Below are 57,671 nucleotides of genomic sequence, written 5' to 3'. Positions count from 1 at the left end.
GGCCGGAGTGGAGCCGTCGCAGATCGGACTGCTGATCAATACCTCCGTGACGCGCAGGAACCTTGAGCCGTCCGTCGCCGTGAAGATCCACCACAACCTCGGCCTGCCCTCATCTGCCCTGAACTTTGACCTCGCCAACGCCTGCCTGGGGTTCGTCAACGGCATCACCCTGGCCTCCAACATGATCGAATCCGGGCAGATCGACTACGCGCTGATTGTTGCCGGTGAAGACTCTCAGCGGGTCCAGGAGGCCACGTTCGGCCGCCTGAACCGCGAAGACTCCACCCGGCAGGATTACCTGCGTGAGTTCGCGACCCTCACGCTGGGCAGCGGCGCGGCCGCCGCCGTGATCGGCCGGGCCGGCGACCACCCCGGATCGCACCGCATCCTGGGCGGAGTGTCGCGGGCCGGAACCGAACACCATGAACTCTGCGTGGGCGGCGAAGGCGGCATGTACACGGACACCAAGGGCCTGCTGGAAGGCGGCCTGGACCTGGTGGTTACGGCCTGGCATGAGGCGCAGGAGAACGGCTGGGACTGGAAGGGCATGGACCGTTACGTCACCCACCAGGTATCCAACTCCTACACGAACGCCATCATCAAGGCCGTGGACCTGGACAAGGAACGCGTACCCATCACCTTCCCGCGCTGGGGCAACGTAGGCCCCGCTTCGCTGCCCATGACCCTCGCCCAGGAAGCCCGCACACTGCACCCGGGAGACCGGGTCCTGTGCATGGGCGTAGGCTCCGGCCTGAACACCACCATGATGGAGATCGCGTGGTAACAGAACTCTGGCCCGGAGTTCCGGCCGCGTGGTCCCGCCATGTCCAGGTGCCTTCCAGCGCCGCCGTCGATTCCCCCGGCACCGTCCACACCTGGCACATCCTCGATAACGCCCCGGACCTGGCGGCGCGCGGCGTTGAACCGGCCGGGACACTGCTGTGCGTGCACGGCAACCCCACCTGGTCTTACCTGTGGCGCACCCTTGCCGCTGCCGGCAGCACCGCGGAGCGTCCCTGGCGCGTCATCGCCGTCGACCAGCTGGATATGGGTTATTCCGACCGCACCGGGACGTTCCGCCGGCTCGCTGACCGGATCACCGACCTGGGTGACCTCACCCAGGCGCTCGGCGTCACCGGGCCCGTGGTCAGCGTGGGACACGACTGGGGCGGCATCATCTCCCTGGGCTGGGCACTGGCCCACCGCAAGCAGCTGGCAGGCGTGGTGCTCACCAACACCGCTGTGCACCCCGCAGGCTTCTCCCTGCCCCCGGCGCTCCGCCTGGCCCTGCATCCGGCTGTCCACGGCTGGGGCACCAAAACCACCGACGCGTTCCTGCGCGTCACCCATGCCCTCGCCCGCCCGGCACTGCGCCCGGAGATCCGCGGGGCGTATGCCGAACCGTACCGGTCAGCGGCGCGGCGCGAGGGCGTCGGCAACTTCGTCGCAGACATTCCCGCCGATGAGACACACCCCAGCCACCGGACGCTAAACCGCGTGGCCGAGGGCATCCGGTCCCTGGACGTGCCGGTGCTGGTCCTGTGGGGCCCCAAGGACCCGGTGTTCTCCGACCGGTACCTGCGGGACCTCATCAGCCGCCTGCCGCAGGCCGACGTGCACCGCTTCGAAGGTGCCGGACACCTGGTCGCCGAGGACCGGGACATTGCCTCGCCGGTCTTCGCGTGGCTGGAGGACGTTACGGCGCCCGCGCCTGCCGGGATTGCCGTACAGGATCGGCCTTCCGGATTCCGCCCCATGCTGGCCGAACTGGACGAGCGGCGCACCGATGATTCCCCCGCCGTCGTCGATATGGCCCCAGCCGGCTCCGGAGAACCACCGGCAGTGCTGTCCTGGGCGGAGCTCGGTTCCCGGGTCAACGCACTGGCCGCCGGGCTGGCCGGCATCGGAGTGCGGCCGGGCAGCCGGGTGAATCTCCTGGTGCCCCCGGGGAGCGAGCTCACCACGCTGATCTATGCCTGCCTGAGGCTGGGCGCGGTGGTAGTGGTCGCTGACGCCGGACTGGGCTCGAGGGGACTTAGCCGTGCCATTAAAGGCGCAGGACCGGACTTCATCGTGGGCATTGAACGCGGCCTCGCCGGGGCCAGGCTCTTCGGCTGGCCGGGTACTCCGGTCCTGGCCGGCGAAGCATCCCCGGCTCGGCGGCGACTGCTCGGCGCCGCCCACACGGTAGCCGAGCTCACCTCGGCCGGAGCCGGCCACCGTGTCCCTGACTGGCAGGTGGATCCCGACGCCGACGCCGCCGTGCTCTTCACCTCCGGCTCGACCGGCCCCGCCAAGGGCGCCGTGTACACGCACCGCCGACTCGCCGCCATGCGTGACACACTGCGCCGGACCTACAACCTCAGGGCCGGGTCCTCACTGGTGGCCGGCTTCGCTCCCTTCGCGCTGCTCGGACCTGCCCTGGGTGCGACGTCGGTGACGCCGGACATGGATGTCACGGCCCCGCGCACGCTCAGCGCCGCTGCCCTGGCGGACGCCGCCGCCGCTGTCCAGGCGACCACGGTCTTCGCGTCCCCCGCCGCCCTCACCAATGTGTTGGCCACCGCCGGGGACCTGGACCCGGCACAGCGCGCTGCCCTCGGCAACGTAGAACTGCTGCTCTCCGCCGGCGCCCCCATTCCGGAAGCGCTGCTCAACCGGGTGCAGGACCTGGTTCCGGCCGCCGCGCTGCACACCCCCTACGGCATGACCGAAGCCCTGCCGGTGACGGACATCAGCCTGGAGCAGATCCGCAAGGCCGGTCACGGCAACGGCGTGTGCGTGGGCACCGCGGTCGACGGAGCGCGGGTGGCGCTGGCACCGCTGTCCACCGACGGAACCGCCGGCAGCGAGATCTCCGAAGCCTCCGGGATCACGGGCGAGATTCTGGTGAGCGCACCGCACGTGAAGGACCGGTATGACAGGCTGTGGATCATCGAGGCGCAGAGCAGTTCACTGCCGGGCTGGCACCGCACCGGAGACGTGGGCCACTTCGACGCCGACGGACGGCTGTGGGTAGAAGGCCGCCTGGGGCATGTAATCACCACGCCTGAAGGGCCGGTGACGCCGGTCGCCGCCGAGCAGGCGGCGGAATCGGTCCAGTCCGTCCGCCTGGCCGCCCTGGTAGGCGTGGGACCGGCCGGAACACAGGTGCCGGTTGCCGTGGTGCAGTCCGTCGACCCGGTCCGCAGGCCCGGGCCGGCAGGAGACTCGCTCTCCGCCGACGTCCGCACCGCCGTAGCCGAACGCTGCGGCCTGGATCTTGCCGCGGTGCTGGTGCTGCCCCAGATGCCCACGGACATCCGCCATAACTCGAAGATCGACCGCTCCGCACTCGGCGCCTGGGCCGCGCAGGTCCTGGCCGGCGGGCGCATCACCGCACCGGGAGCACGCCGGTGAGCCGCCGCGTCCTTGTCACCGGGGCCAGCGGCCTGCTCGGCAGCGCCGTGGCCGGCGTCCTGGCCGGGCAGGGCCACTCCGTGCGGACTCTGCAGCGGAGGCCGGCAGCCGTGCCGGGCACCGAGTCCGTCTCCGGCTCCGTTACGGACCGCGCGGCAGTCGAAGCAGCGCTGGCTGGAATGGACGCCGTCGTGCACCTCGCCGCGAAAGTGTCCTTTACCGGCGAATGGTCGGAGTTCCAGGCTACGAACATCGACGGTACCCGCATCCTCCTGGATGCGGCCCGCGCTGCCGGGGTACGCGACGTCGTCTTCGTCTCCTCGCCGTCGGTGGCCCATTTTGGTGAACCGATCGCAGGCGCCGGAGCGGGTACCGCGGACCCGGAGCGGGCCCGGGGGCACTACGCACGGTCGAAGGCCGCGGCGGAGCTCCTGGCTCTTGCCGCCGATTCGCCCGATTTCCGGGTGGCCGCGATCCGCCCGCACATTGTCTGGGGTCCCGGGGACACCCAGCTGGTGGAACGGGTCATGGACCGGGCCCGCTCCGGCCGGCTGCCGCTGCTCGACGGCGGTGCTGCCCTGATCGATACCACCTACCTGGACAACGCGGCGACCGCCATCGCCCGCGCGCTGCCCCGGATGGAACAGGCCCACGGGCAGGCCCTGGTGGTAACCAACGGCCAGCCGCGGATGGTCCGGGAGATGATCAGCGGGATCTGTGCCGCGGCCGGGATTCCGGCCCCGTCCCTCAGCGTTCCGGGCTGGCTGGCACGTAGCGCCGGAAGCGTCATCGAGAAGGCCTGGCTGGCGGCCGGTTCCCGCGGACTCGTCGAGGACGAGCCGCCCATGACCCGCTTCCTGGCCGAGCAGCTCTCCACCTCCCACTGGTTCGACCAGCGGCACACCCGGGAAGTCCTGGACTGGGAGCCTGAGGTGTCCGTCGAGGAGGGCATGGCCCGGCTGGCCAAGCACTACGCCGCATAGGATGGCAGGGATGAAAACTCTCGAACAGACCCAGTCCTGGCCCGCGGATAACGTTTCGGCCGCCGTCGTCGCTGCCGACGGGACGGTCCGTGGAACCGCCGGGGACCAGCAAAAGCGTTATCCGCTGGCCTCGGTCACCAAGCTGCTGACCGCCTACGCGTTCCAGGTGGCGCTCGAAGAGGAAGCTGTTGCGCTGGATGATCCGGCGGGCCCGGACGGCTCCACTGTCCGGCACCTGCTGGCGCATACCGGTGGCTACGACTTCGGGGACCGTACGGTCCGCTATGAGCCGGGAACCCGCCGCCTGTATTCGAATGCCGGCTTCGACGTGCTGGGCGAACACCTGGAGGAAGCCACCGGGATCGCGTTCGCGGACTACCTCTCCGAGGCGGTCCTGGCTCCACTCGGGATGACGGATACGTTCTTGGACGGCTCCCCCGCAGCCGGCGCCGTTTCCACGGCCGCTGACCTGTCCCGGTTCGCCGCCGAGCTGCAGGCACCCCGGCTGATTTCGGCCGAGTCCCTGTCAGCCGCAACATCTGTCGTCTTCCCCGGCCTGGCCGGCGTGCTGCCCGGCTTTGGGCGGCAGAAGGAAAATGACTGGGGCCTGGGATTCGAAATCCGCAACGGGAAAACCCCGCACTGGACCGGTTCGTCCAACTCAGCAGCCACCTTCGGCCACTTCGGACAGTCCGGAACGTTCCTCTGGGTGGACCCTGAGCTGAAGACCGCCGCCGTTGCCCTGACGGACCGGGACTTTGGCCCCTGGGCAGCCGAAACCTGGCCGGAGTTCAACGACTTACTGGTTGCCGAGCTGCGGAGCTGACTACCAGCGGCCGTTGCGCGGACGCTTCTGGCAGACCGGGCAGGAGTAGGACGAACGGTTCATGAATGAATCGCGCCGAATGAGCGTGGGAAGACCCGCTGCCTCGCACCGCGGGCACGGCTGGCCTTCGCGTCCGTAGGCATTCAGGGAGCGGGCGAAGTAGCCCGAGGCCCCGTTGACGTTGACGTACAGCGAATCGAAGCTGGTGCCTCCGGCTTCGAGCGCCCGGAGCATCACGTCCCGGGCGGCCTCCACCAGCCGCAGGGCGTCTGCCCTGCGCAGAGTGTCGGTGGGCCGGGCGAAGTGCAGCCTGGCCGCCCACAGTGCCTCGTCCGCGTAGATGTTGCCGACCCCTGAAATCAGCCCCTGGTCCAGGAGGGCGCGTTTGATTCCCGTACGGCGGGCGCGCATCCGGCGGTAGAAATCGTCGAAGGAGAACGCCGGGTCCAGCGGATCTCGGGCAATGTGGGCTGCTTCAGCGGGGACCAGCGGCAGGCCGGTCTCGGACAGGCCGCCCGGCTGCCCGTCGGGAGTGGGCAGCAGGCCGGCCAGGAAGACGCCGCCGAAAATTCGCTGGTCCACGAACCGGAGTTCATCCGGCATGGGAGCGCCGTCGCTGTCCGCGGCGGGACTGAGCGTGAACCGTACCTTGAGGTGTTTCTCGTCCGGCAGGTCAGGGGTTTCCATCAGCAGCTGCCCGCTCATGCCCAGGTGCGCCATCAGCGCAAACGGGGGCGCGGCGTCGGGCGCTGAAGGTTCCACCATGGGCATCCAAAGGAATTTGCCGCGCCGGGCGACGTCCAGCACACGCGCACCTTCAAGGTTGCCGCGCAGGTCCTCAGGACCCGGCGCGTGCCGGCGGATGGAGCGGGCATCAAGGATTTCGACGCCGGTGATGGTGCGGCCGCGTACCCAGCGTGCCAGGCCGCGCCGTACTACCTCTACCTCGGGAAGTTCGGGCATGGCCGGGGCTAGGCGCCTGCAGGGGCTGCCGGAGCCTGGCTGCTTGCACGCAGCAGCCTGCAGGTGTCGGCGGCAGCTTCCTGTTCGGCGTCCTTCTTGGACCGGCCAGTGCCGGTGCCGAAGGCCTGTCCGCCGATGTGCAGCACGGCGACGAAGCTGCGGGAGTGGTCGGGCCCCGAGCCGGTGACCCGGTATTCGATGTCCCCCATTTTCCGGGCGGCAGCGATTTCCTGGATGCTGGTTTTCCAGTCGGTGCCGGCGCCGAGGGTGTCGGCATCATGGAGCAGCGGCCCAATGAGACGCATGACCATGGACCGGGCGGTCTCAATGCCGTGGCACAGATACACCGCGCCGATGAGCGCTTCGGTGGTGTCCGCCAGGATGGAGGACTTGTCCTTGCCGTTGGTGAGCTTCTCGCCCTGGCCCAAGAGGATGTACTCGCCCAGTCCCAGCCGGCGGGCGACGGAGGCCAGCGCCTTGGTGCTGACTACCGCGGAGCGGCGCTTGGCCAGCTCCCCCTCGGAAAGTCCGGGGTTGTCACGGTAGAGCGTGTCGGTGACGGAAAAGCCCAGGATCGAATCACCCAGGAATTCGAGGCGCTCGTTGGTGGGGATGCCGCCGTGCTCATAGGCGTAGGAGCGGTGTGTGAGCGCAAGACGAAGCGTCTCGGCATCGATGTCGACGCCGAGACGCTTCAGAAGCTCTTCAGTATTTTTCACGTGCTGATTGTGCCCCGAAAAGCAGTGAGCCCCCTTTAGCGGCTGCCCGGAAGGCAAACGGCAAAGGGGACATGCACTGGTCTTAGACGTCCGCTACCTTGCGGCCCTTGTATTCAAGGAACAGCGCGGTACCTGCGGAGTCGGTTACGACCTTGGCCTGGTGGGGCAGGCTGTAGGTAACGCGGCCGTTCTCAACGGTCTTCACCAGGTTGGGCGCAGTTGCCTTCCACTGGGACCGGCGTGCACGCGTATTCGAGCGGGACATTTTCCGCTTGGGAACAGCCACGACTAACTCTCTTCTCTCTCGTCTGACTCTGTACTTGTTGCCGCATCTTCAGCGGCGGTGCCAGCCAACCCGGCAAGGGCTGCCCAGCGAGGATCCACGACTTCATGGTGGTGACCCGGATCCTCCTCAAGGCGCGCCCCGCATTCGGAGCAAAGGCCTTCGCAGTCCTCCCGGCACACCGGCTGGAACGGCAGGGAAGTTACCACTGCGTCCCGCAAAACCGGTTCAAGATCGATTACATCTCGCTCGATCCGGCGTTGCTCTTCTTCCTCTTCCCCTTCGAAGGACTCAGCGTCCTCGTAGTAGAAGAGTTCCTGCACATCGACGTCCTCGGTGTACTCGATGGGAACCAGGCACCGCCCGCACTCTCCCTTGACGGGAACAAGTGCGGAACCCGAGACCAGGATCCCCTCGTGTACAGCTTCGAATCTCAGATCGAGCTCAATGTCCGATCCGAAAGGCACGCCAATAAGCGCAACACCGAAGTCTTTCGGTGCCGGCACATGCTCATGCATTGTCCGCATGGTTCCCGGGCTGCGCCCGAGATCCTTGACATTAATTGCCAAGGGGGAACTCGGTTGTGACCGCGACGAAACGCTAATGAGAACTCCTGTAGAACATAGACCGACATATCATCTTAGCCTGAGGAGCCGGAATCTCTCAAACCGGGGTCAGGCAGCCGGCAGAACGCCGGGTTTCCGTCTCCCTCCCAAGTCTACTGCCCCTGGCGTCCCGGTGCTTCCGCCATGCACCGGCTCACTGCGTCGCTTAGTCTTGCGGGTGTGCTGCTTTCCCCTCCCCGCGCCAAGGCGCTCCGCATCCTCTTCGCGGCCCTAGCGGCCGCCGTCTCCGTGCTGGCAGTGTGGCTGCTGGTTGCAGTGAACCTTTTTTACTACCCGCAGACGGCCGCGGAGCCGGGCCGGGCCGACGCCGTCGTGGTCCTTGCCGGCGCAGCTCCCGAACGCCTCCCGGTGGGCCGGGAATTGGTTCGGGACGGATATGCTCCGATCCTGGCTCTCTCAACGACGAACACTCCGGGCAACGCCGTCACCGACACGGTGTGCACGTATTTCGCGGGCCCCGCAGTCCGGTGTTTCTCCCCTTCGCCGCTGAGCACGCGCGGGGAGGCGCGCGCCATAGCCCGGCTGGCGGCGGACAACGGCTGGGAGGAGATCATTGTGGTCACGTCCACCTACCACCTGGTGCGGGCCGAGGCGAACATTTCGCAGTGCAGCAACGTGAGGGTGCGCATGGTCGCCTCGGAACCCGAGCTCTCCCCCGGCCAGTGGCTGGGGCGGTTCGTGGAGGAGACCGGAGGGGTGCTGGCCGCCTTCATACGCCCGGCGTGTGCCACGCCTATCGGCTAGCTGAGCCGCTTCAGCACGGCACTCGGCACAAAGCCGGTGACATCTCCGCCCAGCGCGGCGACTTCCTTGATCAGGCTGGATGAGAGATGCGTATACGCATTGTCCGCGGCCAAGAAGACCGTTTCGACGCCGGTGAGCTGGCGGTTCATGACGGCCATAGGCAGCTCGTACTGGTAGTCCTGCACCGAGCGCAGCCCCTTGACGATGGTGCTGGCGCCGTGGTCCCGGCAGAAGTCAGCCAGCAGGCCGTTGCCCATGGGCAGCACAGACACGCCGGCCAGGGAGCCCAGAGTCTCCGATGCGATTTCCAGCCGTTCCTCTTCGGAGAACCGGTACTTCTTCGCGTAGTTCGTGGAGACCGCGACGATGACTTCGTCAAAGAGGTTCGTGGCGCGGGCAATCACCTCAAGGTGGCCGTTGTGGATGGGGTCATAGGATCCGGGGCATACAGCGCGTCGCATACGTCGAATCTACCCGGTGGCAGGCCCGCAGCCCGGTCAGGCACGGCGGTGCGGGCTTCCGGGGACACTACCGGCGGCCCGTTTCCTGCGCTCCGCAGGTAATACTGGAAGGCATGACTTCAACTCCCAGCACGCGCGCCCTCCGAGATTCCCGGGACGGAGCGCCCGCCCCCTGGCAGCGCACGGCGGCCGGAGCGAACCTTCTCGGCGCGGACGGCAACCTGGGCATCACCATCTTTGAGGAAATCACGGCCCTGGCCGGCACCCACTCAGCCTTCAACCTTGGCCAGGGATTCCCGGACGAGGACGGACCGGCGGAAATCCGCAACGCTGCCCGCCGGGCGATACTCGCCGGCGCGAACCAGTACGCCCCGGGCATGGGGCTGCCCGTGCTCCGCGAAGCTATTGCCGACCATCAGGAAAGGTTTTACGGTCTCCGTCCGGATCCCGGGACGGAAGTCATGGTGACCACCGGTGCGACCGAGGCGATTGCCTCCACTCTCCTGGCCCTGACCGGCCCGGGAGACGATGTCCTGACCTTCGAACCCTTCTATGACTCCTACGGCGCCATGATTGGGCTTAGCGGCGCCACCCACACCACGGCTCCCCTGCTCGCCCCGGATTTCCAGCCGGACATGGCTGCGCTGGAAGCAGCGTTCACCGACCGCACCCGGATAGTCCTGGTCAACAACCCGCACAACCCGACCGGCGCCGTCTTCCCGGCGGCTGTCCTGCAGCGCATCGTTGACCTGGCGGTCAAGCACGACGCCGTGATTGTCACCGACGAGGTCTACGAGCACCTCACGTTCGGGCCCCGGCATATCCCGGTCGCCACGCTGCCCGGGGCGGCGGACCGCACCCTGACCATTTCCTCGGCCGGCAAGACGTTTTCCCTCACCGGCTGGAAGATTGGCTGGATCAGCGGGCAGGCGGAGCTGATTGCCGCGGTGCGCTCGGTCAAGAGTTTCCTGACCTACAGCTCCGGCTCGCCCTTCCAGGCGGCAATTGCCGAGGGGCTGCGGATGGAGGACTCCTTCTTTACTGACATCGCCGGTACGCTCCGGGCCAAGCGCAATGTGCTTTCCGCCGGACTCCGGGAAGCGGGACTTGAGGTGTTCCAGCCGCAGGGAACGTACTTCGTGAATGCCGACGTCGCTCCCCTGGGCATCGAGGACGCCACGGATCTGGCACGCCGGCTTCCGGAACTGGTGGGCGTCGCAGCCATCCCCGTGGCGATGTTCTGCCATCCCGAGGGCGCCGAACGCACTAGGACCATGCTCCGCTTTGCCTTCTGCAAGCGCTTCGACGTGCTCCAGGAAGCCGCTGAACGGATTTCGCGGCTCAACGAGGTGCTCTGAGCGTGGCCAATCGACCGCCCTCACGGATGCTGCGCGGCATCGGCGCCCACGCGGAACTGGATGAGGATGCCTTCAACGACGGCGCCTGGATCCTCTCCATCGGCGGAGCCCAGCAGTCCCACGTGAACCTGGTCCACCCGGAGGAGATCTTCTACGAGTACCTGCGCCGGATCGGCAACGTCCTGGACCTCGCCGGGCCGCCCGGTGCCCCGCTGCGGGTTGTGCACCTCGGCGCCGGCGCCCTGACCCTGGCCCGCTACGTGCAGGCCACACGCCCCGGTTCGCCGCAGACCGCCGTCGAACTCGAACGCGAACTCCTCGATTATCTCCTGGCCTACCTGCCGCTGCCGGAGGGAACAGTGCTGGACACGGTGACCGGAGACGCCCGCGCGGAACTCGAACGTTTCGGACCGGGCTCGTTCGACGCCGTCGTGCTGGACGTCTTTGCGGGTGCGGATGCTCCGGAACACCTGGCGGACAGTGGCTATTACCAGGAGCTGCTCGAGCTGCTCTCCGAACGCGGGGTACTCCTGGTGAACGTGGGCGACGATCCGCCGCTGGCTTTCGCACGCCGGCAGGCCAAGGCGCTGGCTGCTGTGTTCGGCGCGGCGGGCGGTGAGGTGGCAGCCCTGGGCGATGCGTCAATGTTCACTGGCAGGCACCCCGGCAACATTGTGCTGGCTGCCGTGCCGTATTCCTGGCCTGCCGACTGGACGCAGTCGCTGCTGCAGGCCGGTCCCCATCCGGCAGCGGTGCTGACCGGAGCCGACCTCGACGCGTTCGCGGCCGGACGCTGAGCAAACCTATTCCTGCGCGTCGTCTTCCTTGGCGGCCGGCTCGGCAAACCACAGGGTTGTTTCGCCGTAGGCTTTTTCGCTGAAGCGCTCCAGGCCTGCCGGCCACGCAGGTTCGGGCGAGCGGGTGGAGCGTTCCACCACAACGACGGCGCCGTCCGCCAGCCGCGGTGCCAGCGCTTCCAGCACTGCGGCCAGGCCTTCCTCCTCCAGGGGGTACGGCGGATCGAGGAAGACGAGGTCCCAGGCCAGGCCCGGCGGTACGCGAAGCAGGTAGGTCTCAGCCTTGGTCCGGTGTACCCGTACCCGCTCGGAGCCAAGGACCTTGTTCACCAGCGCAGCGTTGCTGCGGCATACCTGCGCGGCTTTTTCGGCCAGCTCAACCAGGTCCACCCGCGCGGCCCCGCGGCTGGCGCTTTCGACGCCGAGGGATCCGGAGCCGGCGAAAAGGTCAAGCACGTAGGCCCCGTCGAGGATCCCGTAGGACTCCAGCCGCGAGAAAAGCGCTTCCTTCACCCGGTCAGTGGTGGGCCGGGTACTGGACCCGGGAACGCTGGACAGGGTGGTTCCGCCGGCGGCTCCGGCAATGATGCGGCTCATGGTTCCACTCTAGCCAGCGGGTCTGCGCTGTCCGGCATTCGGCGTCCTGGCCCTAGCCGCGGTCCAGGAATGCTTCCTTCTCCGGGTTCAGGTAGGCCTCGATCGCCTCGTTAAGGGCCGGGTTGTCCAGCAGGTCCGGATCTGCCTGGATGAGCGAGTAGGCGTCGGCACGCGCCCGTTCAATGACCTTTTCGTCCTGGATGGCGCGAAGCAGCTTGAGGGTGGAGCGTCCCCCGGACTGTGAAGCACCGAGAATGTCACCTTCCCGGCGCAGTTCCAGGTCCCGGCGCGACAGTTCGAAGCCGTCCGTCGTGGCTGCCACGGCATCGAGGCGTTCCCGGCTGGGATGGCCGTCCTCAAGGTTGGTCACCAGCAGGCACGTGCCCGGCAGGCCTCCACGCCCTACGCGGCCGCGCAGCTGGTGCAGCTGTGAGATGCCGAAACGTTCGGCGTCGAGGATCACCATCATGGTGGCATTGTGGACGTCCACTCCCACCTCAATCACCGTGGTGGAGACCAGCAGGTCAATCTCGCCGCGGTTGAAGGCATCCATGGTCGCGGATTTGTCTGCCGGGTCCATCCGGCCGTGAAGCATGCCCAGCCGTGTACCCGCGAGCGCCGGCAGTTCCCTAAGACGTTCCATTGTTTCCAGGACTGAAGCCAGCGGGCGCTGGTTCCGTGGGGAGGCCTGCGCAGGAAGGTCTTCGAGGAGTGCCAGTTCGGTGCCCGGTTCCTCTTCCCTCTCCCCGATCTTGGGACAGACCACGTAGACCTGGCGTCCGGCGTCGATCTCCTCTCGGGCGCGAGCCCAGATCCGCGGACCCCAGGCGGGCTTGTCCGCCAGGGGCGCCAGGTACGTGGAGATTGGTGCACGTCCGGCAGGCAGCTCCGTAAGGGTTGAAACGTCCAGATCGCCAAACACGGTCATGGCCACGGTGCGCGGGATGGGCGTGGCGGTCATGACCAGCAGGTGCGGAGTGGACTCCCGGCCCTTGGTGCGCAGGATGTCCCGCTGCTCGACGCCGAATCGGTGCTGTTCATCAACCACCACCAGCCCCAGGTCAGCGAACTGCACGTGTTCGCTGAGCAGCGCGTGCGTGCCGATCACGATCCCGGCGGAACCGGAGGCTGCTTCGAGGAGCGCTGCCTTGCGCTGGGCCGTGGACATTGAGCCGGTCAGCAGCGTGACCCGGGTGGCGTTCTCGCTGCCGCCAAGCATCCCGGCTTGGCCCAGCGGACCAAGGGTGCGGGTGATCGAGGCGAAGTGCTGCGCGGCCAGCACCTCGGTGGGGGCGAGCAGCGCTGCCTGTCCCCCGGCGTCGACCACCTGCAGCATGGCCCGCAGCGCCACCAGGGTCTTTCCGGAACCAACCTCGCCCTGCAGCAGCCGGTTCATGGGGTGCGGTTTGGCCAGGTCCGCGGCAAGTTCAGCGCCGATGGAGGCCTGGCCTTCCGTCAGCGTGAAAGGCAGCGCGGCGTCGAAGGACTCCAGCAGTCCCCCGGGCCGGGGCGGGCGGGCGGTGGCATCCTGTTCAGCCGTAAAGGCATGCCTGCGAGCCAGGGCCGTCTGCAGCACCAGGGCTTCCTCGTAGCGGAAGCGGTGGCGCGCCCGGTAGGCGTCTTCGATGACCGCGGGACGATGGATGGCGTTGAAGGCGTCAGCAACGCCCATCAGGTGCTCCCGGGACCGGATAGCCTGCGGAATCGGGTCCCGCAGGCGCTCGGTCTGGAGCGAGTCCAGCAGCAGGTCGATGGTGGTCTTGATTTCCCAGCTGGTGAGCTTGGCCGTTGCGGGGTAGACCGGGATGGGCCGCTTGGCTTCTTCTTCGTCGTCCGCTTCGTCGCTGAGCAGCACATAGTTCGGGTTGGTCAGCGTCAGCTGTCCTTTGTACACGCCCACCTTGCCGGAGAACATTGAGCGGATGCCGGGCTGGAGGTCCTTGAGCGCACCGTAGCCGTTGAAGAAGGTGAGGTGCAGCAGCCCCAGTGAACCTGCGGCGTCGCCGTCATCCGTCACGGTGACTTCCACGATCATTCCCTTGCGCGTCTGCATCCGGCGGGAGTTGATGCTCTGGACACGCGCGATGAGGGTAACTTCCTCATCGAAGGGGATCTCGGAAATCCGGGTGAGTTCCCCGCGTTCCATGTACCGCCGCGGAACGTGCAGCAGCAGCTGGCCCACGGTGGTGATGCCCAGCTGCTTCTCGATCTTGTCCGCGGATTTCTTCCCGATCCTGCGGTTGAGCGGAAAGTCGAGCTCGCCGGGAATCCTGTCCTGCATTGTCCTTTAGGCTTCGCGGGCGAAATCGCCGGAGTTGGGCCGTCCGGGCAGCGGAACCTGCGGTATTTCCGTGGTCTGGTGCCCGTTGGCGGAAAGCTCGGTGATCGTAACGTTCGTCGGCTCACCCACGGCGTGAAGCGCGTCCATAGCGGCGCCGGCGTCGGGTGTGTGGACGTGGACACGCCAGCGGTACCCCTCGCCTACCGGGCTGACGGCACTCATGATCACCGATTCGCCGAGTTCGTCGAGCTGGAGCCGGAGCGTTGCTGCGTCCAGGGGACTGAGCGTGATCGTGCACATGACCTCCACGCCCTCAAGCTGCGGCTGGGTGCCGTGAATGTGCGGGTCCTGCACGTCGTAGCCGTGGAGACCGTCCAGCAGTTCGCGCTGGAGCTCTTCCCCCAGGGCAGCGGCACGCATGGCGTCCAGCACGAGCAGGAATCCGACGCCTCCGGCGTCCACGACGCCGGCGTCCGTCAGGGTCTCCAGCTGCTCTTCGGTGCGTACGACGGCGGCGAGGGCCGCAGTCATCATGGCGCGCAGCGTTTCGGCCAGGCCTGCGTTCGAATCGTCTCCGGTCTGGGCAGCCTCCACCCGGGAGGCGCCGCGGGCCGCCTCTTCCAGGACGGAGAGCATGGTGCCGGGGACAGGATCGCTGAGGACGGACCAGGAACGCAGCTGAGCGCGTTCCAGTGAGCGGGCCAGCAGGGGTGCCGAAAGCCGGGTGTGGCCAATGAGGGGCTCCGCCATGGAGCTGAGGAATACCGACAGGAGCGTTCCGGAGTTGCCTTTGGCCTGTTCCATCGCGGCCTGGCCAGCCGCGGCGAGCAGCTCGCCGATGTCCTGGGTTTCATGTTCTGCGGCAGCGGCGGACGCTGCACGCATGGTGAGGTAGAGGTTGGTTCCAGTGTCGCCGTCGGCCACCGGGAAAATGTTGATGGCGTTCAGCCGGTCGCTGTGGTTCCCCAGGGACACCTCGGCGTTGCTCAACCATCGCTTCAGCGCCTGGGCGTTTGCGGTGATCTTAGTCTGCAAGGTAGTCCCGTTCCGTGCTGCTGCTCATGCTTCTCCTCCGGATTATCTTCCAGGACATCGTTGTCTTGGAACCGGCTTGGTCACTAGGAAGCCTACCGCAGGGGCCTGACAACGCACGGGAAGTCGGGTGAGAAAACGGCTGTACATATGCCAAGGTAGTAGGCATGCCAGAGCCGAGATATGCGGATGTGCCCGCAGCGCGACACATGCGGGTCCCCGAACCCCGCTCCGCACGGGAAGGCACTACGGCTGGAACGGAAGGCCTTCTTGAGCCAGGGCCGGTACGCCCCCCGGACGCCCTGCGGCCGGACCATAATGAGGCTTACCGCAGGAAACGCCTCGTCGCCGGCGTCCTTACCGGTCTGGTATTCCTCAGTGTTCCAGGGCTGATTGTGCTTCTGGTCCTCTTCGGGTAATCACGGCCACAAACAAAAAAACAAGGGCAACTAACTACTTTGGCGCTAGGATGGGCCCACTACGCACCTTCTGAAGTTTGTTGGGGACAAATATCGTGCCGCTCATCATGCCCGTTTACGGGACTCGTCCGGAGGCCATCAAGATGGCCCCGATCGTCGCGGAGCTCAGGCGCTCCGAGGACATGGATTGTTTTGTGGCGGTCACGGGCCAGCACCGTTCAATGCTTGATCAGGTAAACCGTCTCTTTGACATCATTCCGGACCACGACCTGAACATTTTCGAGCCGGGTCAGTCACTGAACGGCATTCTCTCCCGGACCATCGACGGCCTGGACAAGCTGTTCAGTGTGAACCGGCCGGATGCCGTTCTGGTGCAGGGTGACACCACTACCTCTACCGCAGCGGCAATGGCTGCCTTTTACCACCGGATCCCGGTGGTGCATGTCGAGGCAGGTCTGCGCAGCGGTGATCCTTTCTCTCCGTTCCCCGAGGAGGGCAACCGCAAGATCACTTCCCAGCTGGCCAGCCTTCATCTGGCTCCCACCTCCGCCAGCCGGGATAACCTGATCCGGGAAAATGTCCCGCCCGAGGACATAGTCATTACCGGCAATACCGTCATAGACGCCTTGCTCATGACAGTGGAAAAGCAGGTTCCTTTTACCGATTCCCGGCTGGAACAGCTGGCAGCGGAGGGCTCCCGCATCCTGCTTGTCACCACGCACCGCCGTGAAAACCTGGGTGAGGCCATGCGCGGCATGGGCCGGGCACTTGCCCGGATCGCCGAGGCTGAACCAAACCTGCAGATAGTTCTGCCGCTGCATATGAATCCTGCTGTACGCGCCGCCGTTGTCCCTGCCATCCAGGACAAACCGAACGTCACGCTCCTGGAGCCTCTTGACTACGGCGAATTCTGCCGGCTTCTGGCCATGTCCCACATTGTGCTGACTGATTCGGGCGGCATCCAGGAGGAGGCACCCAGCCTTGGCGTTCCCGTCCTGGTGATGCGCGAGAACACCGAGCGGCCCGAAGCCGTTGAAGCCGGCGTTGCGAAACTGATCGGTACGGATGAGGAGCGTCTGGTGGCTGAAGTGACTACGTTGCTTCATGACGAGAAGCTCTACGCGTCCATGTCCGAGGCGACGAATCCTTACGGTGATGGGACGGCTGCATCGCTGAGCGTCGCAGCCGTTAGCGTTTCGCTACGCAATGGAGGCCGCCGCTCTGCCCACGCATCACAGCGGAGTCCGTTGACGTGACGGTTCAAGTCGTAATTCTCGCCGCAGGACTGGGCACGAGGCTGGCGCTACCCCATCCTAAGCCCCTAACCCGTCTCGTCGACGGACGATCAATAATGCAGCAGCAGGTCGACAATCTGGAGATGGCTTTCGGAACCGATATGCGACTCTCGATTGTCGTCGGATACAAATGCAACCTCGTAATGGAACACACTCCCCGGGCGTCATTTGTCCACAACCGAGATTTTCGTCAAACAAATACCTCCAAGAGCCTCTTGAAAGCACTGAAAACCACCGCTAAGGGCGGTGTGATCTGGCTTAATGGCGACGTTGTTTTTGATCCCACTATTCTCGAATTGATGAAATCCTACATCGACGCAGGTAGCTCGGTACTATCTGTGAACAAGGCACGCGTTTCCAACGAAGAGATGAAGTATACGCTCACGAGTTCGGGCCACATCGGGCGCTTATCCAAAGAGATTCCGCCGCGTGACGCGCTCGGCGAGGCAGTTGGCATTAACTTCGTTGCAGGAAACGACAAGGAGTCCCTCATCAGACGACTAACGGAGGTCGCGATGCAGGATTACTTTGAGCAAGCCATTGAGCAGTCGATAATACGGGATAGAGTCAACTACAGTGCGCTGGACATCGGCGCCCACTTGGCGATTGAGATCGACTCACCAGAGGATCTGAACCGGGCCAACAGCGCCATAGCCATGAAGCGGCGAGTTGTCTGAATAAGAAACACCCTGTCATACCTAGCGTTCCCTATAGGTGACCACCGCTTCTATAGAGGTCATCAACTAATTTTTCCCATTCGGCCATGATGACATCGCTGTTAAAGCGTCGAAGGACGGTTCTCCTCCCTTCCTTGCCCATCCGTCTAGCGAATTCGGGGTCCATCCCCAACTGGACTACACTTTTGGCTAAAGCGGAGAAGTCTGATGGTGGAACCAATACACCGTCCACTCCGTGTGTAATGATCTCACGCGGCCCATAATCGGAATCAAACGAAATCACTGGTGTCTCGTTTAACATAGCCTCTCCGATTACCAATCCAAAAGCCTCAAAGGAGGAAGGCAGAATGATTGCAGCGTAATCTCGCATACGAACCGTGGCTTCGTCTGTGTGACCCATCAACCTGACGTTCCCCCGAAGCTGCAGGTCACTGATGACTTTTCGCAACTCGACTTCTAAAGGACCCTCACCGTATATATCAAGAGAAGCACCAGGAAGACATTTCAAGACCTCGGTGAAAGACCGGACGAGTGGGATTACGTTCTTAACGGACGTCAATCGTCCAAAGAAGGCAAATTTATCTGCTTCCCTAGAAGATCCACTCAAATCTTGGACAGCATCGGGAATGGGCTGAGAAATACTCGTCACTCTTAGTTCTTGAGGAACAATTTTCCTAAGAGCCTTCGCTTGCCCAGGAGTTGAACATATCACCACATCCCAAGAACTCATCGCATCATTCATCGCACGATGAGCTTCCGTCGTGTGATCATTATGATAAATAGCGATCTTACGAACACCGGTGCTTGTCAAATTCTTGACAACAGAAGCCATAGTGCAATCATCGAGCATCACAGTAACCGGAGCTCCGATCTCTGCCACCTCAGAATGAAACCAGTTTTCTTGTGCATCGCTTAAACTGGAGTATCTGATGTACGCGTTGCTGTCTCTAGAATCTGCCACAAAGACATCAACAGGCTTCCCTGAGTCATCCACCCACTGAATAAAATACGCTGCTCCACAACCCGTCAAGTACGAATACCATGCGACCTTTGGCGAATCATCCAGGAAAACTGTCTCGCGGTGCAATGTTCCTTTCAACGAATATTCGATACGCCTTTTTTCAATTCTGAAGTCGGTATAGTACCGCCGCCATAGGCTACGCAAATCGCCTCGTAGTTCGGAGAATACCAGCTCGCCTGACTGACTGAAAAACCGAGAGAATCTGTCATTTTCCACCTGCTCAATCAGATCGGTCTTGCTCGGACTGACGTATGTGCTGGAATTATCGATACATCGAGAGTGGTGCTGCAGAGAGTCATAGAAGTTGTGAAAATTCACGTCCCGGTGCAGCAGCCCCTGAGCTCGAAGATCCGTTACGTGGTCAGCAAAGTCGGGACGATAATCGAAGGTGAAAAGGTGAGTACTGTACCCGCGTGTGGCTATCTGACTCGCACGGTTAAGGGCAGAGCGAGTTAGTCCTCCCCTCGGAACCTTCGTTCCTCCAAGGACTACAACAATGGCACCCCTCTGATGATTCACAGGGCGAGTCTACCGATAAAACCTCGTGTCTTCTAGAGTCTTCGAACGCAAACTGATCACCATTACCTTGGTCGAGTTTGCAGCGGACACTCTTTACCGCTACGGCTGAAACCTCGCGCATTGAACGCTAGGTGCTTCACCCACAGCGTGATAGGAATAATCCTCTGGATTATTCCTACCAGCACAGACCTAAAGGGTGCAAGATACGTGGAATGCGGTCGTGCTGAACTCAGCCGAAGGCAATTTCACCGTCTGTAACGACCAACGTAGATGCGAGTCTCTTCGAGTACATGGTCCGACCAAAGCGCGCGCTTACGTTGACTTGGTACTTCCCGGGAGCCAGAGCGGAGATATCCACCCCTTCGTATTGCGGCGTAGCGTAGTAACTCTTGGAGTAATCGCCCCAGGCGTCTGCAAACCGATTGCTAACCCCGTCGCGGTGCGCCGAGCCGAGCCGGAAAACGTGTGTGCGGTAGTCCTCCTCGATGGCTTTCAGTACGAGGTAGTAGCTCACATCCGCATACCGCGGGGTCTCGAAGCCCGGCACAGCGAAATATCCCTCCACGTGATATCGCATCCCCCTGATCCACTGGTCGATTTCTTGGAAGTACGCTCCATGTGCCTCAGCGCCGATTACCGGTCTCTTGATCAGCGTCGTACCTTCATGCGTCCCGAGAACCCCAACCACACTAGAACCGGATTCTCCCCAAATTTCCACAGGTCTTGTAGAGGGCAAGTCTTCAAGCGCGACAACTCCCCCGTGTGTCAGTTCGAGTTTCATCTTATAGAGCCCGTCTGGGAGATCGTCTAGATTGATCCCCTTGTGGCCCAGGGTGGCGAATCCTGCGATCGAGTAATCGCAATACTCGGTGTCATAGTATTGATTACTCAGTTCGGGACTCGGCGTACCACCGACCCGGACGGCATGACGGACAGCAGACCCTTCAAACAGGACGGTCCATTTGATGTCGCCATATCGTCTCGCCTCATACCCCTTGACGAAACCATAACCTTCCGCATAAAGACGCCCATCTTTGATTGGGGCCGCCGTCAGCTTCACGACAGTCTCTTGGCGACGTCTGACTTTCTCAAGAGACTGGCGAGGCAACGATGAAGCGTGGTGCCCTGAACCATTCTTTACAGCCCCGAGGCGTGGCGCCACGCCGTCTATGAGCATCGCCAAAACCGATAGAATAAGCGGAACATTATATCGGGTAACCATTATATGTTCACGAACCAGCGGAGAGTCGGTTAGCACAAAGTTGAAGTTCTCATATTTGGCGAAGAGCTGCAGGTACGGTTCCACCTCGGTAGTAAACTGAATATCGGCAGGTGACGAGAATAGATAAATATTTCTATCTGTCTTATCATCTTCAATGATCAAACTGGGAAGAATATTGTCCAGTAGTTTTCGTTCTTCGTCAGACCCGCTGATCGTCATCGCTTCAAAAGCTTTTGGCCAATTCTTGTGTGCATAGGAGCCTATATTCATTTGAGGGACGGTAGACACAATGGCGCCATAGTCGTATTTAATCCCGAAGTATAAGGCTGCCGAGCCACCTTTAGAGAAACCTGCGACCGTGCAATGCTGCTTATCTAGCCCAAGTTCTATACGCGTGGCTTCGATCAAAGCGTGGACCGCGTCGCGTATTCTGAAATTCAAGTCGTGGCAGAGGTAATACGAGTAGTTCCCAAAGAACTGGTCCTGAATCCACAGGATGTTGCCCCTCAGACCAGACGAAACGCTGTCGAAATCGTAGGTACCGAAGGCCCTGAACCCACTGAAGATGACTACCAGGTTCTGCCTGTCCCCCTGAGCGGGCCTAAATTTGTAGGTGACCGATACGCCTTCATAGTTGAAATCACCAGCAGTTGCCATGGCTTCCCTTCTGTATCGCTGTTACTGAAGCCCTGCAGTGAAGCCCCGGAAGCACCGCCACTACAAACTGAGCTTGCTGGCGCTGAGAGGATAGGCGGCAGTCACTTGCACTCCTACACCTGCTAGGACACGCACTCAAATCCGCGAATATGGTCTGCAACACTGTACAATACAGTATATGCATGCATGGGGAAGTCAAATATTACATTCTAAAAGTCCAGGGGTTGAACCCAAGTTACGTTTGCAACTTGAGATGGAAATTATGAATGTCTTACGTAAAGCCTCCTTTGGCTCTCGAATAGATATTGACCCCATATTGGACCATACGGATCTTTTGATTGCATGTGGGGACACGGAGAGTGCCCTAGGTTTCCTCGAAGCGGTGGCAGATTACCCTGAATCCTTGGATGCTGCCGGCCAAGGAGCCTTGGACTTGGCCCTTGTAAAGACACGCCTGAGAATCCAAGAGACTTCCTCCGCCGCGATTCTAGAATTGAATCGAATTGTTGGGCAAGACCGTTTGCCTCTTCAGCTCAGACACGAAGCCTTGATGCTGCTCGGAGACGTGATGGCTTCCGATGGCGATTATTTGCGCGCGGCCAGAGCACTCGATCCTCGTCCTGATGCCGAATTTGCGGATATCTACGCGATCCCTGCAACGAAAGTAAAGCGGGCACTCTTCTACAATCTTGCCGGCGAAGCGGAACACGCTTCGACCGACACGAGATCCTTCATCCGGCCTGATTCCGGGGTCAATGCAAATGACCACTGGAACGGTGCGATCCAGCATGCGTGGGCGCTTACTCACGCGGGGGACTTTCGCGGTTCGTCCGCTAACTTGCGTGCTCTGAGCGGTAGCAACGCCACTGAATCCGATGTGCTCCTCTACATACAAGCTTGGAATGAAGTCGGCTGGCGCGGCGTGCGATTCGGGGATGCCATGACGGAGGCCTTCGCCAGCGATGCCCCATCGGACCCGGGTAATGACTGGCTGGATGGACTGTTCAGTGCATGGCGGTCCTATGCCTCTGGTCATGTTAGAGACGCGGCTGAGTCATTCTCCGAGTTGGTGAACAACCGCAGTGAAATCGAACCAGCACTCAATGCAAGTCGGCGCGAGCTCGCACTAGAAGGCAAAGCTCACGCTGCATATGCGCTGGGAGATTATGAGTCCGCATACGAGTCATTTGGACAGCTCTGCACCCCACTTCTACGCAGGCCTGCTCGTACGAGATTTCCGGTCCTTATGGGCGCCTTCTACTTTGGATCACTCGCAGCTAGGCTCAACGCTCTGGCAGCACGTGGAACGATCTCCGCGGCCCGTCGATGTGCTCAGGTGTCCCTGGGCACCAACTCCACACTAGTTCCCAAATTTATGGACGTTGAGGCTGAACTGCTTCTGGCCGATGGCCATTCAGCAGCTGCTCGAGCAGTTCGTACACTCGCTCTGGATCTAGTTTCCGGTGCCAGCGTTGCCGGTGAAGACACGCTTAGCCATCGGCTGGGGATATGCCTTCTGGATGCGTACGACGACAAGACGGCTTCTGCGTTAGCGGGTCTGGAGGTATTGCTTCCCGTGCTTCATAAGGTGCTCGGGCGGAACCACGAAAAAACTGTCGTCGCTCGCTACTCACACGCGTCTATGAAACGGGCGAATGCGTCCTCGGGTACAGACATCGCTGAGTTCGAAGAGCTCCATCTTGATCTCGCTCGCACTCTAGGCAAAAAGAGCCTGCTGACTCTTAAAGCCCGTTATGGAGTTGGGCGTGATAAGCAGACGTCGGGTGACGTTACAGGCGCCCTTGAAATATACAAAGAGGTGATCCGCCTTCTTCCCGATGTACCTCAAAACCAAAGCTTCAGGGTAAGCGTGAATAGGAGAATCGGCGAATCATACAGGACTCTTCAAAATTATGGTGCGGCCATTGACGCATTTAGCGCCGCAATACGAGCGAATGAGTCCTTGATCTCCTCGTTGCCTGAACGCCGGCTCCAAATCGAACTCGATCTGAATGAGTGTCTCGTCCTCCAAGGTCAATACCGAAAGGCGATGAACTTCTTCGCCGGCAAGGCAGCAATGCTCCGGGCAGATAAGCGTGAAACGTCCTTCGAGTATTTTCGTGCAGTCAGGGGGTATGCTCGGTGCCTCGAGAGCCTCGGAAACCACAAGGGAGCTGCACACAACTACGGGCATCTCGTGCGGCTCCTGGATGAGGGTATGTTCGACGATGCGCTGGACCTCCAATTGGAAATATACTTCGCTGCCGCGTGGAACAACGAACAATCGCGGCAGTTCAATGCAGCCCTCGCGAACTACCTAAGAACGAAGACAGTACTGGCAGAAGAACCACCTACAGCGCGACACCGCCGGATAAGCATTGAGCTAGACAACCGGATCTCATGTTGTCAGGCGGGGATTTCTACTCATACCATCGCAGTCAGCTGAGCATAAGAAATAAGCGCATTTTCAAGGGGATATCCAGTGGTCAAAGGTAAATTCTCAGTTGTAGTAGCACTCTATGAGGTGCAGGATTACGTAGAAACGTTCCTTCGATCCTTACTGAGGCAAACATACCCATTCAGGCAACTGGAAGTCGTAATCGTCGATGATGGATCTACAGACAGGTCCTACGAGATAGTAAAAAGATGGGCGCAAAATTACCCGGATGTTATCCGACACACGACGAAGGTTAATGGCGGACCGGCCTCGGCACGCAATGTCGGAATATCTATGGCCAGCAACGAATGGATAACCTTCTGCGATCCTGATGACGCTCTACAGTCGGACTATTTTGAACGGGTCGCAGATTTTCTGTCCAGGGACGTAAATAAGGTTGCCTCGATGCTGACAGCCCGGGTGATGATCTGGCAAGAAGAAACTTCAAAGATCTCTGACACACATCCACTGGGCGCCAAATATCGTACGGGTGACAAACTAATAGATCTAAATGCTGACCCCAACTACGTACAGTTGGGTGGCGCTTCGACTTTCCTCCGCAGATCCGTGCTTGCCAAACATAACTTGGAATTCGACGACCGCATAAGGCCCACTTTCGAGGACGCCGAATTGATTGGAAGATACCTCGGCACATTCAGCCGCCCGATCGTCGGCTTAGTATCCTCTGCTCGCTACCTATATAGGAAGCGGGGCGACGGCTCCTCTCTGGTTCAGTCCAGTTGGGGTCGCCTGGAGCGGTATGACGAGGTTTTGCGCTTCGGGTATTTGGGGATGCTGCAAGGGTTGCAGAATACCTTGGGACACGTCCCAGTATGGGCTCAGAACATGGTTCTATACGATGTCCAATGGTATTTGACCGAGGACAAAAAGATGCACAGTGCAAGTGCATGGCTTCCCAAGGAAAGCCTTGCAGTTTTCCACGATTTACTCCAGCGAATTTTTTCGCTGATTGATGTCGAGGCTATCGAACAATATAACCTGACATCTATGTCGTGGTTGACGAGACAGGCCATGCTTGTCCATTTCAAGGGCCGTGGGTCCCGTCTCCGCTCTGTTGTTATCTGGACAAAGCCAACCGCACGCCAGATGAAGATAGGTTATGCATTCTCCGGGCCTCTGCCACTGGAAGAAATCTTCGTCGATGGCCATAAACAGGTTCCAGTGAAGAGCAAGACCGTCTCGCACTCTTACTACGGCCAAATTTTCTTCTACGAACGTATGCTCTGGACGTCTGGTAATGGCACTCCGATGGTTAGGCTTGACAACACTCCCGCGCCAATAAAGCCGCCACGTCCTCAGGCGTGGAATCCGAAACGTGACCACTCAACGGCGCTAGTGCTTCTTCCAGGAAAGCGGCCAAGAACCCTCGGGCAGAAGGTCACTAAAAAGGTGCCTGCCGTTGCGAAGATCCCTGTCATTCCGCGGTCTTTATCAAAGCTTGAAAGACTGGGTCAAAAGGTCGAAAACCGAATACGCATAGAGCAACTGGTGTCCGCGTCGTCTGCTCCGCAGGCCGCCCTCGCCATTGGGCGCAGGGTGCTTGATCGGAAGAGTCAAGCCAAGCAGGCTGAACGAGCTAAGGCGATAGACGCTCAGAGAGTGGCCTTCGCTAAGTCTGAGTTGAGTCGGGTTAAATATCGTGACGCGTGGCTGGTCATGGACAGACCAGGCTCTGCTGATGATAACGGCGAGCATTTATACAGATACCTCATGAGAGAACGGCCCGACATAAACGCTTGGTTCTTGCTGGATCGGACCTCACCGGATTGGAAGAGACTGGAGGCGGAAGGTTTCCGCCTCGTCCAGACAGATTCAGACGATGCCGTGGCTTTAGCTTTGAACGCGATGTATAAGATCTCCTCAGATGCAACCTTCGACGTACAGTTTCCGGTCTCTCCTGCGAGATTCGGTGCGGGTAGAGGGAAGATTATCTTTCTGCAACATGGTGTCACCAAAGATGATTTGTCGCGTTGGCTTAATCCAAAGCCCATATCCATGATCGCCACGGCAACGGTCAAAGAATATGAATCAATCGCCGCTGATGACAGTCCCTACAGATACACCTCATCTGAAACCAGACTTACCGGCTTCCCGAGATATGACGAACTAATCCGAAAGTCCAACTTATCGCCGCTTTCCCAGCGCCGGTATCTGCTCGTGATGCCTACTTGGCGCCAGGATCTGAGAACAGAACTCGAATCATGCCGTACCCATCAAGAACGTCTCCAGGTATTCGAGTCATCCCAGTATGGTCGTAACTGGCTTGAAGTACTGCGGAGTGAGGCATTGGAAAAGACGGCATCGAACGCCGGTTTAGAAGTTCTATACGTGCTACACCCGTCACTGGCGTCACTAATTGCAGATATCAAGCTGCCCCCACACGTTCGGACTGTAAATAGCACCGATGTGAGCTTTCAGGATATCTTTGTGAATACGCGAGTGCTCGTTACGGATTACTCTTCGGTCGCCTTTGATGTCGCTCTGATCGGTGGAGGCGTGATTTACTATCAGTTCGATGCCGAAGATATATTTAATGGTCGGCACAACTATCGTAAGGGCTATTATGATTACGAAACGGACGGATTCGGTCCCGTAGCGTACGATCTGGTCAGCATGCTGGGTCAATTATTTGATAGTATGAACAGCAACTTCAAGTCACTTGATATTTACGAGGCGCGGGTGAAGGAGTCATTTGCATTTATCGATACCGATAACTGCAAACGTGTTGTGGATGCGATTTTGAGCTTATAACGGACTGGCGGATTCAATCTTTGGCAGGTCCTTGTCCCGTCCTCCGACGCGCAAGGACCTGCCAAAGCCTAGGATCAAGGGGCCCTCCGCAAAAGAGCCAACATGATAGGTGTTACGGTCTAATGACCTCGGTGAGGCAGCACTATACTTGCACGGGCAATGTCATACAGCGCACCTTAAAGTTCCACAGAACGGAAGCATTATTCGTGAAGCAGGATAGATCAGTTTGTGCCGCTCAACTATGTGAAGACTAGACCCTCAACCGCCGCTGTAATCCGAGCACAGCTGTTTGAGTCCCAGTGGTGGAACGTCCCACGGATACGCTCCGAAAAAGGTGCGTGGAGCGTCTCCTGGTCATTCCTGGTCAGGTATCCAATCGCGGCTTCGACGGACTCGGCCACAGGCCCCAGGCCGTCGCGCTCGTAGTCGAAGTATCCCTTGCGGTAAACGTGTCCTCCGCCGAAAATTTCGTCACTGTCCGGCTGGAAATACACGATCCTTGAGCCGGCGTAGGCGCCGTCGAACGCGATGGAGGAGTGATCCGTGACCATTGTGTGGGCCTGCACCAGCTTTTCCTGGACCGAAATATCCTTGTAGGCCGCTGGCTTCACGTGGTCCGGCAGATCCAGCAACGGGACCATCACTTCCAGTTCCGGATGCGGAAGGAAGACGATCTGCTCCCCCATTGCCAGGCATCGCTCACGCAGCCCCGGCGAGCGCAGGAGATTCAGCCACGCACTGCCATACTCGCTCTGTTCGAAGATACGCACCCGCTCCGCGTCGCTCTCTGCGGCGGCGAGTTCTTTGCCCAGGTACTGCCGCCAGGTCGGTGCAACCAGGATGCTCCGCCGCTCTTCGAGCGGCGATGCCTTGGCTGCCCGGAGCAGGGCGTCATGCCGGGCGAAGCCGGTCGGCTTCACTTCATACGAAGTGAGTTTGTAGTTGTTGCCGTCCCCGGCGATAGATACGTGCTCCGCCACGGAAGCGGTAACCATCAGCCGGATGTCCTTGCCGTTGAGCCACAGGGACATGTCATCCTTGATCACGCCGTGCTGCAGGAAGACGAACCGTGCCGGGCCTGTTCCAAAGCGGCGAGGACTTACGGGGAACTCAACGTTGCCGTTCGCGTGGGAGGAGATCTTGAAGGACGCATTCAGGTAGAGCAGCACTGACTCATCCGAGCCGTATTCGACGAGCTTGAACCCATCTGCGCTCAACCGGTCCCAGTCTGAGCTCGTCCGCTCCAGCAGGAACCAGGCATTGATATCCGGCCGTTCATGCTGCAGATAGCGGTAGAGGTGCTCCGCGTTGTCATCTGCGCGCCCAATCCGGTCCATGAGGATCCACGCATCTTTGTACTTCCTGGCGGCTGGTTCCTGTTGTGCCCGGGTGATGAGCCTTCGGTCAGCGGCGCCGTTCCGCAGCGCGCGCACCCGTCCCGTGGCCCGGCGGCCTCGGCGGCGCACCGACGCAACCAGTTCCACGAGGATGCCCGTGCCCTGAAGGGATCGGTGCACAACGAGATTGCCCCGAAGGCGGGAGGCTATCGCCACGGGTTTGGCGCGCATTCCGCTATCAGCCGGAGCCCGAAGCTCGAATCCGGAAAGGACCGTGGGGCGGCGTCCGGGCTGCAGGGGTACTCCGCGGTTCCGGGTGATTTCAGCAGCTTCACCATCCAGCATGATCTGCACGTCCGCAGACTGCGGGAGAATCAGGATGCGCTCCTTGATTAGGGTCTTCCCGAGGATGCTGTGGTGCCGGGTCTTTACCGCAAGCGGGGCCAGCTCGGCGCCTGCGGCGAAGACCTTCTCGGCCGGAAGCTCACCATGGAAAAGGTAGGAGTACCGCACAGATCCCCGAATTTCGTCCTGCTCCCACTCCTGGACAACGGGGGTCTTCTCCTCCTGCTTCTTGTAATAGCTGCGCAGGATGTTGTGGAAGATCCAGCCCTGGCTTACGACGCTGAAAGTGTCGATGACCTCCAGGTCGATGAGGTCGAAGATCTCCTCCAGCAGTGCGTGCATGGTGTCCTGCTGCTCCGGGCTGGCACCGGCAGTCTGGCTGTGCATGCGTTTGTCGTCAATATAGAACCAGACCAGGTCATACAGGACCATGTACTGCGCCCACTGGGGCAGGGTCCCGAGACGGTGCTTGATGTCCTGCAGCATGCCGAGGTACCCGTAGCGTGGCAGTTCGTTGTAGGCGCGCGGGTCAGTCCAGGCGCTGGCCACGAGCGACGCGCCACGTTGGCGGTCCCTGCGGTAGAGATAGCGGGCGCTGGCAACAATCCCCAGAACCGGTTCCTCCACGGCAGCCAGGTACCGCCCAATGAGGTTGGAGTCCTCGTACTTGGGCCGGATGCGGGCATCGAACTCAAGCCCGCTGGCGGCCAGGACTTCCCGGCGCAGGAACGCGGTGGGCCCGTGGAGCTGGATGTACTCCGGGTTCTCATCGAGGCTCACCAGTGTATTGCCGAAGCGGAACTTCTTGCCTAGCGGATGCGTGTGTCGGAGTGTGGCAGTGCCGTCCTTGAATTGAACCAGACGGGTGGCCAGGAGCTGTGCCGAGCCGTTTACGTCTCCGTCCAGGAACCTGGCTACTTCCTCGAAGTAGCGGGGGTGGAAAGCATCATCCGGGTCGCAGAAAGTGACCCAGGTGTTGGATGCGAGCCGCAGCCCGGTATTCCGGGCAGCTCCGGGGCCTGCGTTCTCCTGCTGCACGAGGCGCAGTCCCGGGTGGTGCTCCGCTGCCCAGCGCCGGACGAGGGCCGCAGAATCGTCGGTGGAACCGTCATCTACGACCACGATGTCCAGGTCCCGGACGTGGTAGGTCTGGGTCTGCAGCGATTCGAGAAACGCGGGCACATACTCGCCCACGTTGTAGAGGGCTACTACCAGGGAAAACTGTCCGCTAGCCACGGTTCGGGCCTTTCAATCGGTATTGATCCTGCTTTGCGTCTGCCGGCGCTTCGAGGAGGGCCTGTGCTGCGGCGGCAGCAGCGCCTCCGGTGTCCTGCGGGGCGAAACGGCGGGCAAAGTCCCGGAGCTCGCTGATGCGGAAGCCGGAATCGGTGCGGACAGCTTGGACTAGTTCCGCCGTTCCGGAGACTGCCACGCCGGGCAGGTCAGCCTCGAAGTCCAAGTAGAAGCCGCGGGAGGCCTTGTACTCTGCCAGGTCGGGAACAAGGAAATAGATTGGCCTGCCGAGCACCGAATAGTCGAAGATCGCCGAGGAGTAGTCCGTGACCAGTACGTCCGAGGCCAGGTACAGATCATTGACTTCCGGATAGTCGGTGACGTCGTGAACACGGGCGGAAACGTTGAGCCGCCGCTGTGCTGCTACGTTGTGGTGTCCGCGGACCAGGATCGTCCACTCCGGCCCGAGGAGGCCCAGCGCCTGGTCAAGGTCGAGGTAACCCACCCAGTCCGACCGCCCGGCGTCGTCGCGCACGGCGTCGCGCCAGGTGGGAGCGTAAAGCAGGACTCTCTGTTCGGCACCGATGCCCAGCAGCTTCCGTGTCCTGTGCCGGGCGTCACCGTATGGTGCTGCGAGCGCGTCATTCCGGGGGTAGCCCGCGGTGAGGACCGTGCCGGAGTAGCCGAGTGCCTTGGGCAGGACTTCGGCCGCGAAGCTGTTCTGGGCCAGCAGGAGATCCCACCATTGAGCTTCCCGCTGCATGAGGTCCCGATAGGACAACGCCAGGGTCCGCTGGGGAATGTCCAGTCCGATTTTCTTCAGCGGCGTTCCGTGCCAGGTCTGCAGATAGAGCTGGCCCGGTGCCTTGGTGAAGAACCAGGGGAAGTTGTTGTTGTTGACCAGCCGGCCGGTGGTGGCAAGCCGTTCGTACCATTCGGTGCTGCCCTGCAGCAGCGGCACGGCATAGTCCGGGACGGGCACCGAACGGTCGGCCACCGACCAGTACAGCGGTTCGTCGAAACCGGACGCCGCAAGGTAGTCGGAAATCGCACGCGGACTGTCCGTGCAGCCCTTGCCTGCGAAACTCTCGAAAAAGATGCCGGGCTGCAGCTCCCTGGATCGCTCCGCAGCGAAAGCCGACCGGCGCAGCCGGTACGAGTTAAAGGCCCCGGCTTCGTCGTCGCCCAGGGGCGCACCGATACCCACAGCCATGGATCCGGTGGGAGTGCGGAATGCACGGATGCGGCAGCCGGCCAGCAGCACGGACGGCAGCTTTCCAGCAGCGGCTTCCGGCACTCCTACAGCCGGGTCACCAGGACCGGGCAGGGTACCGTCCTGCCTCCAGCGCAGGGTGTATGCGCCCGACGGCGGCGCCGGGAGATTTCTGCCCCAGCGTTCAGTGGGCAGTTCGAACCGCAGCCTCGTCATCCCCGCGGGCAGGCGGGTGGATACGGCCGGAATGCGGAAACGCGCCGTCACCAGTGCGAATGACGCACCTGCGGGTGCCTGAACCAGATCAAGGTAAAGGTTCTCCCCTGCCGCTTCGGCACCCTCCACCTGGGGTACGCCCGCGCCGGTTGAAGTGGCCGGCGGGCCCGGAAGCCGCGCTTTGCCTTCCAGCACGTGACCGGCTGTCTCCAGTCGGATCCGCAGTTCGGCGGTCTCGGTACCGGTGAGGTCCACGGTGAAGGCCGAGTCCGCGTAACTGCAGTTCCGGTCTCCGGAAATCAGGTCCAGGTTCGGGTCGTGGACGCGTTCAACCGGCAGCGGGACGATTCCGCTCCCGTTCCCGGCCCCGACCGTCAGCTGGAGTTGGGTGGTGCGGCAGTCCGCATTGCGGACGTAGGCGTGGCCGTAGGCACGCACGCCCCGGCCGGCGCCGTCGTACTCCACACGGTCAACCGCGCACTCTAGTTCCAGCACCCCGGGATTCACCAAGAGCAGCTCCTTCGGAACCGGGCTGCGAAGAAGTCGGAGGAAGGGCGGGCGTGCAGTGATGCTATTGCCGTCGAAGGTCAGCGGGCTGGCTGTACCGTTGTTGATCCTGTCAACGACTGCAGCCGCGAGTTCCTCCCTTCGGCCGTGTGCAGCCAGGTAGAGCATGACGCGGGTCTGGGGGTCCGTCCGTTCAAGGCCGGCGAGGCCGGCAGGCATCAGCCGGCGCACACCGGTGCGGAGCAATTCCCAGTACTCGTCCGCTGCGTCCGGTACCTGTTCCAGGTACGGCAGCAGGTCAGTCCCCAGAAGCCGTTCGTGCCAGTGGTCCAGCGCTGTCTCCGGGGCTTCCGCCCGAAACAGCTGCGTGACCTCTTCCGCAACCGTCAGGCGGTCTCTCAGGTCTTCCACCAAATGCTTGGACTGTGTGAGTGAGGATCCGTCTTCCCGAATGCGCCACCAATAGAGCACCGGGGTGAGCACGTCGAAGGCACGCGCACGCAGATACGCTCGGGCCGTGGTTTCCTGGTCTTCGTACCGGATCCCTTCCGGGATGGGGCCAACTGAAGCGTTCCAGAATTCCCTGCTGAACATTTTGTTCCAGAGAAAGACGTCATCAATGATTTCCGGGGCGTCCGAGATCCGGATGCCGGTCCTCTCCCGTTGATGCAGCTTCGTGGACAGGGCCACCGGGGTGCGTTTGGTGCCGCGGATCCGTCCGTAGGCTCCGACACAAAAGTCCGAACCTGTTCGGGCCAACGCTTCGGTCATCGCCTCATAGGCTTCGGCCGGGACTACATCATCAGCGTCCGCGAATGCAATGAACCTGCCGCGCGCAGCTTTGATGCCTTCGTTTCGGGCGTGTCCGTTGCCGCCGTGGGGAAGCCTTACCAGACGTATCCTGCGGTCTCGCCGGGCATAACCGGCAGCGATCGACGCCGTTGAATCCGTGGAGCCGTCATCAACGAGGATGATTTCCAGCTGGCGGTAGGACTGGGAGACCAGCGAGGCCAGGCATCGCTCCAGATATGGGGCAACGTTATACATGGGCACAACAACGCTGACCAACCCCCGGTTCGGCACACGGGCCGGGCCGGCAGCCAACCGCTTGATCCGTGCCCTCAGGGCGGGATGGGCGGCGGCCGCCAGCCTGCGGGCTGCCGTTTTTCCCGTACTCAATTCCGCCAGAACCCTCGTGTGTCCACGACTCGGCGGCCGGCCAGTTGTTCCGGTGTGATGTCCCGGAAAGCGTCATGATCTACCAACAGGGCAACGACGTCCGCCTGCTCCAGCGCTTCGTCCGTCCCCTGCAGCGAAACGTTGGGCGCGTTTTTGAGTTCAAGGGGCAAAGCTATGCCGGGAAAGGGGCTTCCAACGGTGATTCGGGCCGCGGGGTTGCGCGCTGCCAGTTCCCGGATGATCTGCACAGCCGGTGACTCACGGGTGTCATCCACGTTGGCTTTGAACGCCATACCCAGTGCGGCAATGACCGGGGCTTCCAGGCCTTCTGCAGCTTCCTCGATGGCGGCGACCACATATCCGGGTTTGGAGTCGTTAACCTCCCGTGCGGTCTTGATCAGCTTTGCGTTGTGCGGGTCTGCGGCAACGATGAACCAGGGGTCAACTGCGATGCAGTGACCACCCACACCGGGGCCGGGCTGGAGGATGTTGACGCGTGGATGGTGGTTAGCCAGCTCAATGAGGTTCCAGACGTCGATACCGAGGTTGCCGCTGATGACTGAGAGCTCGTTGGCGAAGGCTATGTTCACGTCCCGGTACGCGTTCTCCACGAGCTTCGCCATCTCGGCGGTGGTGGCGTCGGTCAGGTGGATGCCGCCCTGGCAGAAGGTGCTGTAGAGAGCCGCGGCGGATTGCGCTGCCGCGGGAGTCAACCCGCCGATGATCCGGTCATTTGTCACCAGTTCGATCATGATCCTGCCCGGGAGGACCCGTTCCGGGCAGTGGGCGAAAAGGACGGCAGGTTCGGCGCCGTCGGGCCCGGCAGCAAGGTCCGGACGGTGGGCCATGATGACGTCCGCCATGTGACGGGTGGTCCCGGGCGGGGAGGTGGACTCCAGGATTACCAGGTTTCCGGGACGCAGCTGCGGGGCAATGCTGCGGGCAGCCTGCTCGATGTAGGCCAGGTCTGCGCTCTTGTCCTCCTTGAACGGCGTGGGAACGGCAACGATGTAGGCGTCCGCCTGCGGGACGCTCCCGGTGGCCGTGAGGTAACCCTGGCTGACTGCCCCGGCAACGTGCACACCCAGGTCCGGCTCCACGAACGGCACGCGGCCCTCGTTCACCGCTTCCACCGTGTCCGGGTTAACGTCCACACCGATAACATTCAGTCCTTTGCCGGCCAGGATGGCCGCGGTCGGCAGGCCAATGTACCCGAGGCCAACGACGGCGACGGTCTTGACGTCTGTTTGGATCTCTCCCGGATTAAAGGTCTGTATGATCACTCGGTCCCCCATAGAATTTCAGGTCTCCGCCGGCCAGCAGCTCGCCGTCTGCAATTTGCCAGGTGTGGCCGGCCGCTGAACGGATTTGGTAGTAGTTGAAGCGGTCTGCCGAGTAGATCCTCAAGCCATCCGATGCCGCTGCTCGCAGGAACCCGGTGTCCTCCCCGATTCCGACGGGCGGAAAAGGATTGTCCAGGGCAAGGCTGCGCGGAGCCGTAATTGTTGGTCCCATGACGAAGTCCGTATAGCGGTGCTCGCGCTCGCCGTAACGCAGCACTGTGGCCTTTGACGCGGCCAGATGCACGTAGTGGGCCTGCTTGCCCACTATTTCAGCCCCCGAGTAGTCCAGGGCGTAGAGCTGGTCGCTGAGGTAGTGGGGCCCGTAATGGTCATCGTCATCAATTTTGGCGACGATCTCACCGCCCGCTGCCTGGATGCACCGGTTCAGGCACTCCCCCAGCGGAACCTCGCGTCCGGCGGTGAGCACCCTCACGTTTTCAAGACCGCTGGAGGCCGCGAGCTCCCGGAGCGTTTTCGCATCAGCTTCAAACCCGTGGGTCAGCAGCACCAATTCAACGTCCACGTCCTGCTGGGCTGCCAGGGTGCGGTACACGTTCGCGAGCTGGTGCGGCCGGATGGTGGGTACCAAAGCCGAAACGGTGGGCCGGCGCAGCGGGCGGTGGTGCTTAGGCGCTGCTGCCGCCAGCACAGACTCGGCGCGGTGGGCGTAGGTATGCTCGGCCCAGATGCGGCGCTGGGCAAGATGCACAGTGCGGTCGTTCAGTTCCGGATTGCGCACGAGTGCCTTGGTCAGCAGAGCCGCTTCTGCCCGGTCATGAGCCACTGGCACCTCATGCGGAGCGAAGAACCCGCTTACCGCAGCGCTGGGCGTAGTCACCACCGGGGTTCCGGAGGCACTGATTTCGAATATCCGTCGGGCGCACATACTGGGTGAGTCGACCACGGAGTTTACGTTCAGGAAGACCTTGTAGCCCTGGTAGGCGGAGAGCATCTGCTGGTAGCTGAGGGAGCCGACGACGCGCGAATCCAGCGGCGCCGGGAACTGGTATGTGGCATCGCCGCCGAGCTTTCGGGAGAAGATCTCCAGGCCAAGCGGCAGAGCGGCTGATGCGTCCAGTGCGCCACCGAGCAGAAGATCCATCTGTTCCCTGCGTTCGGGGTACTTATGGGCGAAGTACATACCCGCGAATGCGATGTCCCGGGCATGACGGCCATACCGGGGCCTGGCGGGATTGTGGATCGCAGGCTGGGCAGCGAAGGGCAGAACGGCGACGTTCCGGTGTCCCAAATCCCGTTCATAATGCTCAATCCGGCGTTCGTCGGATGTGAAGACGACATCGCACAGTTTCGCGGCTGGCAGGAAATCGTCGTAGTGCGGAGGATCTTCCTTGTTCCAGAAGACACTGGGAATTCCATGCTCGCGGCAGTATCCGAGAAGATCCGCCAGCGGTTTCGCGGGCCCGGCGGGTGCTGCGATCTTCCCTCGCCAGAGGCGTTCGTTACCTGCCCAGGCCGATTCGATGAAGACCATGTCTACTTTGGTCTCCTGGAGTTGGGTCTGCCACAGGACAGGATCCAGGGCCAGGGTAGTCCATTCGCAGGCGAAGGCCTGCGCCGAGAACTCGTCGAGAATGACGCCGACCGTGAGGTCAGGACGCCGTGGCGGTCGCCCTGCGGGTGCAGCCGCGGGGAAGGACAGCCTGCGGCGGGAACCGCGCCCAATCCACCCGGCTTCGATCCCGCGGGTGTTGGCCGGATTGGCAAAACCGCGTTCCGCCCGCCGGCGGATCCGCCACTCGCGCATCTGTGCCGGCCCACCGGCGCGCAGGTGCCATAGCCCTGTCCGAAGGTCTGAAATCTCCGGCATTAGCTACCCCTCGCGCTGCGGCGCCCGGTGGCGCGCTCTACAACCTGGGTGACCTGCAGCGACTCCATCGCTTCGGTGCGTAGCTTGGCAACGGAGATGTTGTTTCCCTTGGAAAGCTGCTTGGTGAAGTCTTTGTAGGCTTTCACCACCTCACGAGGCTCGCCGTCCATGAGGAGGTCCCCCTTGTCCATCCAAACCACGCGGGAGCACATCTTCAGGACCGTATCCAGGCTGTGGCTCACCAGGAACACGCAGCCGGCGTTGGCACGCAGCTCGTCCATGCGTTTGCGGCTGCGGTCTGCGAACTGTGCATCACCGGTGTTGAGCGCTTCGTCGATGAGTAGGATCTCAGGATCGATGCTGGCCGCAATGGCGAACCGCAGGCGCGAAGACATACCCGAGGAGTAGGAGCGCATGGGCAGATGGATCGCTTTCTCCAGGCCGGACAATTCAACAATCGAGTCGAACTTCGCCTGGATCTGTTCATGGGTCAGCCCCATGGCGAGGCAGCCGAGCACTACGTTGTGGTCCCCCGGCAGCTCCGGCACCAGGGCCGCGTTGACCCCTAGCATGATGGGAGTGCTGGAGGCATAGACCCCGCCGCGGTCCGGTGCTATCTGCCCGCTAACCAGCTTCATGAGTGTGCTCTTGCCGGATCCGTTGCGGCCTACAATGCCGATGGATTCACCGCGCATCGCCACGAGGGACATGGTATTCAGGGCGTTGACGGTCACCATATTCTGCTGGCCGGCAACCCGCTGGACCAGTCCGCGCAGTCCGCCGGGCCGTCCTGCGGATTCACTGGACGGAACCCGGTAGCTCATGCTCACTTCATCGATGACCACACAGGGGTCCTCGGCGAGGAACTCAAGATCTTTAAGCGCGTCCATACGTCTCCTCCGCCCGCCAGAAGTAAACAGCGCCGATGGCGAGCGCTCCGAAGGCCCAGGAGGCGAGGATGGCCCAGGACTGCCAGTCCGGAGCCTGCGCATAGAGCAGGCAGTCGCGCACAATGTCCAAGACGTTGAAGAGCGGGTTTAGCTGGACGATCTGCAGCAGCACCGGGTGGTCGATGAACCGTTCGTAGCTGTAGAAAACGGCGCTGGCGTACATGAGCGCACGCAGCGCGAAGCTGAGCAGATGGACTACGTCGTTGACCTTGGAAATAACCCGGGCGAGGATCAGGCCCACTCCAAGGTTGAAGATCCACTGAAGTGCCAGCGCCGGCAGGATCAGCAGCCAGCGCCAGGTGACTTCTTCCGTGGGCGGCAGGACCATCACAATGAGCACCATGACTATCAGGACCGGGATGTTCGCGAAGAGTTCCCGCATGTTCACGGCTATGGGCAGGGTTGCCCGCGGAAAACTAAAAGCCTGGATGACGGCGCGGTTCTGCTGGATGGACCGGGCGCCGTTGGTAATTGAACGGGCACTGAACTGGAACAGGAAGATGCCGATCACCAGATAGCCCACGAAGTTCTCGATGCCCGCGCCTGTCTGCAGCAACAGCCCGAAGATCAGATAGTAGGTTAGTCCGTTCAGCACCGGGTTCAGGATTAGCCAGATGCTTCCCAGCCGGTCGCGTCGGTTTCCGCTCTGCACCCGTGCACGGGCATCGTAGGAAATGAAGTGCCGGTAATCCCAGACTTTGATCAGATAGTCCACGAACCCCGGGCGGGCGCCCACCCGCTGCAGCCTCCGGAAGTCCACCGACAGCGGCTGAACTGCCTGTTTGGTTTCCGCCGTCATGGTTTCCGTTCCTCGGTAAGTGAGCCGTACAGCCCGTTCGCTCGCCGGGCCATGGTTGCCCAGGTCCGCTCCGCCAGGACTTTCGTCCGTCCGGCTCTGCCCATCCGGACGCGGAGGTCCGGATCCCCGATCAGGGTGCTGAGCCGGTCTGCCAGGTGGGCCGGGTCCCCCGGACTGGCCAGCAGGCCGTCCCGTCCGTCATGGACCAGTTCCGCGAGCGCGGGCAGGTCACTGGCGGCGACTGGCCTGGCGCAGGCCATCGCTTCCACCGGCTTAAGCGGAGTCACCGCACGTGTCACGTCAAGATCCTTCCGAGGCACCACGAAAACGTCGATTGCCTGATGGTGGAGGCGGGCCTGGTGCCGCGGCACCCTACCCGTAAAAACTACCCGGTCAGCTACTCCGAGTTCGGCAGCAAGCCGCCGCAGCGACGGTGCTGCCGCTCCGTCGCCGACTATAAGGCAGAAGAGTCCCGGATGCCGGGGTACGAGGACCGCGAACGCCCGGATTAGGTCGTCGATCCCCTCGTAGCTGACCAGGCTGCTGACTGTGCCAACTACAGGCCCTGGTTCCTGCAGGCCAAGCGACCGGCGGGCTTCCCGCGGGCTCAGCGGGTTGGAAAGGAAATCCTCGCCGACGGCGTTGGGCAGCAGGAGAGTCTTCTCCGCGGGTACGCCGGCCCCAAGGACTCCATCCAGCATTACCTGGCCGAGGGTCACCACGGCGTCCGCGCTACGCATCACGCAGGCTTCGCGTTCGATGAACATCCGGTACCGCTCGGACTTCCGCGCGTCCGGCCCTCGGGTCGAGGCCCAGGTGTCTGCCAGCTGTCCGCGGACCTCATAGACCCAGGGAATGCCCAGGGCGTTGGCTACGGCACGGACTACCAGCCCGTTCACGAAGTGGGTGGTGGTGTGCAGCACCGTCGGGCGCAGGCGCAACGCGAGGGCGAGCAGTCCCTCGGCCTGCTGCTGCAGGCGGGCTGCCATGCCACGGGGCAGTGCGCCAGGCAGGAGCCGGTGATAGGTGACGCCGTCAATGGCGTCCTGATCCGTGGCGGTAAGCCGTCCGACCTGAACGGGGTAACCGATCCGCGTCACAGCGTGGACTTCCCAGCCTTGTTCGGTCTGGGCCTTGAGCAGGGAGTGGGAACGCTGAGTGTAACCGCTTCCGGTGTGCGGCAGCGAGTTGGTGAGCAGGTGCAGGACGGTGGATTCACGCCCGAGGTAGCCGCGAACGGCATCGAGTGTAGGTTCCCAGCCCTGGAACACGGACAGTTCACTGGCCAGCCGTTCTCGGAAACGCCGTTCAGCTCCGCTCCCGGCGCCCGAAAACATGCCCACCGCTGCAGTCATCTCTCCGCGGTGCCAAGCCAGCCGTGCTGCAGCGGCGGCTTTGCCGGGGACCGCGGACGGAACCGGAGCCAGGAGGGTTTCGGTCAGATCCGGGTAACCAGCCGCCGTGGCAACATCCGCCAAGCGAACCGCAGTCCGGGCGCCGGGCCCCGCTTCAGCGGCTTGCAGCATCCGTTTCCGGGCGCTTTCAGGATTGCCGCGGATGACGTCGGCCAGGGAAGGCATAAGAACACCGGGCATGGCCGCAGCGGTGCGGGCCGCGGGGTTTACCAGTGCCGGAGGCAGACGGCGCGCGGCCTGTAGCGCCAGGACCGCCGGGTCTCCGCCTGCGTGTTCGAGGGCAGTGGCGGCCGCGAGGCGGAAGTTCCGCAGGATACTCGCTGCATTCAAGACCGGTCCCGGCCTTTCGCTGCCACTGCGGCAAGCAACTCGGCGTAAGACCGTCCCAGAGTGTCGACGTTGGCGTTGAGTTCCACCCAGTCCCGGCCTAAGGTGCCGGTCAGGAGACGGCTGCGGTCCTGTGCGAGTTCCTTCCACAGTGCCGCGATCAGGGCAGGGTCAGAGCGCACAACGTCTCCGGCCCTGGACTCTTCGATGATTTCCCGTGCTTCGCCCAGGACGATGCCGGTTACATGGCGTCCGACGGCCAGAACCTCGTAGGTCTTGGAAGGAATCGTGGTCTCAAAAGATTTCCAGTCATCGCGCAAAGAGATCACGCAGGTGTCCGCGCGGCGGTAGAAGCTCATGACCGCCTGGGTTCCCTGCACCGGTTCGTGGAACTCCACCGGTGCGTCCAGCGCCTCAGCCAGGGCCCGAAGGCTGCGGCGCCGGACACCGTGTCCCACCATGGTCAGGCGGACATAGTCCCGGGATAGTGCTGCCGCCTTGATGATTGTTTCCAGCCGCTGGCTCTCTCCATGGTTGCCTAAATAGAGGACCTCAAGTCGGTCTGCCTCGGCCGGCGGCGGGGGCAGAAGTTCGCGGGTTGTGGTATCAATCCCGTTGGTAATGGTTGCTACGTTCTGAAGGCCGCGGTCCCGCAGGGTGCGGGCGAAACCGTGTGTCACGGTGACGATCAGGTCTGCGCGCTGCTGGATAGCAATGATTGCCCGTTCTACAAGGCTTTTGGCCCCGCCCTGGATCAGCCGCGCGTCGCGGGCAATATCCGGCCAGGCATCACGCATGTCGGCTACCAGAGGCACCCCGCGCATTTTTGCGACAAGGTAGCCTGCCCCGAGGATGGGCAGTGACGGGACGGTGGCTACGATGACGTCGGGCCGCGGACCCATCAGCGCGGCGATGACGCTTCCTGCTGCTGAAAAACACTGATCCGCGAACCGGCCCGTACGGGTCGTGGGGTGCCAGAGATATGGAGCTCTGCGGACCGATTCTCCATAGCGTCCACGGTCCGTGCGGAAAGGACGGCCGGCCACCTTCCGGGGCAGGGTGCGGCGCCCGGCAGGCGAGTGTGCCACGGGAGCCACAACTTCGACGTCCCAGCCCAGATCACGGAAGGAACGGATGAGCTGGGTCCAGCGGCGCTGGGGCGGACTGTGCTCCGGCAGATATGAGTGCGTGAGCAGTTGTGCGCGCAAGTTGGTCCCCCGAATCCGGGGGCACGGTTATAGACCCCCATATAAAGCAGGGTCAGTCTACCTAATGTTCACTCAGTTTTTGCCTTGCGCGGTTCTTGGGGAGCCTTTTTGCAGCTTGAGATAGTACGCAACTCCGGCACCTGCCAGCGCGAGGAAGACGGCGCTGCGGGTGAGCCAGTGGGTGCTCCAGTTGGTTCCGGAGTCTGCGCTCACCCGGTCCGTAGCTGCCACGGCCTGCTCTGCCGTGGGGGCGGGGGTCGGCTTCTTTACTGCGGCCGACGCGGCCGATTCGGTAGGCTGCCGTTCTTTTTTGTCTTCCTTATTAGCGACTTCAGGCGTCGGTTCGGGCGCGTCGGTTTCCTCAGCGGAACCCAGGGCATCGATGACGGTGTTTGTGGCGGGGTCCCACCGCAGGTCAGTGTAGAGGCCGGTATTGGCATCGATCAGGTTGTTAGTTCCGGGCTCGATGAGGTACCCGGTGCCGGGATGGACGGCGTAACCCGCAAATGGATTGCGCTGCACGGTTGTCTGGGTCGGGCCGGGAGCTGGTGCTGGAGCCGGGACGGGAGCTGGTGCCGGGGCGGGCGCGGTCGAAGGCCCCGGTGCAGGTGTAACCTCCGGTTGAGGATCCGGTGCCGGGGCGGGAGGAGTTTCAGCCGGGGGCTCAGTCTCCACAGCAATCGGGGGCAGCTCCCCGTCTACGGCATATGCGGGGAGAGCACCCAGACCGGCCGTCAGCAAAGCTGCCGCTGCGGCCACGCGCATGGCTGTGCTTCTGGGGCTGCTCATCCTAGTTACTCTCCATTCAGGCCGTGGGCATACTGAGCCACAGTATCGGTTTTCAGGGCCTCGGAAAGACCGGTAACGGCTGCCTCGTCAGGCAGGACGATTGACTGCCCATCCGTGGAAGTCCCGATCCCGGCGTTCGGCAGGGTGAACATCTCGATGTCCCCGGACCTCACCCCGCGCAGTTCCACGGCGAGCCCCCCAACCCGTAGCGCGTCCAGCCTTTCGTCAACACTCAGGTAGGGTGCTATGGCCCCGGTAGCGGCGGAAAGCCGGAGCGGGTTGCCCAGAGTCTCAGCGGAGATCAGCTTCGTCAGCAGGCCGCGCATAAACGCCTGCTGGTTCCGAACCCTCTGGTAGTCACCGTCCGCGAACGCATAGCGTTCACGGACAAACTTCAACGCCGAGTCACCCTGCAGGGTCAAAGGCCCGGCAGCGAAGTACTCACCATTGGCACCCTCTGACTGGAAGGCCTGGGCGTTGTCCACTTCAACCCCGCCCAGGGCGTCAGTGAGGCCCTTGAATCCTTCGAAGTCAATAACAGCTACGTGGTCGATCGGCACGCCGATCATGTCCTGGAGGGTTTCCACCATCAGCGGCACGCCGCCCAGGGCCATCGCGGCATTGATCTTGTGCTCGCCGTGCCCCGGGATCTGAGTCCAGGTGTCGCGCAGAATGGACATCACGTACACCGAAGAGTGGTCTCCGGGAACATGCACAAGCATCATTGTGTCGGACCGCGCGTCCGCTCCTGGCTCCCGGGTATCAGAGCCGATCAGCAGGATGTTGCGGGAGTCCGCAGCCGCGCTGGTTTTTTCCGGCGAGTTCTCCGGGAAGGCACCGGCGATCGTTTGGGTCCCTTCGTTGAAGGTCCGTGCAAGGTTCCATACATATCCCCCGGCCATGGCCCCCGCGACAAGGACCAGTACCAGGAGCACGAGGATAGTGGCCCGCACGGGATGCCGCTGCCGAGCCCGTTCCTCCTGTACGTCCGAAAAGAAGTCCGTCACTGATCAATCTTTCTACTTACCCTTGTGGTTTTCGTCAGAGCCTACTACCGCGGCACCAATCCGATTCGAGGCACACGCGGAAGGACGGATACGCTGGGAGCATGAAATTCCTTCCGGCAGCCATATCAGCCGGCTCTCTGGTTCTGGCCGCGGTCCTGACCGGCTGCACTCCCGCCGCAGACGTCGAAGCCGCTCCGGACGCGGCAAATCCCGACTGCGCCACCGTCATGGTTTCCATGCCGGAGAACCTAGCAGGCGCGGACCAGCGGGAAACCACCAGCCAGGGTACCTCCGCGTGGGGCAGGCCGGCCGAGATTATCGTCCGCTGCGGAGTTCCTGTTCCCGGCCCCACGACCGACGCCTGCGCAACCGTAAACGGAGTGGACTGGGTGCTGCGCGAAGAGGGCAGCCTGTGGACGGCCACAACGTACGGCCGGGATCCGGCGGTCGAAGTACTGTTCGACACCGGGAAGGTTGCCTCCTCCACCGTGCTGGTGGAGCTTCAGAACGCCGTGTCCCGCATCGAGCAGACGCGCGAATGCGTCGCCACGAGCGACGTCGAGCTTCCGGGCTAGCCAGAAGCCCGGGCCGCCCGATAGTCCGGACAGACGCTAGCGCAGGCCCGTTGGGCGCTCGAGCGCCAGGGAAATGAGCTCGTCGATGAGTTCGGTATACGGGAGCCCGGACTTGGCCCACATCTGCGGGTACATGCTGATCGGCGTAAAGCCGGGCATGGTGTTGATCTCGTTGATCACCAGGTTCCCGTCCGGGGTGTAGAAAAAGTCGACGCGGGACAGGCCCTCGGCGCCCACTGCTTCGAAGGCTACGGACGCCAGTTCCCGCACCCGGGTGGTGACGTCGTCGGGCAGGTCTGCCGGGCAGCTCAGTTCCGCTGCGGCGCCGTCAACATACTTCGCTTCGAAGTCGTACCATTCGTGGCCGCCGTCATTGACCGCGATTTCACCGGGCTGGCTGGTGCGCGGATCATCGTGTCCGCGGCCCTGCAGGACGGCCACCTCGATTTCACGGCCGGTAATGCCGGCTTCGATGACAACCTTGGGATCGTGCTGCCGTGCCGTTTCGACGGCGGCACGCAGCTCCGCTGCTTCGGTCACCCGGGTGATGCCCATGGATGAGCCGGCACGCGCCGGCTTGACGAACAGCGGGAACGCAAGCTTCGAGGCGCGCTCCAGGCATGCATCGGCGTCCTGGGCCCACTGGCGGTCCGTAATGACCTCGTACGGTCCAACGGACAGGCCGGCGGCAGCGAACACCACCTTCATGTAGTGCTTGTCCATCCCGACGGCGGAGGCCAGGACCCCGGCGCCGACGTAGCGGATATCCGCCATTTCCAGCAGGCCCTGAAGCGTGCCGTCCTCACCGAACGGTCCATGCAGCAGCGGCAGGACGACGTCGATCCGTCCCAGGGAGCGCGGCATTGCGTCGGGTGCGTGGGAGACGAGCTCCTGGGAACCGCCGTCGCTGGAGATCACGACGGATTCGGGTCCCGCAGTGATCTCCGGCAGGGACTCCGAGCGCAGTGACCACTGTTCCGGGTCCACGGAGACCAGCGACCACTGGCCGTTGCGTGCGATGCCGATGGGAACGACGTCGTACTTGCTGTGATCGATTGCCTCGAGCACGCCGGCCGCGGTCACGCAGCTGACCGAGTGTTCGCTGGAGCGCCCGCCAAAAAGAACGGCTACGCGCGGCTTGGAGCCGCCGGCGGAAGAAACGGGCTGGACGCTCATGATGCGTGTACACCTTCGGGTTTGAGTTCGCGGGCCAGCAGGCGCGGGCCCAGTTCGTCTACTGAAATGGCGCCCTGCAGCACTGCAACGACGTTCTCGGTAATGGGCATGTAGACACCCAGCTGGGTGGCACGGTCCAGCACCGCCTGGGCGGACTTGATGCCTTCCGCCGTCTGGGCCATGGTCTCAGTCACTTCATCCAGGGTGAGCCCCTGGGCCAGGAGCCGTCCCGCGGTGTGGTTCCGGGAGAGCGAAGAAGAACAGGTGGCGATGAGGTCGCCCATGCCGGAGAGGCCAAAGAGCGTTTCGGTCTTGCCTCCCAGCGCTACGGCAAGCCGGGTGGTTTCGGCCAGGCCGCGGGTCATGACCGATGCCTTGGTGTTGTCTCCCATCTGCTTTCCCTCGCAGATGCCCACAGCCAGCGCGATCACGTTCTTGACGATCCCGCCGATCTCCGTGCCAATCACGTCCGTGTTCGTGTACGGGCGGAAATACGGAGCCGTACAGGCTGCCGCAATCCAGCCGGCAACGGCGAGGTCCGAGCACGCCACCACGGAGGCGGTGGGTTCCTCGCGGGCGATTTCCATGGCAAGGTTCGGCCCGGAGAGCACCGCAATGCGGTTCTCAGGCCACTCGAGTTCCTCGGCGATGACCTGGCTCATCCGGGCGTCCGTTCCAACTTCCAGCCCCTTCATCAGGGACAGGATCACGGCGTCTTTCGGAAACAGGCTGCGGAATTCGCGCAGCCGCTCCCGCAGGGTTTGGGCCGGGACCGCAAGGACTACCAGCTGGGCTCCCGCGAGCACCTCCGCAGCGTCTGCGGAGGCCCGCAGGTTCGCCGGCAGGACGGTGTCCTTGAGGTACCGCGTATTGCGCCGGGTGTTGTTGATTTCTTCGGCTGCCTCGGGCCGGCGGGCCCAAATCTGGACCTCGGCCTTGCGTGCGGCTCCGGAATCAGCGGCGATCTTGGCGAACGTTGTCCCCCAGCTGCCCGCGCCGAGCACGGCCACTTTTCCGGGAAGAGAGTCGGTTGTCACTTCTTCTTCTCCTCTTCAGGATCGTAGCCGCGTCCTACCGCCTTCTGTCCCTTGCGGGACGGGTCCCAGCGCTCAGCGGGGGCGGTTTCACCCCGCAGGGACGCCACCAGGGAGCTCAGCTCGGCCATGATCCTCTCCGTTGCTTCCTCCAGCACGGTCTTGGTCAGCGGAACCCCGCGCAGGTCTGAGAGGTCAACCGGCGTACCGACCAGCACCCGCACCCGCTTGCGGGGAAACAGGTGCAGCATCTTGCCGTAGCGCGGCAGTACGTCCTGGGCACCCCAGTGCGCTACCGGAATCACCGGCGCGCCGGTCTGGAGCGCCAGCCTCGCCGCACCGGTCCGTCCCTTCATGGGCCACAGGTCAGGATCCCGTGTGAGCGTTCCTTCCGGGTACACGATCAGGGCGCCGCCGGCGTCGACCACCTGCTGGGCTCCCTCGAGGGAGGCCGCGGCTCCGGCTCCCCCGCGCTGGACGGGCACCTGCTGGGTGGCCCGCAGCGCCGGGCCGAGCACCGGGGCCTTGAACAGGGATGCCTTGGCCAAATAGCGCGGCAGGATCCCCTGGTTGTAGAAGAAATGTCCCACCACGAGCGGATCGATTTCAGTCACGTGGTTCGGGCACGCGATGAATCCGCGGCCCTTGGGCAGGTTCTCCGTTCCTTCCCAGCTCCGGCCCATCATGAGGTTCATGGCGGGCCGGACAATTGTCGCCAGGATGGTGAACGTGACCCGTGACTTTCTCGATTCGCTCATGGAGGGAAGCTTACTTCCCGTCCGTGACGTCGAAGTCCGCGCCAAGGCCCTCGAGTTTGTCCAGGAAGTGCTCGTAGCCGCGGTTAATGAGTTCGACGCCGGTGACACGGGACGTGCCTTCGGCTGCCAGGGCAGCGATCAGGTGGCTGAATCCCCCGCGGAGGTCGGGGATGTCTATCTCCGCGCCCCTGAGCTGCACGGGTCCGGAGATCACGGCCGAATGGAGGAAGTTCCGCTGCCCGAAACGGCAGGGAATGCTGCCAAGGCACTCGCGGTGCACCTGGATGTTCGCGCCCATCCGGATCAGGGCATCAGTGAAGCCGAAGCGGTTCTCATACACCGTCTCATGGACAATCGACACGCCCTCGGCCTGGCTCAGGGCCACCACCACCGGCTGCTGCCAGTCGGTCATGAAGCCGGGGTGCACGTCCGTTTCGAGGACCAGCGGATTTAGCTTGCCGCCGGGGTGGTAGAAACGGATGCCGTCGTCGTCGACGTCGAACGCGCCGCCGATCTTGCGGTAGATATTCAGGAAGGCAGTGAGGTCCTGCTGGTCTGCGCCTTCAACGTAGATGTCGCCCTTGGTGACCAGGGCGGCCGAAGCCCAGGACGCTGCCTCGTTGCGGTCAGGCAGCGCACGGTGGTTGTAGCCGGTGAGTTCCGGTACGCCCTCGATGCGGATCACGCGGTCCGTCTGGACCGTGATGATGGCGCCCATCTTCTGGAGCACTGCAATCAGGTCCAGGATTTCGGGCTCGACGGCGGCGCCGCTCAGTTCCGTAATGCCCTCGGCACGCACCGCTGTGAGCAGTACCTGCTCAGTGGCCCCCACGGAGGGGTACGGCAGCTCGAGCTTGGCGCCCTTGAGTCCCTTGGGCGCGGAGATCGAGATCCCGCCGGGACGCTTCTCCACCAGGGCACCGAAGTTCCGCAGCATCTGGAGGTGGTAGTCAATGGGCCGGTCGCCGATCTTGCAGCCGCCCAGGTCCGGAATGAACGCCTCGCCAATGCTGTGCATCAGCGGTCCGCAGAGCAGGATCGGGATGCGGGAGTCCCCCGCGTGGGCGTCGATGTCACGGGACGCGGCGGTCTTGGCGTCCTTGGGATCCATCAGCAGGTCCCCGGTGACGGGGTCCTTGGTAACCTCCACGCCATGGAGCCTCAGCAGGGACGTGACAACGTCCACGTCCTTGATCTCCGGGACATTGCGCAGCAGCGACGGCGAGTTGCCCAGCAGTGCTGCCACCATGGCTTTGGGAACCAGGTTCTTTGCTCCGCGGACCGGTACTTTGCCGGTGAGGGGTACACCACCACGGATGGTTAGAACGCTAGCCATGAACACCTGTTTCTTTCGTTTTTAAATGCCCCCGAGGCCATAAGAGACTGCCTCCTAAGCATAGGAGCAAGCCTGCCTTTCCCGAAATAAACAGGCGGCCGGGAGCGCGCCGGAACTCGCAGAGTCCCGTCGCGGGAGCAGAAAAGTGATGGGCCTTCCCCGAACGGGAAGGCCCATCAATAGTACTGCCGCAGCACAGCCCGACAGAAACCGGGAGGGTACTTAGCTCCGGGCAGGAAGCGTCGTCGGCTTGAATCCGGGGCGGCGCGCCTCGAAAGCCGTGATGTCCTGTTCGTGCCGCAGCGTCAGACCGATATCATCCAGGCCTTCCAGGAGGCGCCAGCGGGTGTAGTCGTCAATGTGGAACGGCGCGGTGACAGTGCCGCAAATCACGGTCCGGGCCTCGAGGTCAACGGTCACCTCGGTACCCGGGGATTCTTCGAGGACCTTCCAGATCAGCTCAATGTCATCCTGCGCTACCTGTGCCGCGACGAGGCCCTGCTTGCCGGAATTGCCGCGGAAGATGTCCGCGAACCGGGAGGAGAGGACGGCGCGGAAGCCGTAGTCCTTCAGTGCCCAGACGGCGTGCTCACGTGAGGAGCCGGTGCCGAAGTCCGGCCCGGCGACCAGCACCGAGCCGGCACTGTAAGGCTCCTGGTTCAGGATGAACTCGGGATTCTTGCGCCAGCCGGCGAAGAGCGCATCTTCGAACCCGGTCCGGGTGATGCGCTTGAGGTAGACGGCAGGGATGATCTGGTCGGTGTCCACGTTGCTCTGCCGCAGCGGAACGCCGATTCCGGTGTAGGTGGTGATCTTTTCCATGGTGTTCTCCTAGGCGGCAGCGGTGGCGGTGGAACCGGCGGCTGCGCCGGGCAGGGGGTCAAGGTCCGACGGCGAGCTCAGCGTTCCGCGGACGGCGGTTGCTGCGGCGACCACTGGCGAGACGAGGTGGGTGCGCCCGCCCTTGCCCTGGCGGCCTTCAAAGTTGCGGTTGGAGGTAGAGGCGCAGCGCTCTCCCGGCTCCAGCTGGTCCGGGTTCATGCCCAGGCACATCGAGCACCCGGCGAAACGCCACTCGGCGCCGAAGTCCTTGAAAACCTGGTCCAGGCCCTCGGCCTCGGCTTCCAGCCGAACGCGTGCGGATCCCGGAACCACCATCATGCGGATGTTTGGATCCTTCTGCCGGCCGCGGATGATGTCCGCGGCAATGCGCAGGTCCTCGATGCGGCTGTTGGTGCAGGATCCCAGGAACACTGTGTCCACCCGGATGTCCTTCATGGGCGTGCCGGCCTGCAGGTCCATGTATTCAAGGGCGCGCTCGGCAGCTGCCCTGGCGTTCTCGTCCCCGAAATCCTCCGGCGAGGGAACCGACTCCGAAAGTGAAACACCCTGGCCGGGGTTCGTACCCCAGGTGACGAACGGTTCCAGCTCGTTGGCATCCAGGAACACCTCTTCGTCAAAGACAGCGTCCTCGTCGGTGACCAGGGACTTCCAGTGCTCGACGGCGGCGTCCCAGTCCGCGCCCTGCGGCGCGTGCGGCTTGCCCTTGAGGTAGGCGAACGTCGTCTCGTCGGGCGCCACCATGCCGGCCCGGGCCCCGGCTTCGATGGACATGTTGCAGATGGTCATGCGCGCTTCCATGGACAGCGAGCGGATGGCCGAGCCGCGGTATTCCAGTACGTAGCCCTGGCCGCCGCCGGTACCGATCTTTGCGATGACCGCGAGGATGATGTCCTTGGAGGTCACGCCCGGTTTCAGGGTGCCCTCCACATTGATGGCCATGGTCTTGAACGGCTTCAACGAAAGGGTCTGCGTGGCCATGACGTGTTCCACCTCGGAGGTGCCGATGCCCATGGCCAGTGCGCCGAAGGCGCCATGGGTGGAGGTGTGGGAGTCGCCGCAGACAACGGTCAGCCCCGGCTGGGTGAGCCCGAGCTGGGGACCAACCACGTGAACGATGCCCTGTTCAGCGTCGCCCAGCGGATGCAGCCGGACACCGAACTCCGCACAGTTGGCCCGCAGGGTCTCGATCTGGGTGCGGCTGACGGGATCCGCGATGGGCTTGTCGATCGCCAGGGTGGGGGTGTTGTGGTCTTCCGTCGCGATCGTGAGATCGGGACGGCGGAGTTTCCGGCCGGCCAGGCGCAGTCCCTCGAAGGCCTGCGGTGAGGTGACCTCGTGAACTAGGTGCAGGTCAATGTAGAGCAGGTCCGGAGCGCCGTCGCTGCCCTTGGTAACTACGTGCTCGTCCCACACCTTCTCGGCGAGCGTCCTGCCCGCTGCGTGCTCTGCCATTGCCATCTGCTCCTCGCCCGGCGCAGGTTCCGGCGCTATTGCCGGGTCCTGCGGAATCCTGATGGATTAAGACAACCAGCATCCCCGGCACCCTGCCAGTTTTCCGGCTTGCATCTCAGATATTGAGACGGCAATATCATCTTATGGACAACTCAAGCGGTGTAGGCGTCATCGACAAAGCGGCCATGGTGCTCGACGCGCTGGAAGCCGGACCGACTACTTTGGCGCAGCTCGTCGCGGCTACGGGCCTGGCCCGGCCCACCGTTCACCGGCTGGCCCTGGCGCTGATGCACCACCGCCTGGTGGGACGGGACATCCAGGGCAGGTTCGTTCTGGGCAGCAGGCTCGTTGAACTGGCATCCGCTGCCGGGGAGGACCGCCTGATCGCCTCCGCCGGCCCCGTACTGCTGGCGCTGCGGGACGCCACCGGGGAAAGCTCGCAGGTTTTCCGACGTCAGGGCGAGTGGCGGGTCTGCGTCGCCTCCGCCGAGCGGCCCATCGGCCTGCGCGACACGATTCCGGTGGGCACCCAGCTGTCCATGAAAGCCGGCTCTGCCGCGCAGGTACTGCTGGCCTGGGAAGACCATGACAGGCTCCTCGAAGGACTGCAGAACGCCCGCTTCACTCCCACTGTCCTGGCCGGTGTCCGACGCCGCGGCTGGGCGCAGAGCCTGGGCGAACGCGAGCCCGGCGTGGCGTCTGTATCGGCCCCGGTTCGTGGCCCCTCCGGCCGGGTGATCGCAGCAGTGTCCATCTCCGGCCCCATCGAGCGCCTGACCCGCCAGCCAGGGCGCATCCATGCCGAGGTTGTGTCCAAGGCCGCCCAGCAGCTCACCGAAGCACTGCGCACCAATACCGACTAGGCCGCCGTCGGCCTATCGTAGGAAGCCCGGGCTCAAAGGAGCGGGCATGAAACGGTTGCACGTCCTCTGGAACATCATCCGCGTCACGAGCGCCGACGTCGTTTTCTATGGCTTTCTTGCGGTGTACGTTGGTGCCGCCGTGGTGCTGCCGCTGTTTGAACCTGGAATTCCACGGTTCGGAGACGCGCTGTGGTACCTCTTTGTGTCGTTTACCACCATCGGGTTCGGTGACTTTGTTGCCGTGACGTTCGTGGGCCGGCTGCTGACAGTCCTGGTCTCGCTCTACGGCATACTGGTGGTCGCGCTGACCACCGGTGTCATTGTCGGCTTTTACAACCAGCTCATCCGCGCCCGGACCCGCGGCACCCTGCAGTCAATAGTCAGGGAACTGGAGCATCTCCCGGAGCTGAGCAGGGAGCAGCTCATCGATTTGTCCCGGAGGGTGCGGGAGCGGCACCTGCTCGACTGAGCTCAGCCGCCGAAGTGGTCCCAGCCCACGAACGCCGGCTCGGCACCGGCTACGGTTACTACGCTGGCACCGTCCCCCGGGGCACGCGCAGTGCCTACCCTCCGGAATCCGCGCGGAAGCTTCTGGCCTGGAGCGAAAGCGGCCAGGAGACCGTGGTCTTCTCCCCCGCCCAGGACCCAGGACAGCGGATCGGCTCCCAGTGTCGCTGCGGGGCCCGCCAGCGGTTCCGCCTCAGCCCGCAGGGCCTCCGGGTCCAGGTCGATCCGGACGCCGGATGCTTTGCCCAGGCGGCCCGCGTCGCGCACCAGCCCGTCGGAAATATCCATCATGGCGTGCGCGCCGGCTGCAGCGGCCGCGGGCCCGGCCGCCAGCGGCGGGCATGGACGGGACTGCGCAGCGGTGAGGGATCTTTCCCGGCTGCCCAGCTCCGCGTACGGCAGGGAACTCTCCAGCAGTGCCAGCCCGGCCGCTGCCTGCCCCAGTCCGCCGCAGACGGCAAGCACGTCTCCGGGGAGGGCGCCCGAACGCAATACGGGGTTCTGTTCCTGGAGGTCTCCGGTCACCGCTGCCGTGACCACAAGCTGATTTCCGCGCCCCAGGTCTCCGCCGGCCACTGTGCAGTTCTCCGCTCCCAACGCACGCAGGGCCGCCGAAAGGCCGTCGGCGAGACCTTCGATCCAGGACACCGGGGTTTCTCCCGGAAGAGTCAGGCTGACGGCGAGGGAAGTAGCCACGGCACCCATCGCATTGATGTCGGAGAGATTCTGCGCGGCGCACTTCCAGCCGACGTCGTAACCGGTGGTGCGGTAGCCGCCGGGCCATTGGAGGCGGAAGTCCTGGTCCTGGACCAGGGTGTCGATTGAGAGGACGCTGCGGCCGTCAGGCGCGGCAACCACGGCGGCATCGTCGCCCGGGCCCAGGAGCATACGCGGCCCTCCCAGCCGGGGAAAGATTCGGGACAGCAGTTCCCCTTCGCCAAGCTCTGCCACTGTATGGGGGAAATCTGCCACGGGAACCGCTTCCTTTTGCCTGCTGTGTACCGGTGTCCCATTATGCTGCACGGCCGGATTCTCCGGAGTAACCTAGGCCTATGAATGAACCTGCGGGCGCCCGGTACGCCATCCTGCTCAGGGGCGTGAATGTTGGCGGAGTCACCGTGAAGATGGCAGATCTGCGCAACGTACTGGAAGGGCTTGGACTCGAACACGTGCGCACGCTGCTGGCCAGCGGGAACGCCGTCGCTACGTCCGGTTGGGACCGCGCGGAAATTAAGGTGCGGGTTGAGGAGGCGCTGCGCAGCGCTTTCGGTTATGACGCATGGGTCATAGTGCTCAGTGTGCCCCGGGTGGCCGAGCTGGCCGCCGCAGTTCCGTATGCCCCGGACAACCCTGAGGTCCATGCCTACGTCACCTTCTCCTCGGATCCGGTAGTTCTGGATGAACTGACGGACCGCGCGGAAGCTGCCGGCGCGGAACAGGTCCGGCTGGGGCCCGAAGCTGTGGCCTGGACGGCGGATAAAGGTTCCACCCTTGAGTCGCCCTTCGCCAAGGCGGCAGCTAAACCGCGCTATAAATCAGCCACTACTACGAGGAATCTGCGGACCCTGCAGAAAATTGCGGCAGCCGAATAGCGGATAGTAAAAGGAAAGGTCCCGGACATTTCTGTCCGGGACCTTTGTCGGTGACCCCAGCGGGATTCGAACCCGCGTTACCGCCGTGAGAGGGCGACGTACTAGGCCGCTATACGATGGGGCCGTTTGCTTCACTTGCTACGTGAGCTCAACGAGTATTTCATACTCATTGTTTATTTCTCAAATCCGGCTAATAGCCTGATTCGATGAGCGCTGGGATACCAGGACTCGAACCTAGAATGACGGTACCAGAAACCGTTGTGTTGCCAATTACACCATATCCCAATGTGCTTCTTTGGGCCGTTCCAGACCTTCAAGATCCGGCTTCAACCCCTCAGCACGAGTTATTACTATACACGGGTTCCGGCCGGAGTACAAAACGGGCCGGGAACCATCCCCCGCCGGTCCCGGGGCCTCCTCAGCTCGGGAGCTCCGACCCGGAAACGACAGCCGTCACGGCAGTCAGGTCCCCCGCGACCGGCAGGTCAGGATACGCAGCACGCAGCTCGGGATTGCCGCTGCGTTCAATCCACAGCGGTTTCAGGCCGGCGTTCAAGGCCCCGCGGCCGTCGACCACAGGGTTGTCCCCCACATAGAGAGTCTGCGCGGGAGCCGTCCCCAGCAGGCGCACGCCTTCCAGAAAGATTGCCGGATCCGGTTTGGCGGCATCAACTGCATCAATGCCCACCAGGATCCGGATGCGTTCCAGACCAGCGGCGTCGAGCTTTGCCCGCTGGTAGTCATGCACGTTGTTGCTGACGGCACCATAAGGAATCCCCAGCACATCCAGTTCATCCAGGACGGGCATTACGTCGGTGAACGCCTGAAAATGCTGCGGCAGCGTCTGATCGTAGGCGGCATTCCACGCTTCTGCGGCGTCATCGTCGAATGCCGGCAGACCGTGAACTTCCTGGGCGTGGGCTACCCGCAGCAGCCGCTGCCGGGAAAAGCTGAGTTCCCCGGCCAGGTACTTGTCGTAGTAGCCCTGCGGATCAGCCGCGTAGAGGTGCTGGTACGCGGCCCAGTCCTCTTCAGTGAAGTGGGCCAGGTCCTTCGCACTGATTTCCCGCAGCGTGTTGCCCATGGCGGTGCGGAGGTCCACGAGCGTCTCGTCGATGTCAAAGAGCACACCCGTGGGCCTGCCGCTCCGCCGTTCATTCACGGGTTGCCTAAGCCTCCGCTGCGCGGAAGGCACGAATCCGGGCCAGGGATGAATCCCTGCCCAGGATCACCATTGATTCGAAGAGCGGCGGGGAGATCCGGCGGCCGGAGACGGCGGTGCGGACCGGGCCGAAGGCCAGCCGCGGCTTGATGCCCATCCCGTCAACCAGCGCTGCGCGAAGTGCGGTCTGGATATTCTCTGCAGTCCACTCCTCCACAGGCTCGAGAGCGGCCAGGGTAGCGTCCAGCACCTCCGTGAGATTCGCCGGCAGTCCCTTGCGCGCGTCGTCGGCAACGTCAATCGCGTCGTCTGACTTGAAGAGGAAGCCGAGCATCTCCGGTGCCTCGCCCAGCAGGGTGATGCGTTCCTGGACCAGGGGCGCGGCTTCGGTGAGGATTTCCTCCTCGCGTTCCGTCAGCTGCTCCCCCACCAGGCCGGCATGCTGCAGGTACGGGACCAGGCGGCTGCGGAAGTCAGCGGCATCCAGCATCCGGACGTGGGTGCCGTTGATGGCCTCGGCCTTCTTGATGTCGAAGCGGGCAGGGTTGGAGAGCACATCGTGGATGTCGAAGTTCGCCACGAGCTGCTCCACCGTGAAAATGTCCTCGTCCGCGGAGAGGGACCAGCCCAGCAGGGACAGGTAGTTCAGCAGGCCTTCGGGGATGAAGCCCCGTTCGCGGTGCAGGAACAGGCTGGACTCGGGATCGCGCTTGGAGAGCTTCTTGTTCCCGCCGCCCATCACGTAGGGCAGGTGCCCGAACAGCGGCATGTACTGGGCCACTCCGACGTCGATCAGCGCGCGGTAGAGTGCGATCTGGCGAGGCGTGGAGGAAAGCAGGTCTTCGCCGCGGAGGACGTGCGTAATCCCCATGAGGGCGTCGTCGACCGGATTCACCAGGGTGTAGAGCGGAGCACCGTTGGCGCGCACCACCACGAAGTCCGGAACGGTGCCGGCCTTGAACGTGATTTCACCGCGGACCAGGTCTGTGAAGGTGATGTCCTCGTCCGGCATGCGCACCCGCAGCACCGGCTCGCGCCCCTCGGCCTTGAAAGCGGCGATCTGCTCTTCGGTCAGGTCCCGGTCAAAGTTGTCATACCCGAGCTTGATGTCGCGTCCGGCGGCGCGGTGCCGGGCTTCAATTTCCTCCGGCGTGGAGTAGGACTCATACAGGTGCCCCGCATCCTTGAGCTTGGCAATGACGTCCTGGTAGATCCCGCCCCGCTGGGACTGGCGGTACGGCTCATGCGGACCGCCCACGTTGACGCCTTCGTCCCAGGTGATGCCCAGCCAGTCGAGCGCGTCGAGGAGCTGGAGGAAGCTCTCTTCACTGTCGCGCGCCGAGTCGGTGTCCTCGATGCGGAAGATCATCTTGCCGCCGGTGTGCTTGGCGTAGGCCCAGTTGAACAGGGCGGTACGGATCAGGCCCACGTGGGGCGTGCCGGTCGGGGACGGACAGAAACGGACCCGCACCGGAGTGTTGTCGTCGACGGTGGGAAGATCAGCGAAGGAAGAAGGCTCAGTAGTCATGGTTCCTCCAGTTTAGTCGCTGCGGCCAAACCCCTAGGCGTTGAGGCCCTCGAGGAGCATAAACAGCCCTCCACCAATCATTGCGCCGGCGGCCGCTGACACCAGGGGAAGCTGCCAGCCGCTGCGGAACCGGAGAGCCAGCAGCGCTACCAGGATCACCGCGGCCGCAGCGGGCAGGACGGGACCTTCCGTCATGCTGGCCAGCAAAACAGGAAGAACGACGGCGGCAGCACCGGTGCTGACGGCGCTCCAGTCAAGCGTCACGGCGCGGCCCAGTACCAGCACGGTCCCGTAGGAGGCCAGCATGGCGAAGACCGCGGCGGCCAGCACCCGCGGTCCGTCGAGCCAAAGGATCAGCCGAAGCAGCATAAAGCACAGCGCACCGGCACCTAGGATGACCGGTGTTACCGGCGCCCGGGCGATCGAAGCACGCAGGTCACCGGCACGGTCCAGCGAGCGGACCAGCAGCCACGGAAAAACCAGCAGGAGCAGCACTGTACCCAGCCCCCAGCCCCAGGCTGCCGCCGTCGTTATTCCGCTGCTGACCGCGGCAAGGAGGAACACGGCACTCCACAGCACACCCGGAAGCAGGTTCCAGGCCTTCGTGTTCCGTGCTCCCCCGGCCACGCCGCTAGCCGCGGACGATGTTGGCGAGGGTGCCGATGCCCTCGACCTGGATTTCGATCCGCTGTCCCTCGGTAATTTGTCCGACGCCGGCGGGAGTGCCGGTCAGGATGATGTCGCCGGGCAGGAGGGTGAAGGCCTGGGAGACGTAGGAGACGAGTTCCCGGACGCCCCAGATCATGTCGGAGGTGTTGCCGTCCTGCACCAGGTCTCCGTCCAGGTAGGCCTTAATGGACAGGTTGTCAGTGTCCAAGTCGGTTTCGATCCACGGTCCGATGGGGCAGGAGGTGTCGAAGCCCTTGGCACGGGCCCACTGGTTGTCGGTGCGCTGTGCGTCTCGGGCGGTGAGGTCATTGGCGCAGGTGTAGCCGAAGACGACTTCGTCCACGCGTTCCAGCGGAACGTCCTTGCAGATCCGCCCAATGACGACGGCGAGCTCGGCTTCGTAGGAGACTTCCTCGGAGAAGGAGGGCAGCACTACGGGATCGTTCGGTCCGATCACCGAGGTGTTGGGCTTGAAGAACATCAGCGGAGCCGGCGGAACCTCACCTCCCATTTCAGCAGCGTGGTCGGCATAGTTCTTGCCGATGCCCACCACCTTGCTGCGGGGGATGATCGGTGCAAGCAGGCGGACGTCCTCCAGCTTGTGCCGTTCACCGGTAAGCTGCACCCCGGAGAAGAACGGGTCCCCCTTGATCACGGCGATTTCTTCATGGCCTTCTTCACCGTCGACGACGCCGAAGGCTGGGTCACTGTCCTGGATAAACCGAGCAATACGCATGGGTTCAAGCCTAGTCGAGGATCGGCGTTTCCCGCTTCGTTTAGAGCGCTGCCGCCAGACCTGCCACGAGGGGGACGCCCGCGAACAGCATCAGGAAGAGAACGACGGCGGCACGTCCGGCGCGGTTGCCGACGTTGACGGTGATGCCCATCCCGCTCCCCCGCCGTTTCGAGACCAGGATTCGGGGATCTGTTGAATCGTTGTAGAGGACCCCGGCGAACCACAGCCCGTCTTCAGCGGCTTCCTCTGCCGTGGGATGGATGCCGCGGGCAGCAGCTGACCGCCGGGCGTTACGGGTTTCATAGGCATAGGAAGCCATAAGTGCCACGAGCATCAGGGGCAATAGGACGAGCACGGGCCAGACGGACACGGAGTCGGGGGTCCGCCATCCGGCCACGGTTAAGCCACCTATGACGCCTGTTAGCCCCAGCGAGCACGTTCCGAGAGCCAGAACAGTACCGCGGATGTTGCCTTCACGAACGGACGCTTCCCACTGACTAGGCTGTTTCTCCTGAGGTGTCATGGCAGGAGCAGCTGCCGAGACCAGTGCCAGAAAGAGGCACATGCCGGCGGCAACGTTCAGTGCCAGGAACACGGCTCCAAAGGACTTCGGTTCCCAGCTGTCCGGGGTAACGTCCATTCCCCAGTGCGTGGGGACCGTATCCGGGAGGGCGCCGTACACCGACGCACCGTGCACATAAAGCGCAGCAATGAGCAGTGCTGCAGTCCAATGTGGGACCCAGGGCAGCAGCCGCCTGGGGCGTGTAGTTGCGTCGGCAGGCGCGTCAGAGTGATTCCCCATCCGAGAACCCTAGCAATGGACTGCTACCGGCTGGGACTATCTGGATTCCCAGCCGTCGTGGCCGGTGGGGCCGCTGGGGTTCTGCGTGGGCGGTGGTTCCCAGCCATCGTGGCCGACGGGGGCTCCTGAGGTCATGTTCCGGTGGTGGTTCCCAGTCGTCGTGGCCGGTGGTGCTGCCGGGGTTCCGCATCGACGGTGGTTCCCACCCGTCGTGGCGGGTGGTGCCCCTGGGACCCGCATCGACGGTGGTTCCCAGTCGTCGTGACCGGTGTTTCCGATGGGGTTGCGCGGGGGGCGGTGGTTCCCACCCGTCGTGGCAGATGGGGCTCCCGGGGTTGCGCGCCGCGGTGGTTCCCAGTCGTCGTGGCCGGTGTTTCCGATGGGACCCGGTTGTTGCAGTGGTTCCCACCCGTCGTGGCGGGTGTTTCCGATGGGGTTGCGCGCCGCGGTGGTTCCCAGCCCTCGTGGCCGGTGGTGCCTGGTGTGGTCCCGGAAGGGGCCAGGAGTCACGGGGGCTGGGAAACCCTGTGACGGCCGCGGGCAGGTCGCGGACCTGGAACCCTGGCCCCCGCGGCCGGCGGTGCCACCACAACGCAGACCGGTTCCCCGGCCCGGCCGGCTGTTCCGGTCCCCATGTTCAGGCCGGGGGCCGGGGAACGGGGAACGGGGAACGGGGAACGGGGAACGGGGAACGGCTGGCTAAACACGTAAAGGGCCCGCACCAGGGTGCAGGCCCAAAGAACACACACGATCAGCGCGGGCCGCCGGCCCCGGTACCCGTGTCCGTCCCCGGCCCCCGGCAATTGTCCGGGCAAACGGTCCGGGCCGGCAACCAGCCCCCAGACCGGCCACCC

At 63.1% G+C, this 57,671-nt stretch carries 47 protein-coding genes and 2 tRNA genes (1 of these 49 running past the window's edge); 15 read left to right on the top strand and 34 right to left on the bottom strand.

Annotation, left to right across the window (positions count from 1 at the left end; genetic code table 11):
• The 4 genes in view from ACSLGO_RS15440 to ACSLGO_RS15425 are tightly spaced (at most 10 nt apart) and all read left to right on the top strand, a layout consistent with a single transcriptional unit that may run on beyond the window.
• Positions 1 to 784: the 3' portion of a 3-oxoacyl-ACP synthase III gene (locus ACSLGO_RS15440; RefSeq protein WP_152274698.1), read on the top strand. It extends 242 nt beyond the left edge of the window; only the last 784 of its 1,026 coding nucleotides appear in the window; its start codon lies off the left edge, out of view; its stop codon occupies positions 782 to 784.
• Positions 778 to 3,399, top strand: coding sequence for an alpha/beta fold hydrolase (locus tag ACSLGO_RS15435; RefSeq protein WP_436401438.1), 2,622 nt, complete (start codon positions 778 to 780; stop codon positions 3,397 to 3,399). Before ACSLGO_RS15440 ends, ACSLGO_RS15435 begins: the two co-directional genes overlap by 7 nt.
• The gene (locus ACSLGO_RS15430) at positions 3,396 to 4,382 is read left to right on the top strand and encodes an NAD-dependent epimerase/dehydratase family protein (protein WP_436401437.1); all 987 of its coding nucleotides are present in this window, start codon (positions 3,396 to 3,398) and stop codon (positions 4,380 to 4,382) included. The genes ACSLGO_RS15435 and ACSLGO_RS15430 overlap by 4 nt, the downstream gene beginning before the upstream one ends.
• A 10-nt stretch (positions 4,383 to 4,392) precedes the next feature.
• Positions 4,393 to 5,208, top strand: a complete 816-nt coding sequence (locus tag ACSLGO_RS15425; protein ID WP_263127043.1) for a serine hydrolase domain-containing protein — start codon at positions 4,393 to 4,395, stop codon at positions 5,206 to 5,208.
• Here ACSLGO_RS15425 and mutM read toward each other — a convergent pair whose 3' ends face one another.
• The 4 genes from mutM to ACSLGO_RS15405 form a co-directional block, all read right to left on the bottom strand.
• Complete coding sequence (gene mutM / locus ACSLGO_RS15420) at positions 5,209 to 6,171, bottom strand: bifunctional DNA-formamidopyrimidine glycosylase/DNA-(apurinic or apyrimidinic site) lyase (RefSeq protein WP_152274702.1); 963 nt, start codon at positions 6,169 to 6,171, stop codon at positions 5,209 to 5,211.
• An 8-nt stretch (positions 6,172 to 6,179) separates the two neighbouring features.
• Positions 6,180 to 6,890 (bottom strand): ribonuclease III, encoded by a 711-nt coding sequence (gene rnc, locus ACSLGO_RS15415; RefSeq protein WP_436401436.1) that lies wholly within the window; start codon positions 6,888 to 6,890, stop codon positions 6,180 to 6,182.
• Positions 6,891 to 6,972: 82 nt separating this feature from the next.
• Entirely contained in the window at positions 6,973 to 7,176 is a 204-nt protein-coding gene (gene rpmF / locus ACSLGO_RS15410) for a 50S ribosomal protein L32 (RefSeq protein ID WP_055240805.1), read from the bottom strand.
• A gap of 2 nt (positions 7,177 to 7,178) precedes the next feature.
• A complete protein-coding gene (locus tag ACSLGO_RS15405) occupies positions 7,179 to 7,742 on the bottom strand; it encodes a YceD family protein (protein ID WP_091603971.1) in 564 nt (187 codons plus the stop codon).
• Between the two features lie 216 nt (positions 7,743 to 7,958).
• Here ACSLGO_RS15405 and ACSLGO_RS15400 point away from each other — a divergent pair, with 216 nt between their 5' ends.
• On the top strand, positions 7,959 to 8,543 hold the full coding sequence (locus ACSLGO_RS15400) for a YdcF family protein (protein WP_176697564.1): 585 nt from the start codon (positions 7,959 to 7,961) through the stop codon (positions 8,541 to 8,543).
• On the opposite strand, the gene coaD is transcribed toward ACSLGO_RS15400, so the two are convergent.
• Entirely contained in the window at positions 8,540 to 9,004 is a 465-nt protein-coding gene (gene coaD / locus ACSLGO_RS15395) for a pantetheine-phosphate adenylyltransferase (protein WP_091603965.1), read from the bottom strand. The genes ACSLGO_RS15400 and coaD overlap by 4 nt on opposite strands.
• A 113-nt stretch (positions 9,005 to 9,117) precedes the next feature.
• Between coaD and ACSLGO_RS15390 the strand changes: the two genes are divergently transcribed.
• The gene (locus tag ACSLGO_RS15390; protein WP_436401435.1) at positions 9,118 to 10,362 is read left to right on the top strand and encodes an aminotransferase class I/II-fold pyridoxal phosphate-dependent enzyme; all 1,245 of its coding nucleotides are present in this window, start codon (positions 9,118 to 9,120) and stop codon (positions 10,360 to 10,362) included.
• A 2-nt stretch (positions 10,363 to 10,364) separates the two neighbouring features.
• On the top strand, positions 10,365 to 11,159 hold the full coding sequence (locus tag ACSLGO_RS15385; RefSeq protein WP_436401434.1) for a spermidine synthase: 795 nt from the start codon (positions 10,365 to 10,367) through the stop codon (positions 11,157 to 11,159).
• Positions 11,160 to 11,165: 6 nt separating this feature from the next.
• Here the strand turns inward: ACSLGO_RS15385 and rsmD are convergent, their stop codons facing one another.
• Genes rsmD through ACSLGO_RS15370 form a run of 3 tightly spaced genes read right to left on the bottom strand, consistent with a single transcriptional unit; the run spans position 11,166 to position 15,072 of the window.
• Positions 11,166 to 11,756, bottom strand: a complete 591-nt coding sequence (gene rsmD, locus ACSLGO_RS15380; protein WP_263127049.1) for a 16S rRNA (guanine(966)-N(2))-methyltransferase RsmD — start codon at positions 11,754 to 11,756, stop codon at positions 11,166 to 11,168.
• A 52-nt stretch (positions 11,757 to 11,808) separates the two neighbouring features.
• Positions 11,809 to 14,037 carry an ATP-dependent DNA helicase RecG gene (locus ACSLGO_RS15375; RefSeq protein WP_436401433.1) on the bottom strand — a complete coding sequence of 743 codons (2,229 nt, stop codon included), beginning with the start codon at positions 14,035 to 14,037 and terminating at the stop codon, positions 11,809 to 11,811.
• A gap of 6 nt (positions 14,038 to 14,043) precedes the next feature.
• Positions 14,044 to 15,072: a DAK2 domain-containing protein gene (locus tag ACSLGO_RS15370; protein WP_411800966.1), complete on the bottom strand. Its 1,029-nt coding sequence runs from the start codon at positions 15,070 to 15,072 to the stop codon at positions 14,044 to 14,046.
• 523 nt (positions 15,073 to 15,595) lie between these two features.
• On the opposite strand from ACSLGO_RS15370, the gene wecB reads away from it, so the two are divergent.
• Positions 15,596 to 16,744 carry a non-hydrolyzing UDP-N-acetylglucosamine 2-epimerase gene (gene wecB, locus ACSLGO_RS15365; protein WP_436401432.1) on the top strand — a complete coding sequence of 383 codons (1,149 nt, stop codon included), beginning with the start codon at positions 15,596 to 15,598 and terminating at the stop codon, positions 16,742 to 16,744.
• Positions 16,741 to 17,460, top strand: a complete 720-nt coding sequence (locus ACSLGO_RS15360) for an NTP transferase domain-containing protein (protein ID WP_436401431.1) — start codon at positions 16,741 to 16,743, stop codon at positions 17,458 to 17,460. Before wecB ends, ACSLGO_RS15360 begins: the two co-directional genes overlap by 4 nt.
• 31 nt (positions 17,461 to 17,491) lie before the next feature.
• On the opposite strand, the gene ACSLGO_RS15355 is transcribed toward ACSLGO_RS15360, so the two are convergent.
• Both ACSLGO_RS15355 and ACSLGO_RS15350 read right to left on the bottom strand, forming a co-directional pair.
• Complete coding sequence (locus ACSLGO_RS15355) at positions 17,492 to 18,547, bottom strand: glycosyltransferase (RefSeq protein WP_436401430.1); 1,056 nt, start codon at positions 18,545 to 18,547, stop codon at positions 17,492 to 17,494.
• Positions 18,548 to 19,229: 682 nt separating this feature from the next.
• Positions 19,230 to 20,879, bottom strand: a complete 1,650-nt coding sequence (locus ACSLGO_RS15350) for a hypothetical protein (protein WP_436401429.1) — start codon at positions 20,877 to 20,879, stop codon at positions 19,230 to 19,232.
• A gap of 178 nt (positions 20,880 to 21,057) precedes the next feature.
• Between ACSLGO_RS15350 and ACSLGO_RS15345 the strand changes: the two genes are divergently transcribed.
• Together ACSLGO_RS15345 and ACSLGO_RS15340 are read left to right on the top strand one after the other, a co-directional pair.
• The gene (locus ACSLGO_RS15345; protein ID WP_436401428.1) at positions 21,058 to 23,325 is read left to right on the top strand and encodes a hypothetical protein; all 2,268 of its coding nucleotides are present in this window, start codon (positions 21,058 to 21,060) and stop codon (positions 23,323 to 23,325) included.
• A 36-nt stretch (positions 23,326 to 23,361) separates the two neighbouring features.
• Positions 23,362 to 26,088: a bifunctional glycosyltransferase/CDP-glycerol:glycerophosphate glycerophosphotransferase gene (locus ACSLGO_RS15340; RefSeq protein ID WP_436401427.1), complete on the top strand. Its 2,727-nt coding sequence runs from the start codon at positions 23,362 to 23,364 to the stop codon at positions 26,086 to 26,088.
• A gap of 239 nt (positions 26,089 to 26,327) precedes the next feature.
• Here ACSLGO_RS15340 and ACSLGO_RS15335 read toward each other — a convergent pair whose 3' ends face one another.
• From ACSLGO_RS15335 to ACSLGO_RS15290, 10 genes are all read right to left on the bottom strand, one after another.
• Positions 26,328 to 29,006: a bifunctional glycosyltransferase/CDP-glycerol:glycerophosphate glycerophosphotransferase gene (locus tag ACSLGO_RS15335; protein WP_436401426.1), complete on the bottom strand. Its 2,679-nt coding sequence runs from the start codon at positions 29,004 to 29,006 to the stop codon at positions 26,328 to 26,330.
• Positions 28,999 to 31,992 carry a bifunctional glycosyltransferase/CDP-glycerol:glycerophosphate glycerophosphotransferase gene (locus tag ACSLGO_RS15330; RefSeq protein ID WP_436401471.1) on the bottom strand — a complete coding sequence of 998 codons (2,994 nt, stop codon included), beginning with the start codon at positions 31,990 to 31,992 and terminating at the stop codon, positions 28,999 to 29,001. The genes ACSLGO_RS15335 and ACSLGO_RS15330 overlap by 8 nt, the downstream gene beginning before the upstream one ends.
• Positions 31,993 to 32,114: 122 nt before the next feature.
• On the bottom strand, positions 32,115 to 33,401 hold the full coding sequence (wecC, locus tag ACSLGO_RS15325) for a UDP-N-acetyl-D-mannosamine dehydrogenase (RefSeq protein WP_436401425.1): 1,287 nt from the start codon (positions 33,399 to 33,401) through the stop codon (positions 32,115 to 32,117).
• Entirely contained in the window at positions 33,382 to 35,289 is a 1,908-nt protein-coding gene (locus ACSLGO_RS15320) for a glycosyltransferase family protein (protein ID WP_436401424.1), read from the bottom strand. Before ACSLGO_RS15320 ends, wecC begins: the two co-directional genes overlap by 20 nt.
• A complete protein-coding gene (locus ACSLGO_RS15315) occupies positions 35,289 to 36,179 on the bottom strand; it encodes an ABC transporter ATP-binding protein (RefSeq protein WP_436401423.1) in 891 nt (296 codons plus the stop codon). The genes ACSLGO_RS15320 and ACSLGO_RS15315 overlap by 1 nt, the downstream gene beginning before the upstream one ends.
• On the bottom strand, positions 36,166 to 37,038 hold the full coding sequence (locus tag ACSLGO_RS15310; RefSeq protein WP_436401422.1) for an ABC transporter permease: 873 nt from the start codon (positions 37,036 to 37,038) through the stop codon (positions 36,166 to 36,168). The genes ACSLGO_RS15315 and ACSLGO_RS15310 overlap by 14 nt, the downstream gene beginning before the upstream one ends.
• Positions 37,035 to 38,783: a glycosyltransferase family 4 protein gene (locus ACSLGO_RS15305; RefSeq protein WP_436401421.1), complete on the bottom strand. Its 1,749-nt coding sequence runs from the start codon at positions 38,781 to 38,783 to the stop codon at positions 37,035 to 37,037. The genes ACSLGO_RS15310 and ACSLGO_RS15305 overlap by 4 nt, the downstream gene beginning before the upstream one ends.
• Positions 38,780 to 39,988 (bottom strand): glycosyltransferase family 4 protein, encoded by a 1,209-nt coding sequence (locus ACSLGO_RS15300; RefSeq protein WP_436401420.1) that lies wholly within the window; start codon positions 39,986 to 39,988, stop codon positions 38,780 to 38,782. Before ACSLGO_RS15300 ends, ACSLGO_RS15305 begins: the two co-directional genes overlap by 4 nt.
• A 72-nt stretch (positions 39,989 to 40,060) precedes the next feature.
• Positions 40,061 to 40,510 carry a hypothetical protein gene (locus ACSLGO_RS15295; RefSeq protein WP_436401419.1) on the bottom strand — a complete coding sequence of 150 codons (450 nt, stop codon included), beginning with the start codon at positions 40,508 to 40,510 and terminating at the stop codon, positions 40,061 to 40,063.
• Positions 40,511 to 40,782: 272 nt separating this feature from the next.
• Complete coding sequence (locus tag ACSLGO_RS15290) at positions 40,783 to 41,784, bottom strand: LCP family protein (RefSeq protein ID WP_436401418.1); 1,002 nt, start codon at positions 41,782 to 41,784, stop codon at positions 40,783 to 40,785.
• Between the two features lie 101 nt (positions 41,785 to 41,885).
• Here ACSLGO_RS15290 and ACSLGO_RS15285 point away from each other — a divergent pair, with 101 nt between their 5' ends.
• Positions 41,886 to 42,359 (top strand): DUF3515 domain-containing protein, encoded by a 474-nt coding sequence (locus ACSLGO_RS15285; RefSeq protein ID WP_436401417.1) that lies wholly within the window; start codon positions 41,886 to 41,888, stop codon positions 42,357 to 42,359.
• A gap of 36 nt (positions 42,360 to 42,395) precedes the next feature.
• Here the strand turns inward: ACSLGO_RS15285 and ACSLGO_RS15280 are convergent, their stop codons facing one another.
• The 6 genes from ACSLGO_RS15280 to leuC all read right to left on the bottom strand — a co-directional run bounded on the left by ACSLGO_RS15280 (position 42,396) and on the right by leuC (position 48,958).
• Entirely contained in the window at positions 42,396 to 43,535 is a 1,140-nt protein-coding gene (locus tag ACSLGO_RS15280) for a D-alanine--D-alanine ligase family protein (protein WP_436401416.1), read from the bottom strand.
• Positions 43,532 to 44,572 carry an NAD(P)H-dependent glycerol-3-phosphate dehydrogenase gene (locus tag ACSLGO_RS15275; RefSeq protein ID WP_387006447.1) on the bottom strand — a complete coding sequence of 347 codons (1,041 nt, stop codon included), beginning with the start codon at positions 44,570 to 44,572 and terminating at the stop codon, positions 43,532 to 43,534. The genes ACSLGO_RS15280 and ACSLGO_RS15275 overlap by 4 nt, the downstream gene beginning before the upstream one ends.
• Positions 44,569 to 45,327: a lysophospholipid acyltransferase family protein gene (locus ACSLGO_RS15270; RefSeq protein ID WP_387006450.1), complete on the bottom strand. Its 759-nt coding sequence runs from the start codon at positions 45,325 to 45,327 to the stop codon at positions 44,569 to 44,571. Before ACSLGO_RS15270 ends, ACSLGO_RS15275 begins: the two co-directional genes overlap by 4 nt.
• 10 nt (positions 45,328 to 45,337) lie before the next feature.
• Positions 45,338 to 46,663: a UDP-N-acetylglucosamine 1-carboxyvinyltransferase gene (gene murA / locus ACSLGO_RS15265; protein WP_325787314.1), complete on the bottom strand. Its 1,326-nt coding sequence runs from the start codon at positions 46,661 to 46,663 to the stop codon at positions 45,338 to 45,340.
• Positions 46,664 to 46,885: 222 nt separating this feature from the next.
• Entirely contained in the window at positions 46,886 to 47,485 is a 600-nt protein-coding gene (leuD, locus tag ACSLGO_RS15260; protein WP_436401415.1) for a 3-isopropylmalate dehydratase small subunit, read from the bottom strand.
• Positions 47,486 to 47,494: 9 nt separating this feature from the next.
• Complete coding sequence (leuC, locus tag ACSLGO_RS15255; protein ID WP_436401414.1) at positions 47,495 to 48,958, bottom strand: 3-isopropylmalate dehydratase large subunit; 1,464 nt, start codon at positions 48,956 to 48,958, stop codon at positions 47,495 to 47,497.
• Positions 48,959 to 49,101: 143 nt separating this feature from the next.
• Between leuC and ACSLGO_RS15250 the strand changes: the two genes are divergently transcribed.
• Both ACSLGO_RS15250 and ACSLGO_RS15245 read left to right on the top strand, forming a co-directional pair.
• Positions 49,102 to 49,821, top strand: a complete 720-nt coding sequence (locus ACSLGO_RS15250; protein WP_055240772.1) for an IclR family transcriptional regulator — start codon at positions 49,102 to 49,104, stop codon at positions 49,819 to 49,821.
• A gap of 46 nt (positions 49,822 to 49,867) precedes the next feature.
• Positions 49,868 to 50,290 (top strand): potassium channel family protein, encoded by a 423-nt coding sequence (locus ACSLGO_RS15245; protein WP_091603877.1) that lies wholly within the window; start codon positions 49,868 to 49,870, stop codon positions 50,288 to 50,290.
• A 2-nt stretch (positions 50,291 to 50,292) separates the two neighbouring features.
• On the opposite strand, the gene ACSLGO_RS15240 is transcribed toward ACSLGO_RS15245, so the two are convergent.
• Complete coding sequence (locus ACSLGO_RS15240) at positions 50,293 to 51,300, bottom strand: thiamine-phosphate kinase (protein WP_226802610.1); 1,008 nt, start codon at positions 51,298 to 51,300, stop codon at positions 50,293 to 50,295.
• A gap of 80 nt (positions 51,301 to 51,380) precedes the next feature.
• On the opposite strand from ACSLGO_RS15240, the gene ACSLGO_RS15235 reads away from it, so the two are divergent.
• Positions 51,381 to 51,920, top strand: a complete 540-nt coding sequence (locus ACSLGO_RS15235) for a DUF1697 domain-containing protein (protein ID WP_091603871.1) — start codon at positions 51,381 to 51,383, stop codon at positions 51,918 to 51,920.
• A 51-nt stretch (positions 51,921 to 51,971) separates the two neighbouring features.
• Here ACSLGO_RS15235 and ACSLGO_RS15230 read toward each other — a convergent pair.
• The 7 genes from ACSLGO_RS15230 to ACSLGO_RS15200 form a co-directional block, all read right to left on the bottom strand.
• Positions 51,972 to 52,044 (bottom strand) — tRNA-Glu (locus tag ACSLGO_RS15230).
• An 89-nt stretch (positions 52,045 to 52,133) separates the two neighbouring features.
• Positions 52,134 to 52,205: transfer RNA gene (locus ACSLGO_RS15225), tRNA-Gln, on the bottom strand.
• 133 nt (positions 52,206 to 52,338) lie between these two features.
• Positions 52,339 to 53,082 carry an HAD family hydrolase gene (locus tag ACSLGO_RS15220; protein WP_436401413.1) on the bottom strand — a complete coding sequence of 248 codons (744 nt, stop codon included), beginning with the start codon at positions 53,080 to 53,082 and terminating at the stop codon, positions 52,339 to 52,341.
• Between the two features lie 7 nt (positions 53,083 to 53,089).
• Positions 53,090 to 54,610: a glutamate--tRNA ligase gene (gene gltX, locus ACSLGO_RS15215; RefSeq protein ID WP_436401412.1), complete on the bottom strand. Its 1,521-nt coding sequence runs from the start codon at positions 54,608 to 54,610 to the stop codon at positions 53,090 to 53,092.
• A gap of 33 nt (positions 54,611 to 54,643) precedes the next feature.
• Positions 54,644 to 55,237: a hypothetical protein gene (locus tag ACSLGO_RS15210; protein ID WP_436401411.1), complete on the bottom strand. Its 594-nt coding sequence runs from the start codon at positions 55,235 to 55,237 to the stop codon at positions 54,644 to 54,646.
• Between the two features lie 4 nt (positions 55,238 to 55,241).
• Positions 55,242 to 56,015 carry a fumarylacetoacetate hydrolase family protein gene (locus ACSLGO_RS15205; RefSeq protein ID WP_152227380.1) on the bottom strand — a complete coding sequence of 258 codons (774 nt, stop codon included), beginning with the start codon at positions 56,013 to 56,015 and terminating at the stop codon, positions 55,242 to 55,244.
• 40 nt (positions 56,016 to 56,055) lie between these two features.
• Positions 56,056 to 56,817, bottom strand: a complete 762-nt coding sequence (locus ACSLGO_RS15200; protein WP_436401410.1) for a DUF1648 domain-containing protein — start codon at positions 56,815 to 56,817, stop codon at positions 56,056 to 56,058.
• Positions 56,818 to 57,671 lie beyond the last annotated feature (854 nt).

Source organism: Arthrobacter sp. IK3 (assembly GCF_051337705.1).
Lineage (GTDB): Bacteria > Actinomycetota > Actinomycetes > Actinomycetales > Micrococcaceae > Arthrobacter_B > Arthrobacter_B koreensis.
This window is presented reverse-complemented; position numbering and strand designations above follow the sequence as displayed.

What these genes read in the sequence shown, in the direction of transcription:
- ACSLGO_RS15425 (WP_263127043.1), top strand. Translation starts at nt 4,393, where the DNA reads ATGAAAACTCTCGAACAGACCCAGTCCTGGCCCGCGGATAACGTTTCG.
- mutM (WP_152274702.1), bottom strand. Translation starts at nt 6,171, where the DNA reads ATGCCCGAACTTCCCGAGGTAGAGGTAGTACGGCGCGGCCTGGCACGC.
- coaD (WP_091603965.1), bottom strand. Translation starts at nt 9,004, where the DNA reads ATGCGACGCGCTGTATGCCCCGGATCCTATGACCCCATCCACAACGGC.
- ACSLGO_RS15390 (WP_436401435.1), top strand. Translation starts at nt 9,118, where the DNA reads ATGACTTCAACTCCCAGCACGCGCGCCCTCCGAGATTCCCGGGACGGA.
- rsmD (WP_263127049.1), bottom strand. Translation starts at nt 11,756, where the DNA reads ATGAGCCGCATCATTGCCGGAGCCGCCGGCGGAACCACCCTGTCCAGC.
- ACSLGO_RS15375 (WP_436401433.1), bottom strand. Translation starts at nt 14,037, where the DNA reads ATGCAGGACAGGATTCCCGGCGAGCTCGACTTTCCGCTCAACCGCAGG.
- wecB (WP_436401432.1), top strand. Translation starts at nt 15,596, where the DNA reads ATGCCCGTTTACGGGACTCGTCCGGAGGCCATCAAGATGGCCCCGATC.
- ACSLGO_RS15350 (WP_436401429.1), bottom strand. Translation starts at nt 20,879, where the DNA reads ATGGCAACTGCTGGTGATTTCAACTATGAAGGCGTATCGGTCACCTAC.
- ACSLGO_RS15345 (WP_436401428.1), top strand. Translation starts at nt 21,058, where the DNA reads ATGCATGCATGGGGAAGTCAAATATTACATTCTAAAAGTCCAGGGGTT.
- ACSLGO_RS15320 (WP_436401424.1), bottom strand. Translation starts at nt 35,289, where the DNA reads ATGCCGGAGATTTCAGACCTTCGGACAGGGCTATGGCACCTGCGCGCC.
- ACSLGO_RS15315 (WP_436401423.1), bottom strand. Translation starts at nt 36,179, where the DNA reads ATGGACGCGCTTAAAGATCTTGAGTTCCTCGCCGAGGACCCCTGTGTG.
- ACSLGO_RS15310 (WP_436401422.1), bottom strand. Translation starts at nt 37,038, where the DNA reads ATGACGGCGGAAACCAAACAGGCAGTTCAGCCGCTGTCGGTGGACTTC.
- ACSLGO_RS15285 (WP_436401417.1), top strand. Translation starts at nt 41,886, where the DNA reads ATGAAATTCCTTCCGGCAGCCATATCAGCCGGCTCTCTGGTTCTGGCC.
- ACSLGO_RS15280 (WP_436401416.1), bottom strand. Translation starts at nt 43,535, where the DNA reads ATGAGCGTCCAGCCCGTTTCTTCCGCCGGCGGCTCCAAGCCGCGCGTA.
- ACSLGO_RS15270 (WP_387006450.1), bottom strand. Translation starts at nt 45,327, where the DNA reads ATGAGCGAATCGAGAAAGTCACGGGTCACGTTCACCATCCTGGCGACA.
- murA (WP_325787314.1), bottom strand. Translation starts at nt 46,663, where the DNA reads ATGGCTAGCGTTCTAACCATCCGTGGTGGTGTACCCCTCACCGGCAAA.
- leuD (WP_436401415.1), bottom strand. Translation starts at nt 47,485, where the DNA reads ATGGAAAAGATCACCACCTACACCGGAATCGGCGTTCCGCTGCGGCAG.
- leuC (WP_436401414.1), bottom strand. Translation starts at nt 48,958, where the DNA reads ATGGCAGAGCACGCAGCGGGCAGGACGCTCGCCGAGAAGGTGTGGGAC.
- ACSLGO_RS15250 (WP_055240772.1), top strand. Translation starts at nt 49,102, where the DNA reads ATGGACAACTCAAGCGGTGTAGGCGTCATCGACAAAGCGGCCATGGTG.
- ACSLGO_RS15245 (WP_091603877.1), top strand. Translation starts at nt 49,868, where the DNA reads ATGAAACGGTTGCACGTCCTCTGGAACATCATCCGCGTCACGAGCGCC.
- ACSLGO_RS15235 (WP_091603871.1), top strand. Translation starts at nt 51,381, where the DNA reads ATGAATGAACCTGCGGGCGCCCGGTACGCCATCCTGCTCAGGGGCGTG.
- gltX (WP_436401412.1), bottom strand. Translation starts at nt 54,610, where the DNA reads ATGACTACTGAGCCTTCTTCCTTCGCTGATCTTCCCACCGTCGACGAC.
- ACSLGO_RS15205 (WP_152227380.1), bottom strand. Translation starts at nt 56,015, where the DNA reads ATGCGTATTGCTCGGTTTATCCAGGACAGTGACCCAGCCTTCGGCGTC.
- ACSLGO_RS15200 (WP_436401410.1), bottom strand. Translation starts at nt 56,817, where the DNA reads ATGGGGAATCACTCTGACGCGCCTGCCGACGCAACTACACGCCCCAGG.